We start from the raw sequence: 57,209 nt of genomic DNA on the forward strand, positions 1-57,209 counted from the left end.
ACTGGCCACCCGGCCGCAGACCGCCGGGACCCCCGTCTTCCAGGGGCTGCGCGGCGGCCTCGGCACCCTGCCGACGGCGGTCGCCGCCGCCTGCGTCGGAGCCGGCGTCGACCTGCGCACCCGCACCGCCGTGACCGGGCTGCGCCGCACCCCGGACGGCTGGCGGGTCGCGACCGGCGACGGCGGGGAACTGCACGCCACCGCCGTGGTGCTGGCCGTGCCCGCGCCCGCCGCCGCCCGGCTGCTGCGCGCCGACGCACCGGCCGCGGCCGTCGAGCTGGACGCCGTCGAGTACGCGGGGATGGCCCTGGTCACCCTGGCGTTCCGGCGTTCCGACCTGCCGGAGCCGCCGGCCGGCAGCGGCTTCCTGGTGCCGCCGGTGGACGGCCGCCGGATCAAGGCGTCCACCTTCTCCTCCAACAAGTGGGGCTGGCTGGAGCGCTCCGCCCCGGACGCGTTCGTGCTGCGCACCTCGCTGGGCCGGCTGCGTGAGGAGGAGCCGCTGGAACTGCCGGACGAGGAACTGGTCGCCGGATCGCTGGCCGACCTGGGCGAGGCGATCGGACTGACCGCCCGCCCGTACGACACCGCCGTCACCCGTTGGCGGGCCGGCCTGCCGCAGTACCCGGTCGGCCACCTGGACCGGGTGGCCAGGATCCGGGCTGCCGCGGACCGGGTCGGCGCGCTGGCGCTGTGCGGGGCCGCGTACGACGGGGTGGGCATCCCGGCGTGCATCGCGAGCGCCCGGACGGCCGTCGCCGGGCTCGACGGAGTGCTGACCCCGCTGACCGGGGAGAACGTCACCGAGAGGACAATGGGCGCATGACTGAGACCGTTGAGCAGCAGCCGGAGAAGAAGAAGGCACGGGACCTGAACCAGGTCATCCGCTACACCATGTGGTCGGTGTTCAAGCTCAAGGGCGCACTGCCCGAGGACCGCACCGGCCTGGCCGCCGAGGTGGACGAGCTGTTCGCCCAGCTCGACGCCAAGGACGTCACGGTGCGCGGTACCTACGACGTGTCCGGTCTGCGCGCCGACGCCGACATCCTGGTCTGGTGGCACGCCGCCGACTCCGACGACCTCCAGGAGGCGTACAACCGCTTCCGCCGCACCGGCCTGGGCCGGGAGCTGGAGCCGGTCTGGTCGAACATGGCGCTGCACCGCCCGGCCGAGTTCAACAAGTCGCACATCCCGGCGTTCCTCGCCGACGAGCGCCCGCGCGACTACGTGTGCGTCTACCCGTTCGTCCGCTCCTACGAGTGGTACCTGCTGCCGGACGCCGAGCGGCGCGCGATGCTCGCCGAGCACGGCCAGATGGCGCGCGGCTACCCGGACGTGCGGGCCAACACGGTCGCCTCGTTCGCGCTGGGCGACTACGAGTGGCTGCTCGCCTTCGAGGCGGACGAGCTGCACCGCATCGTGGACCTGATGCGCGACCTGCGCCCCTCCCGGGCCCGGCTGCACGTCCGCGAGGAGGTGCCGTTCTTCACCGGGCGCCGCAAGCCGGTCAGCGAGCTGCTCAACGGCCTCGTCTGAGGCCACCGGCCGTCGAACGCGGCCGAGGACGCCGGTCTGCGGGGCTCGTCCCGGCAGGCCGGCATCGCTGCGTCCGGGCGTCGTGGCGTGGGTCGGGGCCGCCGGTCCGGCCGGACCCTCAGTGCCGGCGGAGGGCCGCGCGGAGGCGGGCGTCGGGGTGGGCGTCGGTGCCGTTCATGGCGACGGCGGTGAACAGTTCGCGCTCGTCGTCGTCGGTGAGGCCGTGCTGGCGCGGTGGGCGGACTTCGCGGAGCACCTCCTGGCCGACCGGCGAGGCCCAACCGGTGTACGGGTAGACGTCGACCCGGGCCATCAGCAGGGTCCCGGCGGTGAGCACCAGCGGCAGCGAGAACCAGGCCAGCGGTGCCAGCGCGTCACCGTCCACCAGGACGCCGGTGGCCAGCGCGGCGGCCAGCAGGACCAGCGAGAGCAACAGCGCCTGCCGGACCTGCCGGATCACCAGGACGGTGCGCCGCTGGACGGCCGCCGGGGTCGCCAGCCCGGCGAGCGAGAGCCGGCTGCCGATCTCCAGCACGGTGGGGTGGGCGCCCATCGCCTCGCGCAGGTCGTCCGTGCGGCACTGGCCCTCGGGGCCGACGGTGGCGAGCACCGCGCGTTCGAGCCGGCTGCGGCCGCGCGGGTCGACGACCGTCGTCCACCCGGTGTGGGCCAGGTGCAGCCGGCCCCGGGACGCCATCAGGACGAGTGCCAGCTCCACCACCCGGTCCGGGCCGCCGGCCAGGTAGGCCGTCTCGTAGAGCCCGATCCCGACCGCCTCGGCCGGCCGTGGGCCCTCCTGCCCGGCCAGGGCGTCGGCGGTCGCGGCCGTCCGGACCAGCCGGATGCAGGAGAGGACCGCGGCGACGCAGGCCGGGAGCAGGAAGAGCAACCACATGGGGTTGTTGTAGACCCGCCGCCGTCGTGGGTGGAACGCATTCCCGGACCGCGATACCGAACTGTGACGTCCGGGGCGGGCGGTGGTCAGGAACCGCAGCCGCCTCCGCCTCCGCCGCAGCTGGAGGAGGAGCTGCAGGAGGACCCGGAGCTCGACCCGCAGCTCGACGAGGAGGACCCGCCGCTCGACGACCCGCAGCCGCTGCTTCCGCCGCAGCCCGAACCGGAGGAACCGGAGTCGGAGGAGGAGCCGCACCAGGTGCCCGCGGTGCCGCAGGACGAGGAGGACGAGCCGGACGAGCCGGACGAGGAGGAGCCGGCGCCGGTGTGGGCGGCGGACCGGGCGGCCTGGTCGGCCGCCGCCGAGGCGAGCATCGCCTCCCGCAGCTGCTCGTCGGCCAGCTCGGCGGTGGTGAGGCCGCCGAGCGCCACGGCACCGAGCAACGTGGCGTCGCGGGCGTGCAGGGGGGCCGGCCGGTCGGAGGGCTTCCACGGCTTGCCGGTGTTCATCAGGGTGAGCTGACGCCGCCCGGCGGGCGTGATCCGGCCCTTGAGCGGCCAGCTGGCCGGCAGCGAGAACAGGCCGAACCCGAGCATGACCAGCGGGGCCCAGAGCGCCGGGCGGTCGTAGCCGGGCTCGTCGGAGTCCAGCAGGTAGGCGGCGACGGCGAAGACCACCACGTCGAGCAGGGCTATCCAGAGCAGCCGGCGGGCGGACCTGGCCCGCCGCAGCCGCACGGGGTCGCGCAGCAGACCGCGGTCGGCGAGCCGGTCGCCGATCTCCTGGACGGCGGCGGAGCGCATCACCGCGCGGCGCAGGGCGCCGAGCTCGCCGCTCCGGGACGGGCCGGCCGCCTCGATGACGGCCTGGTCGACGGCGTCGAACGCCAGGGTGCCGGTGAGGGTGACGAGGCCGGCGCGGTTCAGGACGGCGCGGCCGTCCCGGTGCATCCGGACGAAGGCGGTGTCGAAGACCCGGCCGGGGCCGCCGGCGAGGAAGGCGGTGTCCAGCAGCGGCAGGCCGCGGCCGGGCAGGCCCTTGGGGGACGGCACGCGCTTGGCGGCCCGCTTGGCCTGCGCGGCGTACAGCGCGGCGGCGAACAGCAGGAGGGCGGGGACGAGGAAGTAGCTGTTGTGCCACATGGGCGGATTCCCCCCGGGACGTGAGCGTTCTGGTGCCGCTCGTTCTGGTGCGCGGGGCCTGGCGGCCCGGTGCGGGTTTCGGGTGCGCGGGGTCCGGCGCCCGGTGTGTGGTGGGCCGTTCGTGGGGTCCGGCGAACGGTGCGCGGACCCGGTGACGTGGTGCGAGCTCCGGTGCTCGCCTGCTGCGGCCGGGCCGCCGGGTGTCAGGCCCGGCTGCCGGGCCGCAGGGCGCGGCGCAGGCGGGCGAGCGGGCCGGGCGGTCGTTCGGGGGCCGGGCGGAGCCAGCGTTCCAGGGCCCGGCGCCGTTCGGCGTCGAGCGGGGCGGCTGCGGTGCCTTCCGTCGCCGGGTCGCGCGTCGCCGGGTCGTCGTTTGCCGGTTCGTCCGTTGTCGGGTCGTCCGTTGCCCGGCGGGGCGGTTCGGCGAGCGCCCAGGCGGCGAAGGCGCGGGCGTCGGCGCGGTAGCCGCCGGTCTGCGGGTGCCGTCGGGCGTAGGCGAGGAAGAGCGGCCCGTACTGCGGCCCGAGCAGGCGCGGCAGTGCCGGTGCCACCTTGGCGGCGGTGTCACGGCGCTTGGCTGCCAGGGCGGCGGACTGGGCGCGGACCTGGGCCGGATCGAAGCCGGGCGGCACCGGCCCGCCGGCCACCAGGGCGGTGAGCAGGTCGGTCTGCCGGGCGGCCAGCCGCTCCCGGGCCTCGTCGGTGGCGGTCACCGTGGGCCACCGCCGTCCAGCACCCGGCGCACGGCGTCGAGTTCGGCGGCCAGTTCGGCGGGCGGCGGGAAGGCGGCGTCGCGCTCCAGCAGCACGCCGGGCGGGGCGACCCGGGCGCAGAGCTCGGCCAGCACCTCCAGCACCGGCTCGGTGACCGGGTGGGCGTGGGTGTCGTGCCAGACCCCGTCGATCATGGTGCCGCCCGCGACGTGCACGTAGGCGAGGGCCTCCAGCGGCAGGCGGTCCAGCTCGGCGGCCGGGTCGATCCCGAGGTTGACCCGGTTGGTGTGCAGGTTGGCGACGTCGATCAGCAGCCGGACGCCGGTCCGTTCGACCAGCTCGGCGAGGAACTGCCCCTCGGTCAGCTCGTCGTCCGGCCAGGCCAGCTGGGCGGCGATGTTCTCCAGCGCCAGCGGGACCGGGAGCTGGTCCTGGGCGATCCGGACGTTCTCGGCGATGACGTCCAGGGCGTCGCGCGTGCGCGGCACCGGCAGCAGGTGGCCGGCCTCCAGGCCACCGGCCCGGACGAAGGCCAGGTGCTCGGTGACCAGCGGGGACCCGAGGGCCCCGGCGGTCTCGGCGAGCCTGGCCAGGCGGGCCGGGTCGGGCCGGTCGGCGCCGCCGAGACCGAGCGAGACGCCGTGCGGGATCACGGTCAGGCCGCGGGCGAGGAGGACGGTCAGGGACTCGGGCAGGTGGTCGGCGCAGACGTTCTCGGCGACGACCTCGACCCAGTCCAGGCCGGGCTGCCGCTCCACCACGGTGTCGATCTCGCTGCGCCAGCCGAGGCCGATGCCGAGCCGGCCGGCGGCACGGGCCGTGCCGGCCGTGGCGGTGCTGCCGGCCGTGCCGGCGGTGGTCCCCGTCGTCGTCGCGGGCGCTCGCAGTGCAGGAGAGGTCATGGGTGCGCCCCCTTCTGAGGGCTGGTGGGGAGCCGTCGGTCGGCGCGGGCCTCGTCGCCAGGGCCACCGGGCTGTGCTGCTGAGGATGTCCCCGGACGGTACCGCTGCCAAGCCTCACCCGGACATCTCAGAGCATTATTTGAGCTTGGCGGCACGCGGGTGAGGGACTTTGGTCCCCTTCCCGTGACTTCTTCGCAGGTGGGGCCGGTGGGGCGGGCCTCGGGCCCGGAGAATAATCGGCTGCGTACGAGCCCGCCGCGGGTTAGCGTGACGCACCTATGACAACACTGATAATTCGTGACTTCCGCCCCGGCGACGCCGAGGCCGCCGCGGCGGCCCACCGTGCGGGCCGCGACCACCTGGTGATGACGGCCGAGGCCTTCGCCTGGCACGCCGCCCACCAGGCCGAGGGTGCGCACTTCCGCACCTTCGTGGCGGAGCTGGACGGCCGGGTGGTCGGGTCGGTCCGTTGCGCGCTGGTCACCGGCACGACGACCAAGGGCATCGGCTACGCCAACGGCAGCGTGCTGCCCGAGTACCGGCGGCGCGGTGTCCTCACCGGCCTGCTGGCCGCCGCCGAGCGGCACCTGGCCGAGCACGGCGTGGTCGAGGTGCACAGCTGGGTGGACGAGGACGAGGACGCGTTGGCCTTCGCCCGGGCCCGCGGCTTCACCGAGGGCCGGGTGGCCCACTTCGGCGGCCGTGACCTGACGCTGCCGCTGCCGCAGGCCCCGCCGCTGCCGGCCGGCGTCGAGCTGCGCCCGGCGAGCGAGTGGGCGGCCGACCCGTACCCGATCTTCGTGATCGAGGCGGACGCCATCCGGGACGAGCCGGGCGAGATCGAGATGGACGCCGCCGACTTCGAGGAGTTCCTGAACGGCGACTGGATCCACCCGGACCACGACCGCGACCTGACCGTCGTGGCCGTGGTCGACGGTGAGCCGGCCGCGTTCAGCGCGGTGCACACGGACGGCGTGGACCGGTACTGGTCGGCGTTCACCGCCTGCCGCCGGGAGTACCGGGGCCGGGGCCTGAGCAAGCTGGCCAAGCTGGAGTCGCTGCGCCGGGCCCGCGAGGCCGGGTTGCTCCGGGCGTACACCTCCAACGACGCGACCAACGCGCCGATGCTGGCGATCAACGCCTGGCTCGGGTACGAGCAGTGCGCCAGCGAGCGGAAGTTCACCAAGAAGCTGGGCTGAGACGCCGGTCGGCGGCCGGCCCGACGGACGCCGCCGGCGAAGTCGGGCGGCGGTGAGGCCGGGCCGGTCGGCCGGAACCGCGGCAGGCGTGACTGGGTGTCACCCGAACGGGTGAAGTGGGCGCATTTCGCGTGGTCGGCGCCGGGTGGGCTGCAGTGTCGGGAGTTTCTGGTGTTCTACGGGGCATCACCTCAGCGCAGACAGTTCGTGCCCGAGTCGTTCGCGCGAGGGGTGCCATGGAGATCCTCCTGCAGATCCTGGTCGGGTTCTTCCCGGCCGTGATCGGCTTCGTCGCCGCCCGGTCCCTCGCCCGCACCCGCCTCTTCCTGCGCTACGGCTTCCTGCGCGCGCTGCTCGCGCCGTACGGGCGGGTGCAGATCGTCACCCCCAGCATCGAGGTGGCGGAGTTCGCCTACGCCAAGGACGGCTGCCGGCTCACCAGCCGGGGGCCGAAGAACGTGCTCTTCATGCCGATGGCCGAGGCCCGGGCGATCGCCGAACTCACCGACCTGCTGCGGAAGATCAACCGGAAGGCGACCATCGAGCTGGTCACCGCCGGCGCCCAGGACCCGCGGATGCCGACCTTCTCGATAGGTGGACCGAGCGTCAACGCCTACTCGGCCAGCGTGCTCGCCGGCGACTTCCCGGACTTCCGGCTGGAACACCCCCGGGCGGCCCGGGCCCGTTGGGGCGGCATGGCGTTCGAGGCCCAGTACAACGCCGCCGACGAGCTGGTCCGCGACCACGGCTTCGTCTTCGTCACCCGCACCTCCCGGCACGCCCCCTGCATCGTGCTCTGCGGCGTCTTCGCCTTCGGGTCCGCGATGGCCGTCGAGGCCCTGGGGGCCGCCGGCCGGCAGTCCCCGCTGGCCGCGCTCTTCCGTTCCGGGGAGAAAGGATTCGTCGCCGTCGAGGGCCGGGTCATCGGCCTCGACACCGTCGACGTCACCGTCGAGGTGTGCCGGCCCCTGCCTCTGGTCTGAGACGCCGACGGACCGTCCCCCGAGTGCCCTGCCCGACGGGACGGAACGGCCTGGACCGGGCGTGGTGCAAGGGGGGAGGAATCGGGACAGGACAGGATGGTCCGTGACAGGAATTGTCTTGAATTGCAGAGGCCTTGCTCCACTCCTGTCACATCATCGGCATAATCGCGCCCATGACGATCAACCGTGCGAACGTGAGCACGATTGCCGATGACCTGTACGTCTGGCTTCCCCCGAAGCGCGGATGGGGTCTCGCCAACTGCGGGCTGCTGGCTTCGCCGAGGACGGCGCTCTGGATCGACACGCCCTACGACCCCTCGCTCGCCGCAGAGTTCCTCACCGAGAGCCGCAAGCGGCTCGCCGACGGCGTCACCGTCGACCGGGTGATCGTCACACACGCCAACGGCGACCACCTCTGGGGCGCCGGCGTGCTCCCCGGGGCGGAGATCATCGCCACCCGCGAGGCGCTGGAGCACATCCACTACGAGCCGACGCCCAAGCAGCAGCACGCCCTGGTCGCGAGCAGCGACCCGGACTCGCTGCTCGGTGGCTACCTCCGGCGCCACTTCGGCCAGTTCGACTGGTCGCAGACCGAGCCCGTCCGGCCCGACACCGTCTTCCACGGCGAGCTGGAGCTGCGGGTGGGGGAGTACCCCGTGCAGATCACCGGGCTCCCGTCCGCGCACACCGGTGGCGACCTGATCGTCCACCTCCCGCACCAGCGGGCGGTGTTCACCGGTGACGTGATCTTCGGATCGAGCGCCGAACAGCCCGGCGACCACCCCTCGCACTGGGCGGGGCCGTTGGAGAACATCATCGCCGCCTGCGAGCGCATCCTGGCGACCGGTGCCGAGATCTTCGTCCCGGGACACGGACCGGTGCTCGGCCGTGCCGGCGTCCGGGAACACATCGCCTACCTCGGCCACCTGCGCGAGCGCGCGCACGCCCTGCACGCCGCCGGGATCCCCGCGCTGGACGCGGCCCGCCGGATCATCGCCGAGCAGCGCTACCCCGAACTCGGCCTGCCCGAGCGGCTGGTGCTCACCATCGGCGCCGAGTACCGGCACCTGGACGGCACGGAGGTGCCGAACGTCCTGGAGGCGATGAGCCAGGTGGCCCTGGTGGCGCGGGAGTTGGACGAGGACACTGATCGGCGCACGCCCCGGCCGCGGAACGGGACGGGCGGCACGACCACCCGGGCCTGAGCCGCCGGACACCCCCCGGGGCGACCCCGCCCCTCCGACCGAGGACCTCCGAGGACGTCGATGACGCAGCTCGTGTTGCCGGCCCTGGCACTGATCGCGGTCGCCGCGCTCGCGGCGACGGCCGTCCTGGCGCGCGCCCGCTCCCGGGCGCTGGCCCGGGCCGCCACCGCGGCGGCCGGGGCGGCCCGGACCGAGGAAGCCGCCCGCGCCGCCGAGAACCGGGCCCTCCTCGGCGAGGAGCGGGCCCGCGAGGCCCGGGCCGAGGCCCGGCGCTCGGCCGACGAGGCCCGGCAGGCGGCGGACCGCGCACTGGCCGCCGAGGACCGGGCGCACGAGGCGGAGCGCGGCACCGCGGAGGCCGTCCGCCGGGCCGTCGAGGCCGAACGCGCGACGGCCGGGGCCGAGCAGGCCGCGACCGTCGCCGGCCGCACGGCGTCGGAGGCCCGGCTCGCCGCCGAGACCGCCGAGGAGCGCGCCGCCGCCGCCGTGCGGCAGGCCGCGGCCCTGCTGGCCGAGATCGGCCACCTCGCCACCGAACGCGTGGCCGCCGCCGCCCTCCGGCTCAGCCACCCCAACGCGCCGGTCGCCGGACCGCTCGACCCGGCCGCCGTCGGCCCGGAGGCCGTCCAGACGCTCCAGGCCGTCCTCGACGCCGCGGCCGCCGCCGTGACCGACGAGCGCGAACGGGTCGACGCCGCCGCCCGCTCCGCGATGCGCGGAGCCACCTCCAAGATCCAGACCCTGCTCTACCAGATCCAGAGCCTGGTCCAGCAGCTCCAGCACGACAACGACGACCCCCGGCTGCTGGAGGTCGACTTCCGCAACGAGGTCGCGCTGCGCCGCATCCAGACCGTCGCCGTGCTCTGCGAGGCCTGGCCCGGCCTGGCCCGCACCGACTCGCCGCTCGCCGAGGTGGTGGTCGGCGCGCTCTCCCGGGTGCCCGGTTACGCCCGGATCAAGGTCGCCAACCACCTGCGGGAGAGCCGGCTGGCGGTGGTCGCCCGGGCCGCCGAGCCGCTGGCCATCGCCGTCGCCGAGCTCCTCGCCAACGCCACCGCGTACTCGCACCCGGAGACGGACGTCCCGGTGACCGTCCAGCAGGGCGGCCGGGGCGCGCTGGTGATCGTCGACGACAGCGGCATCGGGATGGAGGAGGACCAGCTGAGCCGGGCCCGCCGACTGCTGTCAGGTCCCCCCGAGGTCCTGCTCACCGAGCTGGGCAACCCGCCGAAGACCGGCTTCGCCGTGGTCGGCAAGCTGGCCCGCCAGTACGGCTTCTCCTGCCACATCGAGCCCTCCCCGTACGGCGGCATGCGGACCATCGTGCGGGTCCCGGCCGGACTGCTGACCGTCATGGACGAGGGGCAGCAGCTCTCGGTGCTCACCCCGCTGCCGCTGCGGGCCGGGGCCGGGCCCGCCCCGGCGCCCACCGTGCAGGCGGTCCCGACGCCGTACACCCTCCGGTCCGGGGACCGCTCCGGTGCGGCAGGCGGGTCCGGTGCGTCCGGCGCCGATGCGCCGGACGCTTCGGAGCGGCACGCGCCGCCGGCCATCCACGTCGTGCCCGCGGTGCACCTCGTCGCGGACGACGGCAGCGGGCTGCCCAGCCGTCGCCGGCGCCAGCCGCTGGCCGCGAGGCCGCAGCCGGCGGCACCGGGCGAGCCCGGGGAGCCGACGGCTGCGGGGGAGCGGCAGCCGGCCGGTCCGCCGGCCCGCACGCCCGAACAGGCCGCCGAGCGCTGGCAGGCCCTCCAGCACGGCACCGGCTCCGGCCGGGCCGCCGTGGCCCTCGCCGCCGTGACGGCCGCCGACGCCCGGGCCGAGCGTGACGGCGGTGACCCGGGCGGCGGTGACGGCGGTACTGCCGCGGCCACCGTCGCCGACGAGCCCGCCGTCACCGGCGCCGCCACCACCGACCACCGTCCGTCCCCCGCGGCGACCGGCCCCGCCGGCGCCGACCGGGCGGCCCCGCCCCGCCCCGACGCCGACCACACCGGCGCCGGACCCGCGGGCGCGTCCGGCCGCTAGATCCCCAGCCCCCGAAGGAGTCGAGCCGTGAGCAGCACGCCCAGCCCCACCGCCGCAGGGACCACCACCGCAGGCACCGCCGCCGGTGCGGCCGCGGCCGGCACCGACGAGATCTCGTGGGTGCTGACCCCGCTGCTGGAGCTGCCGGGCGTCCTGCACGCGGTCGTCGCCACCGGTGACGGCCTCGTCGAGGCCGCGTCGGCGGGCCTCGGCCGCGCATCCGCCGAGCGGGTCGCCGCGATGACCGCCACCGTGCACGCCGCCGCCCGCGCGTTCACCACCGCCTTCACCGACGTCGAGCAGCCCCGGCTGGCCCAGACCGTGGTCGAGTCCGAACTGGGCTTCGCCGTCGTCGTCCCGGCCGGGGAGAACACCTCGCTCGCCGTCTTCACCACGCCCGAGGCCCAGCTCGGCAACGTGGCCTACCAGATGCAGGTGCAGGTCGCCGCCCTGGGCCGCGCGCTGGCGAGCCCGGCCAGGCGGCAGGACGCGCCCGCCCGGTCATGACCGCCGTCCCCCGCAGGCGGATGGTCCCCGCCTACCTGGCCACCGGCGGCCGGTCCCGGCCCGGCACGGCCGGTTTCGACCGGCTCACCGTCCTGAGTGCCTCCGGCACCGAACCCCCGCCGGAGCTGGCGGAGTTGGGGGCCGAGCACGGTCGGCTCTGGGACCTGCTCCGCCCCGGCGCGCTCACCGTCGTGGAGGCCGCGGCCCATCTGCGGCTCCCGGTCAGCGCCACCGTCTTCCTCGCGGCCGACCTGGTCGAGGCGGGCTGCCTGCGCGCCCGCGCGCCGATCCCCCGCGCCCAGCAGACCGACCGCTCCATCGTCGAGAGGCTCCTCGTTGGACTCCGCACTCTCCGGTAACCCGGCTGCGCCGGGCGGGCCGGACCGGGTGGGCTACCTGCCCGACCGGGACCAGACGCTGATGAAGCTGGTGGTGGCCGGCCCGTTCGGGGTCGGCAAGACGACGCTGATCCGCACGCTCTCGGAGATCCCGACCCTGCACACCGAGGAGGCGATGACCGAGACCGGAGCCCCGGTGGACGACGTGGCCGGCCTGACCGGCAAGTCCACCACCACCGTCGCGGTCGACTTCGGCCGGCTCACCCTGCCCGGCCAGGTGGTGCTGTACATGTTCGGCACCCCGGGCCAGCGCCGGTTCTTCCCGCTCTGGCAGGACATCGCCCGCGGCGCGGTGGGCGCCCTGGTGCTGGCCGACACCCGCCGGCTGGCCGACTCCTTCGAGATCATGGACATGGTCGAGGAGCAGGGCCTGCCGTACGCGGTCGCCGTCAACTGCTTCCCCGACGCGCCCGTCCACCCGCCCGACGTGCTCCGGGCCCACCTGGACCTGCACGCGAGCACCCCGTTGGTGCTCTGTGACGCCCGCGAGCGCGACTCCGGTCTGGACGCCCTGATCGCGCTCACCGAACACGTCCTGCACGGCCTGCCCGCCGGTCCCGACCCCGCCGGTTCCGATCCGGCCGGTTCCGATCCTGACGCGTCCGACCCCGCCGGTCCCGACCCAGCCGTGCCCGATCCCGCCCCGGAGCAGCCGTGACCAGCCCCGACGACGCACCCGCCGGCCCGACCGACGCCGTACCCGGCGACCCGGCCCCCCGGGCGGTCCCCCTCCACGGTCCGGCCTTCGCCGCCGACCCGCAGGCCGTCTACGAGCAGCTGCGCCGCCACGGCCCGGTCGCCCCGGTGGAGATCGCGCCCGGCGTCGAGGCCCTGCTGGTCACCGACTACCAGGCAGCCCTCGACCTGCTGCGCGACTCCGACACCTTCTCCAAGGACTCCCGGGCCTGGCAGCGGACCGTCCCGCCGGACTCCCCGCTGCTGCCGGTGCTCGGCTACCGCCCGACCGCCCTCTTCAGCGACGGCGCGACCCACGCCCGCTACCGCCAGGTGATCACCGACGGCCTGGCCCTGCTGGAACCGCACCTGCTCCAGCGCCGGGTGGCCGAGGTCGCCCACCGGCTGATCGGCACCTTCGAGGCCACCGGTTCCGCCGATCTGATCGCCGACTACGCGCGCCGCCTGCCGGTCCACGCCGTCACCACCTGGTTCGGGGTGCCGGAGGAGCACGCCGACCGTCTGGTAGCCGGGATCGTCGGCATGATCGAGTCGACCGAGAAGGCGGTGGCCGCGTACGGCGACGTCGTCGCGGTGGTCACCGCGATGGTCGCCGAGCGGCGCGAACGGCCCCGGCACGACCTGACCTCGTGGTTCCTCACCCACCCGGCGGGGCTGGACAACGAGGAGGTGGTCCGGCAGATCACGCTGACCATGATCGCCGGCAACGAGCCGACCACCAATCTGATCGGCAACGCCCTGCTCCGCCTCCTCACCGACGCCCGCTACGCCGGTTCGCTGTTCGGCGGCGCGATGACGGCGTTCCAGGCGATCGACGAGGTGCTCTGGCACGAGCCGCCGCTGGCCAACCTCTCCGCGCACTACCCGCGCTACGACGTGACCTTCCACGGCCGGGAGATCGCGGCCGGCTCCCTCGTCCTGGTCTCCTACGCGGCAGCCAACTCCCAGGCCGCCCCGCCCACCGGCGGCGGCGAGCTGGGCAGCGGCGAGTCCGCGCACCTGGCGTGGGCGGCCGGTCCGCACGCCTGCCCGGCCCGGGACCCGGCGCTGCTGATCGCCATCACCGCGATCGAGCAGCTCACCAGCCGTCTCAGCGAGCTGGAGCTCGCCACCCCGGCCGCCGGTCTCCGCTGGCGCCCGGGCCCGTTCCACCGGGCCCTGGTGGAGCTCCCGGTCCGCTTCGCCCCGGTCGCCGGATAGCGAACGGGCCCGGGAACCGAACCGGTTCCCGGGCCCGCCGTACGCTGTCCGACGGCCGCCGAAACGGCCGCCGGTCCGGCTACTCCGCCGGCTTCAGCGTGAGCGAGACGCTGTTGATGCAGTACCGCTGGTCGGTCGGCGTGCCGTAGCCCTCGCCCTCGAAGACGTGTCCGAGGTGTCCGCCGCAGCGGGCGCAGCGGACCTCGACCCGGCGCATGCCGAGCGTGCTGTCCTCGATGTACTGGACGCGGTCACCGGCGAGCGGCGCGTAGTAGGACGGCCAGCCGCAGTGGCTGTCGAACTTGGTCTCCGAGCTGAACAGCTCGGCGCCGCAGGCCCGGCAGCCGTAGACGCCGACCGTCTTGGTGTCGGTGTACTCGCCGGTGAACGGGCGCTCGGTGCCGGCCTCCCGGAGGACGTGGTACTCCTCCGGCGAGAGCTCGGCGCGCCACTCGGCGTCGGTCTTCTCGATCTCGTAGCTCATGACGGCTCCAGGTCGGGGGACTCAGACGTTGGTGGCAACGTTCGCGAGGTGCTTCAGGATTTCCGGGCCGAGGTTGGTGACGTCGCCCGCACCCATGGTGAGCAGCAGGTCGCCCGGGCGGGCCAGGCCGGCCAGCAGGGCGGGGGCGGCGGCGAAGTCGTGCTCGGCGGTGACCTCGGCGCCCGCGGTCCGGGCCGCGTCGATGATCAGCTCGCTGGTGACGCCCGGGATCGGGTCCTCGCGGGCCGGGTAGATGTCGAGCACGACGGAGGAGTCGGCCAGGGCCAGGGCGGCGCCCATCTCCTCGGCGAGCTGCTGGGTGCGGCTGAACAGGTGCGGCTGGAAGACCACCAGGACGCGGCCGTCGGCGGCCTCCCGGATCGCCTCCAGGTCGGCGGTCATCTCGGTCGGGTGGTGCGCGTAGGAGTCGATCACCTGGACGCCGCCCGCCTCGCCCTTGAGCTGGAGGCGGCGGCGCACGCCGGTGTAGGCGGCGATGGCCTTGGCCAGGTCGGCGGCCGGGACGCCGAGCGCGACGCCGGCGGCCAGCGCGGCGACCGCGTTGTGGGCGTAGTGCCGACCGGGCACCGAGACGGTGAAGGTGAGCTCGGCGCCGTCGAGCAGGACGGTGACCTCGCTGGTCATGCCGTGCGCGACCACCGACAGGACACGGAGGTCGGCGTCCTCGGCGGCGCCGACGGTGACCACCCGCAGGCCCTCGCGGCCGGCCACCCGGGCGGTCAGCTCGCGGGCGCCGTCGTGGTCGGCGGAGACGACCAGGGTGCCGCCGGGGGAGATCCGGCCGACGAAGGTCTCGAAGGACTCGTAGATCTCGTCGATCGAGGCGTAGTTGGCGTGGTGGTCCAGCTCCACGTTGAGCACGATCGCCACCTCGGGCGCGTACTTGTGGAAGCTGCGGTCGCTCTCGTCGGCCTCGGCGACGAAGATCTCGCCGTCGCCGTGCCGGGCGTTGGAGCCGGGCACGTCGAGGTCCCCGCCGATCGCGTAGGACGGGTCGAGGCCCAGCTCACCGAGCGCGACGGCGAGCATGCTGGTGGTGGTCGTCTTGCCGTGGGTGCCGGCGACGGCCAGCGCCCGGCGGCCGCCCATCAGCGCGGCCAGCGCGTCCGAGCGGTGCACCACCGGGATCCCGCGCTCGCGGGCGGCGGCCAGCTCCGGGTTGTCGGCGCGGATCGCGCTGGAGACCACGATGCTGCTGGCACCGTCCGGGACGTGCTCGGCGGCGTGGCCGATGTGCACGCCGGCACCCAGGGCGCGCAGGGCGAGGACGGTCTCGGACTCCTTGGAGTCGCTGCCGGAGACGCTGGCACCGCGCACCGCGAGGATCTTCGCCAGGCCGGACATCCCGGCGCCGCCGATACCGATGAAGTGCGGGGCGTGCAGGTCGTGCGCGGCGTCGTTCAAAACGGGACTCCGTACGGGCTGTGGGCCCCTCCTGCCCGACGGCGGGCGCGGAGGGAGGGACGGGTGTGGTGGAGGGCGGGCGGCAAGGGCGAATCGTCCTCGCGGACCGGACCGCAAGGACGATTCTGCACCACCGGAGGCCCCGGCCCCTGTGCCCGAGAGCGGGCGAGGAGGGCGTCAGGAGTCGCTGGCGAACAGCCGCAGCACCGGAACGCCCACCTTGTGCCGGGCCTGGGAGGCCCAGTCGCGGTGGAAGAACTCCTCCACGAAGTGCGGCGAGGTGAGCACCACCACCTCGTCGGCCCGGTGCTCCTCGACCACGGTGCGGAGCCGGTCGAGGGGCTTCTCCTCGACCAGCTCGCCGACCGCCTCGGCGCCGGCCTGCCGCAGGTGGCGCAGGCTGTGCTCCAGCGACTCGGTGGCCACCGTCGGCTCGCTCTCGGACTCGTCGTGCTCGTGGACCACCTTGTCGAGGTGGCCGAGGGCGACGTCGTCCAGCGCCCGCAGCAGCTCGTCCTGCTTGCCGCGCGGTTGCATCAGGACGACGAAGGACACCGTCTCGTCGCTGTGGAGCGTGGTGACCAGCTCCACGTCGGCGTCGGAGAGTGCCTTTTCGATCATCAGTACCGTCTTGAACACGTGAGTCCCTTCCAGTCGCCGGCCCCCGGGCTCCGGCATCGGATCCCATACTGCCCCGGCGGAAGCTTTCCGCACCTTGCTCACCCGACAGACGGGCCACGCGGAGGGAACGTCCCAAGTGGGAGCGGGATCACTTTCCGGGGGTCACGGGGTCGGCGGACGCAGGTAACGGGTGAAGAGGAATCCTTTCTGCTCGATCAATGAGACCAGTCGCATCCGCTGCACGTCCGGCATTTCCGCATCGTGGATGATCCGCGGCGCGTCGCCGGCCGTGATCAGCGGTGCCAGCGACAGGCACAGCTCGTCGAGCAGGCCGGCGGCGGCCAGCTGTCCCAGCAGCCGCGGTCCGCCCTCGGTCAGCATCCTCGTCCAGCCCCGGTCGGCCAGGGCCGCGACCGCCGCCCGCAGGTCCACCGAGCCCCGGCCCGCGACGATCACGTCCGCCACCTCGGCCACCGCCGCGCGGCTCTCCCCGGGTGCGTCCTCGGTGGTGATCACCACCGTCCGCACCAGCGGCTCGGTGAACAGCGGCGCCGCCAGGTCCAGGCCCAGCGAGCGGGTGACGACCGCGATCGCCGGCGCCGGGGCCTGCCCGGCCGCCTGCCGCGCCCCGGCGAACTCGGCCCGGGCGAGGGCCGGCCGGTACCCCTCGGCACGGACCGTCTCGGCGCCCACCAGCACCACGTCCGACAGCGCCCGCAGCACACCGAAGATCCGCTTGTCCGCCGAACCCGAGAGCCCCTCGGAGAGCCCGTCCAGCCGGGCCCCGCCGTCCAGGCCGGCCACCATGTTGGCGCGCAGCCACGGGCGGCCGTGATTCACCTGGTCGGGGTACGCGTAGACGGCGGCGAGCGACTCCAGCGAGGCCGGATCGGCGAACTGCCCGCCCGGCGGGCTGATCAACTGATGCATGCCGCCAGTCTTCCACCGGCGCGCGCCGGCGGCCGGGGCCCGCCGCGTGTGCGGTCGGGCGTACCCTGTACTACCGTGCCAGCAGCCTCACACCCCGACTCCGTGATCGACGCCGTGATCGACCCCGAGCTGATAGCCACCACCGGCCCCGCCGGACCGGTCGCGCTCACCGACCGGCGCCCCGTCGTCCCCGCCGAGCGGCTGGTCGCCGAGATGGTGCCACCGCCGCGTTTCTCCGACGTGAGCTTCGGGACGTACCTCCCGGACCCGACGCAGCCCAGCCAGTACGAGGCCGTCCAGGTCCTGGAGCAGTTCGCCGGCACGCTCGCCGCCGGGAAGGGCTCCGCCCCGAAGCGCAGCTGGTTCCGCCGCAGTGCCCCCGTGCCCACCGGTCCGGCCGGCGTCTACCTGGACGGCGGCTACGGCGTCGGCAAGACCCACCTGCTCGCCTCGCTCTGGCACGCCGCGCCGGGCCCCAAGGCCTTCGGCACCTTCGTCGAGCTGACCAACCTGGTCGGCGCGCTCGGCTTCCAGCAGGCCGTGACCACCCTCTCCGGCCACACGCTGCTCTGCATCGACGAGTTCGAACTGGACGACCCCGGCGACACCGTGCTGGTCTCCACCCTGCTCGGCCGGCTGGTCGACAACGGCGTCAAGCTCTGCGCCACCTCCAACACCCTGCCCGAGAAGCTCGGCGAGGGCCGGTTCGCCGCCGCCGACTTCCTCCGCGAGATCCAGGGCCTGTCCGCGCACTTCCGCCCGATGCGGATCGACGGCCAGGACTACCGCCACCGCGGCCTGCCGGACGCCCCGCCGCCGTACTCCGACGCCCAGGTGGACGCCGCCGCGGCCCGCACCCCGGGCGCCTCGCTGGACGACTTCGACGCCCTGCTCGGCCACCTCTCGGCCGTCCACCCCAGCCGCTACGGCGCCCTGCTGGACGACGTGACGGCGGTCTGCCTGCGCGGCGTGCGACAGGTCGACGACCAGTCCACCGCGCTGCGCCTGGTCGTCCTCGCCGACCGGATGTACGACCGCGAGCTGCCGGTCACGGCCTCCGGGATCCCCTTCGACCGGGTCTTCCCGGAGGAGATGCTGCGCGGCGGCTACCGCAAGAAGTACCTGCGGGCCGTCTCCCGCCTGGTCGCGCTCGCCCGCGACAGCGCCCGCTAGGGCTCGTCCGACGGACGGGCTCCGGGCCCTGCCCGGGCCTTCCCGGCCTCCCCGGGCTCCCCGCGGGTTTCCCGGCCGGGGCCGCAATGTCGGTGGCGGGTCGTACGGTGGACACGTGCGACCCATCACGAGTATTGAGCGGTCAGAGACGCCCTTCGAGGTCGTCAGTCCCTACCAGCCCAACGGCGACCAGCCCGCGGCCATCGCCGAGCTGGAGCGCCGGGTCCGGGCCGGGGAGAAGGACGTCGTCCTGCTCGGCGCCACCGGTACCGGCAAGTCGGCCACCACGGCCTGGATGATCGAGAAGCTCCAGCGTCCCACCCTGGTGATGGCGCCGAACAAGACCCTGGCCGCCCAGCTCGCGAACGAGTTCCGCGAGCTGCTGCCGAACAACGCGGTCGAGTACTTCGTCTCGTACTACGACTACTACCAGCCCGAGGCGTACGTCCCGCAGACGGACACCTACATCGAGAAGGACTCCTCGATCAACGAGGAGGTCGAGCGGCTGCGCCACTCCGCCACCAACTCGCTGCTCACCCGCCGGGACGTCCTCGTGGTCGCCTCGGTCTCCTGCATCTACGGCCTCGGCACCCCGCAGGAGTACGTGGACCGGATGGTGAGGCTCAAGGTCGGCGAGGAGATCGACCGCGACGTCCTGCTCCGCCGCTTCGTCGACATCCAGTACACCCGCAACGACCTCGCCTTCACCCGCGGCACCTTCCGGGTCCGCGGCGACACCATCGAGATCTTCCCGGTCTACGAGGAGCTCGCCCTCCGGATCGAGATGTTCGGCGACGAGATCGAGGCGCTGTACACCCTGCACCCGCTCACCGGCGAGATCATCAGCCAGGACGACTCCGTCCACGTCTTCCCGGCCTCGCACTACGTCGCCGGCCCGGAGCGGATGGAGCGCGCGGTCGGCGACATCGAGAAGGAGCTGGAGGGGGCCCTCGCGCGGATGGAGAAGCAGGGCAAGCTGCTGGAGGCCCAGCGGCTGCGGATGCGCACCACGTACGACCTGGAGATGCTCCGCCAGATCGGCACCTGCTCCGGCGTCGAGAACTACTCGATGCACTTCGACGGCCGTGAGCCCGGCTCCCCGCCGAACACCCTGCTCGACTACTTCCCGGACGACTTCCTCCTGGTCATCGACGAGTCGCACGTCACCGTCCCGCAGATCGGCGCGATGTACGAGGGCGACGCCTCGCGCAAGCGCACGCTGGTCGAGCACGGGTTCCGGCTCCCGTCGGCGATGGACAACCGCCCGCTGAAGTGGGAGGAGTTCCAGAAGAGGATCGGCCAGACCGTCTACCTCTCGGCGACCCCCGGCCAGTACGAGTTGTCCCGCGGTGACGGCCAGGTCGAGCAGATCATCCGCCCGACCGGCCTGATCGACCCCGAGGTGATCGTCAAGCCCACCGAGGGCCAGATCGACGACCTGGTGCACGAGGTCCGCAAGCGGGTGGAGAAGGACGAGCGCGTCCTGGTCACCACCCTCACCAAGAAGATGTCCGAGGACCTCACCGACTACATGCTCGGCCTGGACATCCGGGTCCGGTACCTGCACAGCGACATCGACACGCTGCGCCGGGTCGAGCTGCTGCGCGAGCTGCGGGCCGGCGAGTACGACGTGCTGGTCGGCATCAACCTGCTCCGTGAGGGCCTGGACCTCCCCGAGGTCTCCCTGGTGGCGATCCTGGACGCCGACAAGGAGGGCTTCCTGCGGTCCGGCACCTCGCTGATCCAGACCATCGGCCGCGCCGCCCGCAACGTCTCCGGCCAGGTCCACATGTACGCGGACCGGATCACCCCGGCGATGGAGAAGGCCATCGACGAGACCAACCGCCGCCGCGAGGTCCAGCAGGCGTACAACAAGAAGCACGGGATCGACCCGCAGCCGCTGCGGAAGAAGATCGGCGACATCCTGGACACCCTCACCCGTGAGGAGGTCGACACCGACCAGCTGCTCTCGACCGGCTACCGCGGTGCCGGCGCCAAGGGCGCCAAGGCCCCGGTGCCGGCGCTGGGCGCCACCCGCAAGCCGGCCAAGTCCTTGCCGGCGGCCGAGCTGGCCGACCTGATCCAGTCGATGACCGAGCGGATGCACGCCGCCGCGACGGACCTCCAGTTCGAGGTCGCGGCCCGGCTGCGCGACGAGGTGAAGGAACTGAAGAAGGAGCTGCGGCAGATGCGGGAGGCCGGCATCGCGTAGCGGCCCCGCGCAGGCTCCTCGACGCCCCGCCGGGCGTGGCCGGTTCCGTTCCCGGTCGTGCCCGGCGGTGTCTAGCCCCGCCACGAAGGGGTACACGGCGATCGAAGCGTTCTGCCGCAGGGCCTAGGCTGGCCTGCGGTGCCGCCACGCGAGGGGGCGGCCGAAACAGGGGGCCTCAGCCGGGGGACGGCAACGGGGTGTTCCACCGTGGAGCCTGCGCGGGGATCGACCGCGGGGCTGGGCAGAGAGGACACATCGCCGTGTCGGTGACACTTGCCAAGGGGCAGCGGGTCAGCCTCCAGAAGGGTTCGGGCGAGACGCTGACCGTCGTCCGGATGGGCCTCGGTTGGAAGGCTGCGCCCCGGCGCGGTCTCTTCGGCAGCCGGACCAGGCAGATCGACCTGGACGCCTCGGCCCTGCTGTACGCCGAGCGGACCCCGTCGGACGTGGTGTTCTTCCAGCACCTGGAGAGCGCCGACGGCTCGGTCAGGCACACCGGGGACAACCTGGTCGGCGGAGCCGGCGCGGGGGAGGACGACGAGGCGATCCTGGTCGACCTGGCGCACGTGCCGCCGCACATCACCCAGGTGGTGTTCACGGTGAGCTCGTACACCGGGCAGACCTTCGCCGAGGTCCAGAACGCGCACTGCCGGCTGGTGGACGAGTCGACCGGGCTGGAGCTGGCCCGGTACGAGCTGACCGGCGGCGGTCCGCACACCGGGCAGGTCATGGCGAAGGTGTTCCGCGAGGAGGACGGCGGCTGGGGGATGCAGGCGATCGGCGCTCCGGCCCGCGGCCGGACCTTCCAGGACCTGCTTCCGGCCATCGAGCCGTACCTGTAGCGGCGGGCCCCGAGCGGCCCCGGCGTGGGCCCGGGAGCGGCCCGGTCCCGGGGGTCCTTTACCTTCTTTACCTTTCCTTGGGACTGCTGTTACCCTGGTTGGCAGCGGAGGGGAGTATTCCCCCGCAGTTGCCCCGTCATCACGGGCGTCCCCAGCGGCGTCCCGGGGCGCTGGTCCGCGGGCGCGCAGCAGCGCGTCCGACGGGCGGAAGAGACCTCCGGCAGTGACGATGACTGTCTCGCCTACCTGCCGGAGGAGCAGTAGTGGACGTTTCCGTAAGTTTGTGGGTCGGCACGATCGTGGTGCTTCTGGCACTGATCGTGGCCGACTTCTTCATCGGCGGTCGCAAGCCGCACGAGGTGTCGATCAAGGAAGCCGGCATCTGGACCACGGTCTGGGTCGTGCTCGCGGCACTCTTCGGTGGATTCCTCTGGTGGCACTCCGGCGCCCAGCCGGCCGGTGAGTTCTTCGCCGGGTACATCACCGAGAAGTCGCTCAGTGTCGACAACCTGTTCGTGTTCATCCTGATCATGGGCAAGTTCGCGGTGCCCCGGATCTACCAGCAGCGCGTGCTGATGTTCGGTGTGATCATCGCGCTGGTGCTCCGGGCGGTCTTCATCGCCGGTGGCGCGGCCCTGGTCGCGCAGTTCTCCTGGGTGTTCTTCATCTTCGGCGCCTTCCTGATCTGGACGGCGTGGAAGCTGATCAAGGAGGCCCGGTCCGACGAGGAGGACGAGGAGTTCGAGGAGAACCGCCTGCTCAAGTCGATCGAGCAGCGCTTCCCGTCGACCGACAAGTACCACGGCACCAAGCTCTTCATCCGGGAGAACGGCCGCCGGCTGATGACCCCGATGCTGATCGTCATGCTGGCGATCGGCACCACCGACGTCCTGTTCGCGCTGGACTCGATCCCGGCGATCTTCGGTCTGACCCAGGACCCGTACATCGTCTTCACCGCCAACGCCTTCGCCCTGATGGGTCTGCGGCAGCTGTACTTCCTGATCGGCGGGCTGCTGAAGAAGCTGGTCCACCTCTCGTACGGCCTGTCGGTGATCCTCGGCTTCATCGGCGTGAAGCTGGTGCTGCACGCGGCGCACGAGCAGGGCGCGAACGTGCCGGAGATCGGCATCCCGCTCTCGCTGGGCTTCATCGTGGTGGTGCTCGCCGTCACCACCGTGACCAGCCTGATGGCCTCGAAGAAGGCCGAGCGGGCCGAGGCGGAGAAGATCGACGCCTGAGCCCCGCCCCCCCGGCCCGGCGGGCCCGCGACCGAGCAGTGGTCGCGGGCCCGCCGTCGTCGTGCAGCCCCGCACGGGCCCCCGCACGGGCCCCCGCACGGGCCCCCGTGGGGTCCTCACGGGCCCGCGGGGGCCCGCGGGGCCCGTCGCGCGCCTACCAGCCGCGCTCGCGCCAGGCGGCCAGGTTGGGGCGCTCGGCGCCCAGGGTGGTGTCGTTGCCGTGACCGGGGTAGACCCAGGCCTCGTCCGGCAGGACGTCGAAGAGCTTCTCGTTGACGTCCCGGAACAGGCTCCGGAAGGCCTCCGGGTCGCCCCAGGTGTTGCCCACCCCGCCCGGGAAGAGGCAGTCCCCGGTGAACACGTGCGGGTGGCCCTGCGGGTCGTCGTAGACCAGCACGATCGCCCCGGGGGTGTGGCCGACCAGGTGCCGCACGGTCAGCTCGCAGTGGCCCACCCGCAGGGTGTCGCCGTCGTCCAGCGGCAGGTCGGTCGGCACCTCGACGGCCTCGGCGTCGATCCGTCCGGCGGCGGTGCGGGCGCCGGTGGCGGCGACCACCTCGGCCAGCGCGCCCCAGTGGTCGTGGTGCCGGTGCGTGGTCACCACGGTGGCCAGGTTCTCGCCGACGGTCTCCAGCAGCGTCGGCGCGTCCGCCGCCGCGTCGATCAGCAGCTGCTCGTCGGTGTCGCGGCAGCGCAGCAGGTAGGCGTTGTTGTCGTAGGGGCCGACCGCCACCTTGGTGATGATCAGGTGGGCCAGGTCGCGCACGTCCGGCGGTCCGCCGACCTTGACCGCTCCGTGGTACGTCATCCGTCCGCTCCTCGTCATGGGGGTTCTGGGATCATCCTCGCGCCGAGCGGGCCGTCAGCCCAGTGGGGGGAGCGGGGGCAGGGCGGCCCGGCCGTCGGCGAGCGGGACGCCGTCCTCGCGGACCAGCAGGCCGTCGCCGTCCGAGCGGCCGGAGAGCCAGGCGGTGAGGGTCCGGACGGGGCCCTCGACGCTGAGCCGGGCCTCCCCGTCGGCGGAGCCGATCCGGGCCCGGTCCCCGGTGTCCCCGGCCACCAGCAGGGCCGCCGGGAGGGCTGTCGGGAGGTCCCCGGAGGCCCCGGCGCCCGCGGCGGCGTCCGCGCCGGCGAGCCTGGCCGCCAGCCGCCGGAACTCGGCCGTGGCGAAGGACTCCGGCCAGTCCGCGGGGGAGTAGCCGGCGGCGAGGTCGACGTGGTGGTACTCGAGCTCCATCAGCCGCTTCCACGGGATGTCGTGGGCCGGGAAGAGGTAGCCGGAGCGGTGGCGCACCGAGGCGGCCCAGGCCTCGGCGGGCAGCAGCGCGGCGGCGGCGGCGAAGCCGGCGTGGGAGTCCCGGACGTCGTCGGCCTGGACGTCGAGCGGGCGGGGCGCGCCCTGCTCGATGCCCAGGTCGCGGGCCTCGTCGCTCGCGTACTGCGGGACGTCGGTGCCGGTCCGGGCGCCGTCGAGCAGGTTGACCAGCGAGTCGGCGTTGCGGGCGACGTGGGCCAGCACGTGGCCCCTGGTCCAGCCCGGCAGGGCCGAGGGGCCTGAGACGGCCGCGGGCTCCAGCGCGGCGAGGGTCCGCAGCAGGCGGCCGGTGGCCTCGGCGACGTCGGTGAGCCGGGCCGCGGCGAGGTCGGCGGGGTTCTGGGGGGCGGTCATGGGTCGGTGGCCTCCGGTTCGGCTGCTCCACGGCGTTGCCCACCGGCCCCGCCGCTCGTTGACGTGGTGACGCTATCGCCGTTCTCCGGCGTTGAGCAGGGGCTTTTTCCGGACCTGCGTCAAGGCTGGCAGGGTGGCGGTCACTCATTCGGGTGGACCCGGCCGGACAGGCTCGTTAATCGAACGCGTGAGCTAGTAGGCTGACTGGCGCATCCTGGAGGAAGTACACACGACTTCCACCAGCCCTCCCGCCCCGGAGAAAGGCGCCAGAAGCAGTGGCCGACCGCCTCATCGTCCGCGGTGCTCGCGAGCACAATCTCAAGAACGTCTCGCTCGACCTGCCCCGCGACTCCCTCATCGTCTTCACGGGCCTCTCCGGGTCCGGCAAGTCCTCGCTCGCCTTCGACACGATCTTCGCCGAGGGGCAGCGCCGCTACGTCGAATCGCTGTCCTCCTACGCCCGCCAGTTCCTCGGGCAGATGGACAAGCCCGACGTCGACTTCATCGAGGGCCTCTCCCCGGCCGTCTCGATCGACCAGAAGTCCACCAACCGCAACCCGCGCTCGACCGTCGGCACCATCACCGAGGTCTACGACTACCTCCGCCTGCTGTTCGCCCGGATCGGCAAGCCGCACTGCCCGCACTGCTCCCGGCCGATCGCCAAGCAGTCGCCGCAGGCCGTCGTGGACAAGGTGCTGGCGCTCGCCGAGGGCACCCGCTTCCAGGTGCTCAGCCCGGTCGTGCGGGAGCGCAAGGGCGAGTTCGTCGACCTCTTCGCCGACCTCCAGTCCAAGGGCTACGCCCGCGCCCGGGTGGACGGCGAGACGATCCAGCTCGCCGAGCCCCCGAAGCTCAAGAAGCAGGAGAAGCACACCGTCGAGGTGGTCATCGACCGCCTCACCGTCAAGGGGAGCGCCAAGCGGCGCCTGACCGACTCGGTGGAGACGGCCCTGCGGCTCTCCGGCGGCATGGTCGTGCTCGACTTCGTCGACCTCCCGGAGGACGACCCCGAGCGCGAGCGGATGTACTCCGAGCACCTCTACTGCCCGTACGACGACGTGTCGTTCGAGGAGCTGGAGCCGCGCTCGTTCTCCTTCAACTCGCCCTTCGGCGCCTGCCCGGACTGCTCCGGCCTCGGCAACCGGATGGAGGTGGACCCGGAGCTGGTCGTCCCCGACGACGAGAAGTCGCTGGACGAGGGCGCCATCCACCCGTGGTCCGGCGGCCACACCAAGGAGTACTTCCAGCGCCTGATCGACGCGCTCGCCGGCGAGCTGGGCTTCCGCACCGACCTCCCCTGGGCCGGCCTCCCGGCCCGCGCCAAGAAGGCCCTGCTGTACGGGCACAAGCACCAGGTCGAGGTCCGCTACCGCAACCGGTACGGACGCGACCGCTCGTACACCACCGGCTTCGAGGGCGCGGTGCCGTTCATCCAGCGCCGGCACACCGAGGCGGAGAGCGACTCCAGCCGCGAGCGCTTCGAGGGCTACATGCGCGAGGTGCCCTGCCCGACCTGCAAGGGGACCAGGCTCAAGCCGGTGGTGCTGGCCGTCACCGTCGAGGACCGCTCGATCGCCGACGTCTCGTCGATGTCGATCAGCGACTGCTCCGACTTCCTCGGCGCGATGAAGCTCAACGCCCGGGACAAGCAGATCGCCGAGCGCGTGCTCAAGGAGGTCAACGAGCGGCTCCGCTTCCTCGTCGACGTCGGCCTGGACTACCTCTCGCTCAACCGCGCGGCGGGCACCCTCTCCGGCGGCGAGGCCCAGCGGATCCGGCTCGCCACCCAGATCGGCTCCGGCCTGGTCGGCGTCCTCTACGTGCTGGACGAACCGTCCATCGGCCTGCACCAGCGCGACAACCACCGGCTGATCGAGACCCTCGTGCGGCTCCGCGACATCGGCAACACGCTGATCGTCGTCGAGCACGACGAGGACACCATCAAGATGGCCGACTGGGTGGTCGACATCGGCCCCGGCGCCGGCGAGCACGGCGGCAAGGTGGTCCACTCCGGCTCGCTGAAGCAGCTGCTCACCAACAAGGAGTCGCTGACCGGGCAGTACCTCTCCGGCAAGCGCTTCATCCCGATCCCGGAGGCCCGCCGCGACCGGGACAAGAAGCGCCAGCTGACCGTCCACGGCGCCCGTGAGCACAACCTCAAGGACGTCACGGTCGGCTTCCCGCTCGGCACCTTCACGGCGATCACCGGCGTCTCCGGCTCCGGCAAGTCCACCCTGGTCAACGACATCCTCTACACCCACCTCGCCCGGGAGCTGAACGGCGCCCGCACGGTCCCCGGCCGGCACACCCGGATCACCGGCACCGACCTGGTCGACAAGGTGGTCCACGTCGACCAGTCGCCGATCGGTCGCACCCCGCGCTCCAACCCGGCCACCTACACCGGCGTCTTCGACCACGTCCGGCGGCTCTTCGCGGAGACCCAGGAGGCCAAGGTCCGCGGCTACCTGCCCGGCCGGTTCTCGTTCAACGTCAAGGGCGGCCGCTGCGAGAACTGCTCCGGCGACGGCACCATCAAGATCGAGATGAACTTCCTGCCGGACGTCTACGTGCCGTGCGAGGTCTGCCACGGTGCCCGGTACAACCGGGAGACGCTGGAGGTGCACTACAAGGGCCGGTCCATCGCCGAGGTGCTGGACATGCCGATCGAGGAGGCGCTCGGCTTCTTCGAGGCCGTCCCGGCGATCGCCCGGCACCTGAGGACGCTCAATGACGTCGGCCTCGGCTACGTCCGGCTCGGCCAGTCCGCGCCGACCCTCTCCGGCGGCGAGGCGCAGCGCGTCAAGCTCGCCTCCGAGCTCCAGAAGCGCTCCACCGGCCGGACGGTCTACGTGCTCGACGAGCCGACCACCGGTCTGCACTTCGAGGACATCAGCAAGCTGATCAAGGTGCTCTCCGGGCTGGTGGACAAGGGCAACACGGTGATCGTCATCGAGCACAACCTCGATGTGATCAAGACCGCCGACTGGGTCGTCGACATGGGCCCCGAGGGCGGCTCCGGCGGCGGCACGGTGGTCGCCGAGGGCACCCCGGAGCAGATCGCGGCCGTCGCGGAGAGCCACACCGGCAAGTTCCTCCGGGACATCCTGCCGGGCGAGTTCGCCGACGCCCCGGTCGTCAAGGCCAAGGCACCGCGCAAGCGCGCCGCGGCCGCCCGGAAGTAGCCGGGCAGGAGACCCGAACCCGCCCCGGCCGCCCCCCGACGCAGGGGGAGCGGCCGGGTAAGGGTTGCATAGACTGCGCCCGGCCCGACCAGCAGCCGGGCCGCCGCGGCCACCTCGTGGCCGCGGCGACACCAGCCAGACCAGGAGCACCCTCATGCCCGAGGCCCCCGACCGCCTGCCCTCCGGCAGCCCCGCCACGTCCCGCCGCACCCTGCTCTGCGGGGCCGCGGCCGTCCTCGCCGCCGGCGGCACCCTGGCCGTCTCCGGATGCTCCTCGTCCTCCTCCGACTCCGCCGCCCCCAAGACCCCGGTGGACGTCGGCCCGGCCTCCGCCGTGCCCGTCGGCGGCGGCACCGTCTACCGCGAGAAGAAGATCGTCGTCACCCAGCCGACCGAGGGCCAGTACCGGGCGTTCAGCGCCAAGTGCACCCACGCCGGCTGCATCGTCGACCAGGTCAAGAACCAGAAGATCCAGTGCCCCTGTCACGGCAGCTTCTTCGGCATCACCGACGGCGCCGTGCTGGACGGCCCGGCCCCCACCCCGCTGCCCGCGTACACCGTGGCCGTCGAGGGCGGCAACCTCAAGGTCACCCCGAGCTGAAGCAGTTGATCTCCCCTCCGCAGGCCCGGCCCGACTCGGTACGGTGGACCCATGGCTGACCCGTCCACCTACCGCCCGTCGCCGGGCGCGATCCCCGTCTCGCCAGGCGTCTACAAGTTCCGCGACGCCCACGGGCGGGTCATCTACGTCGGCAAGGCGAAGAGCCTGCGCCCGCGGCTCTCCTCCTACTTCCAGGACCTCGCCGGGCTGCACCCGCGCACCGCGACCATGGTCACCACCGCCGCCTCGGTGGAGTGGACCGTGGTCGCCACCGAGGTCGAGGCGCTCCAGCTGGAGTACTCCTGGATCAAGGAGTTCGACCCCCGCTTCAACGTCAAGTACCGCGACGACAAGAGCTATCCGGAGCTGGCGGTCACCCTCAACGAGGAGTACCCCCGGGTCCAGGTCATGCGCGGTTCGCACAAGAAGGGCGTCCGCTACTTCGGCCCGTACGGCCACGCCTGGGCGATCCGCGAGACCGTCGACCTGCTGCTGCGCGTCTTCCCCGTCCGCACCTGCTCCAACGGCGTCTTCAAGCGCGCCCGCCAGGTTGGCCGCCCCTGCCTGCTCGGCTACATCGGCAAGTGCGCCGCCCCCTGCGTCGGCAAGGTCTCGCCCGAGGAACACCGCGCCCTGGCCGAGGACTTCTGCGACTTCATGGCCGGGCGCACCGGCAACTACCTGCGCCGCCTGGAGGGCGAGATGCAGGAGGCCGCGGTCGAGATGGAGTACGAGAAGGCGGCCCGGCTGCGCGACGACATCGGCGCGCTCAAGCGGGCGATGGAGAAGAACGCCGTCGTCCTCGCCGACGCCACCGACGCGGACCTGCTGGCCGTCGCCGAGGACGAACTGGAGGCCGCCGTCCAGATCTTCCACGTCCGCGGCGGCCGGGTCCGCGGCCAGCGCGGCTGGGTCACCGACAAGGTCGAGGACGTCGACACCGCCGGCCTGGTCGAGCACGCCCTCCAGCAGCTCTACGGCGGGACGGACGAGGACGAGCGCAGCGAGTCCGTCCCCCGCGAGGTCCTCGTCCCGGCGCTGCCCGAGCCGGTCGACCCGGTCCGCGACTGGCTGAGCGGCCTGCGCGGCAGCCAGGTCGACCTCCGGGTGCCGCAGCGCGGCGACAAGAAGGACCTGATGGCCACCGTGCAGCGCAACGCCCAACAGGCGCTCGCCCTGCACAAGACCAAGCGCGCCTCCGACCTCACCACCCGCAGCCGCGCCCTCCAGGAGATCGCCGACGCCCTGGAGCTGGACTCCGTCCCGCTGCGCATCGAGTGCTTCGACATCTCCCACCTCCAGGGCGAGGACGTGGTCGCCTCGATGGTCGTCTTCGAGGACGGCCTGGCCCGCAAGAGCGAGTACCGCCGCTTCCAGATCAAGGGCTTCGAGGGGCAGGACGACGTCCGCTCGATGCACGAGGTGATCAGCCGGCGGTTCCGCCGCTACCTCCAGGAGCGCGAGCGGACCGGCGAATGGGCCGTCCCCGAGGAGGGCCCGGACGACGAGCCCGGCGCCGCCGAGGTGCCGGGCGGTCCGGTCGACCCCGAGACGGGCCGCCCGCGCCGCTTCGCCTACCCCCCGCAGCTGATCGTCGTCGACGGCGGTCAGCCCCAGGTCGCCGCCGCCCGGCGGGCCCTGGACGAGCTCGGCATCGACGACGTCGCGCTCTGCGGCCTGGCCAAGCGCCTGGAGGAGGTCTGGCTGCCCGGCGACGACGACCCGGTCGTGCTCCCGCGCAGCAGCGAGGGCCTCTACCTGCTCCAGCGGGTCCGCGACGAGGCCCACCGCTTCGCCATCGCCTACCAGCGCGGCAAGCGTTCCAAGCGACTCACCGCCGGAGAACTGGACTCCGTCCCCGGCCTCGGCGAGACTCGCCGTCAGGCGCTGCTCAAGCACTTCGGCTCGCTGAAGAAGCTCCGGGCGGCCACCGTCGACGAACTCTGCGCAGTCCCCGGCATCGGCCGGCGGACGGCGGAGACAGTTGCGGCGGCGTTGTCGTCCCGTACACCTGCCGCACCAGCCGTGAACACGGCCACGGGCGAGATCATCGAGGACGGCGCCGACGATCCGGTGCCCGCGGCGCCCGAGACCGCACCCATCCAGGAGACGCCATGACGGCCGACGCCGCCCGTCAGCCTGCGCGCCCCGGATCACTCGCCCGAGTGGACCGGGGAAGCTTGCCCGCGCGTCGCGCGTTCTCCACATGCAGAACCACCGAGAGCGGGGAACCGAAGTGACCGTGTCCGATTACGGGGGCACCGCGCGGCCGGAGGCCGGCGGAGAGAACGCCCCGGAGCTGGTGATCATCTCCGGCATGTCCGGAGCCGGCCGCTCCACCGCGGCCAAGTGCCTGGAGGACCTGGGCTGGTTCGTGGTGGACAACCTGCCGCCGGCCCTCATCCCGACCATGGTCGACCTCGGAGCCCGCTCCCAGGGCAACGTCGCCCGGATCGGCGCCGTCGTGGACGTCCGCGGCCGGCAGTTCTTCGACGACCTGCTGACCTCCCTGGACGAACTGGAGAAGCGCGGCATCCGGCTGCGCGTGGTCTTCCTGGACTCCTCCGACGACGCACTGGTCCGTCGCTTCGAGGGCGTGCGCCGCCCGCACCCGCTCCAGGCCGACGGCCGGATCGTCGACGGCATCGCCCAGGAGCGCGACCTGCTGCGCGAGCTGCGCGGCGAGGCCGACCTGGTGATCGACACCTCCAACCTCAACGTCCACCAGCTGCGCGCCAAGCTCGACGCCCAGTTCGCCGACCACGACGAGCCCGAGCTGCGGGCCACCGTGATGTCGTTCGGCTTCAAGTACGGCCTGCCGGTCGACGCCGACCTCGTGGTGGACTGCCGCTTCCTGCCCAACCCGCACTGGGTGCCCGAGCTGCGGGCCCGTACCGGCACCGACGGGGACGTCGCCGACTACGTCTTCCAGCAGCCCGGTGCCAACGAGTTCCTCAACGGTTACGCGGAGCTGCTGCGCATCGTCACCGAGGGGTACCGGCGCGAGGGGAAGCGCTACATGACGCTTGCCGTAGGCTGCACCGGTGGCAAGCACCGCAGCGTCGCGATGTCCGAGCGCCTGACGAAACGTCTCATCTCGGACGGCGTCGAAACGGTGCTCGTCCACCGGGACATGGGACGGGAGTAGCCGCCGTACCCCCTGCCGGCCGCCGGCGGAGGCCGGCGGCGGGCAAGAGGAACGCGAGGTAGGTGTGACGGGATACGTGCCCGGGCGGCAGTTTCAGAACAAGACCGCCGACCGGAGTGGGCTCCCGGCCCGGTCCTTCGTGACCGGCCGGTCCCGCTCCGGGGCGGCCCGCACCGGCCCGGCCCGTCCCCACCAGGCGCCCCGGACCAACCAGGCGCCCCGGATCACCGCCCTCGGCGGCGGTCAGGGCCTGTCGGCCTCGCTCTCCGCGCTGCGCCGGCTCACCACCGACCTCACCGCGGTGGTCACCGTCGCGGACGACGGCGGCTCCAGCGGCCGGCTCCGTGAGGAGCTGGGCGTGCTGCCGCCGGGCGACCTCCGCAAGGCGCTGGCCGCGCTCTGCGGCGACGACGAGTGGGGCCGCACCTGGTCCGAGGTGATCCAGCAGCGCTTCACCGGCAGCGGCGAGCTGGGCGGCCACGCCGTCGGCAACCTGCTGATCGTCGCGCTGTGGGAGAAGCTCGGCGACCCGGTCGCCGCCCTGGACTGGGTGGGCCGGCTGCTCAACGTCCAGGGCCGGGTGCTGCCCATGTCGGCCGTCCCGCTCGACATCGAGGCGGTCGTCCGGGGCCACGACCCGGCGTACCCGGCCGAGCTCGCCGCCGTCCGCGGCCAGGCCAGCGTCGCGGTGACCCCGGGCACCGTGCAGTCCGTCCGGCTGGTGCCGGACGAGCCGCCGGCCGTGCCGGAGGCGGTCACCGCCGTCCGCGAGGCGGACTGGGTGGTGCTCGGCCCCGGCTCCTGGTTCACCAGCGTGCTGCCGCACCTGCTGGTTCCCGACCTGGTCAAGGCGCTGGTCGAGACCCGCGCCCGCCGCCTGCTCACCCTGAACCTGGCCCCGCAGCCAGGCGAGACCGAGGGCTTCACCCCGCAGCGCCACCTGGAGGTCATCGCCGACCACGCCCCCGCCCTTGCGGTGGATGCGATCCTGGTGGACGAGCGCGCCGTCACCGGCGGTGCCTTCGGCCAGGCCGACCTGGCGGGCCTGGAGAAGGCCGCCGAGCGGATGGGCGCGGCCCTGGTGCTCGGCCGGGTCGCCCGCACCGACGGCACGCCGCGACACGACCCGGAGCTCTTGGCAGCCGCGTACGACCGGATTTTCCGGACACATGGAAGGATCGGGCCATGGCGATGACTCCAGCGGTGAAGGACGAAATCAGCCGGCTCCCGGTCACCCGGGCCTGCTGCCGCAAGGCGGAGGTGTCGGCGATCCTGCGATTCGCGGGCGGGCTGCACATCGTGAGCGGCCGTATCGTGATCGAGGCGGAGCTGGACACCGGCGCTGCCGCGCGTCGTCTGCGCAAGGACCTGCTGGAGATCTTCGGACACTCCTCGGACCTGGTCGTGATGGCCCCCGGCGGCCTGCGGCGCGGCAGCCGGTACGTGGTCCGGGTGGTCAAGGACGGCGAGCTGCTGGCGCGCCAGACCGGCCTCGTGGACGGCCGCGGTCGCCCGATCCGGGGCCTGCCCCCGGCCGTGGTCTCCGGCGCCACCTGCGACGCCGAGGCGGCCTGGCGCGGGGCCTTCCTGGCACACGGCTCGCTCACCGAGCCCGGCCGGTCCTCGTCGCTGGAGATCACCTGCCCCGGCTCCGAGGCGGCCCTCGCCCTGGTCGGCGCCGCCCGCCGGCTCGGCATCCCGGCCAAGGCCCGTGAGGTGCGCGGCGTGGACCGGGTGGTGATCCGTGACGGCGACGCCATCGGCGCGCTGCTCACCCGCCTCGGCGCCCACGAGTCGGTGCTGGCCTGGGAGGAGCGCCGGATGCGGCGCGAGGTCCGGGCGACCGCCAACCGGCTGGCCAACTTCGACGACGCCAACCTGCGCCGCTCGGCCCGCGCCGCGGTCGCGGCCGGCGCCCGGGTGCAGCGCGCGCTGGAGATCCTCGGCGAGGAGGTGCCGGAGCACCTGGCCGCCGCCGGCCAGCTGCGGATGCAGCACAAGCAGGCCTCGCTGGAGGAGTTGGGCGCCCTCGCCGACCCGCCGCTGACCAAGGACGCGGTGGCCGGCCGGATCCGCCGGCTGCTGGCGATGGCCGACAAGCGTGCCTCCGAGCTCGGCCTGCCGAGCACCGAGGCGAACCTGACGGACGAGATGGCACTCAACTGACTCTTGACGACCGCGCTCGACGGTGATCTCCCCGCCGGTGTCCGTTCCTCGGGCACCGGCGGTGCCGTGTCCGGGGACTGGGACGGCGGCCCGTGCCGGAGGGCCCCGCGGGCCCGGGACCAACTGCCCCGGAGGGCAAGGACGGAAGGCCCGAAGGTGCGTGGAACGCGCGCCACGCCAGGGGTTGCGAAGCGGGCTGATGTGCTCTACCCGGCCTCGGAGGGGTAGGGTCATAGGCGGTCGGGGACATCCCAAATTCCACCCCGTCGGCATAGCGTCCGGCGTACCTAACGAGGAGATCGGTTCGTGACGATCCGGGTAGGCATCAACGGATTCGGCCGCATCGGCCGCAACTTCTTCCGTGCGGTTCAGGCCCAGGGCGCGGACATCGAGATCGTCGGTGTCAACGACCTGACCGACACCAAGACCCTGGCGCACCTGCTCAAGTACGACTCGATCCTGGGCACCTTCCAGGGTGAGGTCTCGCACACCGCCGACAGCATCACCGTCGACGGCAAGACCTTCAAGGTCATCGCCGAGCGTGACCCGGCCAACCTCCCCTGGGGCGAGCTGGGCGTCGACATCGTCATCGAGTCGACCGGCATCTTCACCAAGGCCGAGGCGGCCAAGAAGCACGTCACCGCCGGTGCCAAGAAGGTCATCATCTCGGCGCCCGCCACCGACGAGGACATCACCATCGTCATCGGTGTCAACGACGAGAAGTACGACGCCGAGAAGCACACGGTCATCTCCAACGCCTCCTGCACCACCAACTGTGTGGCGCCGCTGGCCAAGGTGCTGAACGAGAACTTCGGCATCGTCAAGGGTCTGATGACCACGGTGCACGCGTACACCAACGACCAGGTCACCCTGGACTTCCCGCACAAGGACCTGCGTCGCGCCCGCGCCGCGGCCCTCAACATCATCCCGACCTCGACGGGTGCCGCCAAGGCGACCGCCCTGGTCCTGCCCGAGCTCAAGGGCAAGCTGGACGGCACCTCGCTGCGCGTTCCGGTCCCGACCGGTTCGATCACCGACCTGGTCGTCACCCTGGAGCGCGACGTCACCGTCGCCGAGGTCAACGAGGCGTTCAAGAAGGCCTCGGAGACCACCCTCAAGGGCATCCTGCAGTACACCGAGGACCCGATCGTCTCCTCCGACATCGTGAACTCGCCGTTCTCCACGATCTTCGACTCGCTGATGACCATGGTCCAGGGCAACCAGGTCAAGATCTTCGGCTGGTACGACAACGAGTGGGGCTACTCGAACCGCCTCGTCAACCTGACCACCCTCGTCGGTGACCGGCTCTGACGCAGCGGGAGCTGATGTGAAGTAGGGGGGAGGGCCCGGAAGGCATGTGCGACGCCGTCCGGGCCCTCCGTCTGCGCACCCTCAACTCCCCTTTGACGGCCCGCCGTTGTGCCGTCGCCTGCTCCACCTTCTCGCCAGGAGACCGAAGACCGTGAAGACCATCGAAGACCTGGACGTCGCCGGCCGACGCGTGTTCGTCCGCGCGGACCTGAACGTGCCGCTGTCCGGCGCCACGATCACCGACGACGGCCGGATCCGCGCCGTCGCCCCGACCATCGCCAAGCTCGTCGAGCGCGGAGCGAAGGTCGTCGTCGCCTCCCACCTCGGCCGCCCCAAGGGCGAGCCGGACCCGCAGTTCTCCCTCGCGCCGGTGGCCGTCCGCCTCGGCGAGATCCTCGGCACGCCGGTCGCGTTCGCGACCGACACCGTGGGTGAGAGCGCGAAGGCCACCGTCGCCGCCCTGGCCGACGGCGAGGTCACGCTGCTCGAGAACCTGCGGTTCAACGCCGGGGAGACCAGCAAGGACGACGCCGAGCGCGGCGCCTTCGCCGACCAGCTGGCGGACCTCGCCGACCTCTACGTCGGCGACGGCTTCGGTGCGGTGCACCGCAAGCACGCCTCGGTGTTCGACCTGCCGGCCCGCCTGCCGCACGCGGTCGGCGACCTGATCGCCACCGAGGTCGGCGTGCTCAAGCGCCTCACCGAGGAGGTCGAGCGCCCGTACGTGGTGGTGCTCGGCGGCTCCAAGGTCTCCGACAAGGTCGGCGTGATCGACAACCTGCTCGGCAAGGCCGACCGCATCCTGATCGGCGGCGGCATGGCGTACACCTTCCTCAAGGCCAAGGGCCACGAGGTCGGCATCTCGCTGCTGCAGGAGGACCAGATCCCGACGGTGCTGGACTACCTGAAGCGCGGCGAGGAGAGCGGCGTCGAGTTCGTGCTGCCGGTGGACGTCGCGATCTCCGGGTCGTTCCCCGACACCAAGACGTTCGCGCCGGTCGAGGACTTCGAGGTCGTGGGCGCCGACGGTATCCCGGCCGACAAGGAGGGCCTGGACATCGGCCCCAGGACCCGCGAGCTGTTCGCGGCGAAGCTGGCCGACGCGAAGACGGTGTTCTGGAACGGTCCCGTGGGCGTCTTCGAGCACCCGGCCTTCGCCGAGGGCACCAAGGCCGTCGCCCAGGCCCTGGTCGACGGCGACGCGTTCTCCGTGGTCGGTGGCGGTGACTCCGCCGCGGCCGTCCGTATCCTGGGCTTCGACGAGACGAAGTTCGGGCACATCTCGACCGGCGGTGGCGCGAGCCTCGAGTACCTGGAGGGCAAGACCCTTCCCGGTCTCGCCGCCCTGGAAGGCTGACAACGCAATGACTGAGCGTCTCCCGCTGATGGCGGGCAACTGGAAGATGAACCTCAACCACCTCGAGGCCATCCAGCACACCCAGAAGCTGGCCTTCGCGCTGGCCGACAAGGACTACGAGTCGGTCGAGGTGGCCGTCCTCGTGCCGTTCACCGACCTCCGCTCGGTGCAGACCCTGGTCGACGGCGACAAGCTGAAGATCAAGTACGGCTCGCAGGACATCTCGCAGCACGACTCCGGTGCCTACACCGGCGAGATCTCCGGCCCGATGCTGGCCAAGCTCAAGTGCACCTACGCGGTGATCGGCCACTCGGAGCGCCGCCAGTACCACGGCGAGAACGAGGAGATCGTCAACGCCAAGGTGAAGGCCGCCTACCGTGCCGGGATCACCCCGATCCTCTGCATCGGCGAGCCGCTGGAGATCCGCAAGGCCGGCACCCACGTCGAGTACACCCTGGCCCAGCTCGACGGCGGCCTGCAGGGCGTCCCGGCCGACCAGGCCGAGTCCGTCGTGGTCGCCTACGAGCCGGTCTGGGCGATCGGCACCGGCGAGGTGGCGACCCCCGAGGACGCCCAGGAGGTCTGCGCCGCCATCCGCGCGCGGATCGCCGAGCTGTACGACGCCGAGCTGGCCGGGAAGGTCCGCGTGCTCTACGGCGGTTCGGTCAAGTCCTCCAGCGCGGCCGGCCTGATGGCCAAGCCGGACGTCGACGGCGGCCTGGTCGGCGGTGCCTCGCTGGACGCCGACGAGTTCGTCAAGATCGTGCGGTACCGTGACCAGGCAGTAGGCTAACGCCGCCGCAGCAACGTAGGCTTTGGGGCCGGGCCGCCGTACGCGGCCCGGCCCCTTCGCCGAAGATACGAGAGAGTTGGTCCCGTCGTGGTTATCGGGTTCTCGATTGCCCTGATCGTCTTCAGCCTGCTGATGATCCTCCTGGTGCTGCTGCACAAGGGGAAGGGCGGCGGCCTGTCGGACATGTTCGGCGGCGGCGCGATGTCGACCGGTGGCGGCTCGGCGGTGGCCGAGCGCAACCTGGACCGCATCACGATCGTGGTCGGGCTCGGCTGGTTCGCGTCCATCATGGTGCTCGGCCTGGTCATGAAGTACAAGAGCTGACGTACCTCTGACGCCCCGTCGCCCCGCGGCCTATGCTGGAACGGTCCGGGGCGGAGCCGGTGATGGCGCAACCTTAACTCCTGCTTACACTAGGACGACTTTCGCCACCGACGCGCATCGCGGCGGGTCGGCGCACCAGCACGCAGGGAGTCAGACCGTGGCAAGTGGCAACGCCATCCGTGGCAGCAGGGTCGGAGCCGGCCCGATGGGTGAGGCGGAGCGTGGCGAGTCCGCCCCCCGCAACCGGATCACCTTCTGGTGTGCCAACAAGCACGAGACCCGTCCGAGCTTCGCTGCCGAAGCGGTCATCCCGGAGACCTGGGACTGCCCGCGGTGCGGGTTCCCGGCCGGCCAGGACGAGCACAACCCGCCCGCCCCGTCCCGCAACGAGCCGTACAAGACCCACCTCGCCTACGTCCGCGAGCGGCGCACCGACGCCGACGGCGAGGCGATCCTCGCCGAGGCGCTGGCCAAGCTCCGGGGCGAGATCTGAGCCACGGGTCGCAACCGCCCGGCTGCGGGCGACGAGCAACGCCGAAGGGCGTCACCGTTCGGGAGAACGGTGACGCCCTTCGCGCATGCTCAGGCCGAGGCCGGGGGGTAGAGCTGGGGCGGCAGTTGGGCCGCCGCGGAACGGTCCAGCAGCCACAGCGTGCGCCCGCGCCCGTACGCGCCGGAGGCGGGCGCCTGGAGCTCGCCGGGGCCGGACAGGGCCAGCGCGACCGCGCCCGCCTTGTCCTCGCCCGCCGCCAGCAGCCAGACCTCGCGGGCCTCCCGGATCGCCGGGAGGGTGAGCGAGATCCGGGTCGGCGGGGGCTTGGGCGCGCCGCGCACGCCGACCACCGTCAGTGCGGTCTCCCGGACGCCGGGGTGCTCGGGGAAGAGCGAGGCGACGTGGGTGTCCGGGCCGACGCCGAGCAGCAGCACGTCGAAGGCGGGGACACCGAGCCGGTCGCCGGGACCGGCCGCCTTCGCCAGCTCCTCCGCGTAGCGCGCGGCGGCGGCCTCGACGTCCGAGCCGTCCACGCCGTCCGACGCGGGCATCTCGTGCACCCGCGCCGGGTCGAGCGGGACGGCGTCCAGCAGCTCGGCCCGGGCCTGGACGGCGTTGCGGTCCGGGTCGGCGGCGGCCACGAACCGCTCGTCGCCCCACCAGAGGTCGAGCCGGGCCCAGTCGACCGCGTCCCGAGCCGGGGAGGCGGCGATGGCGGCCAGCAGGGCGTTGCCGTTGCGTCCGCCGGTGAGCACCACCGAGGCGGTGCCGCGGGCGGACTGGGCGTCCACGATCCGGGTGATCAGCCGGGCCGCGGCCGCCTGGGCCATCAGCTCCTTGTCCCGGTGGACGACCAGCTGCGGGGTGGCGGCCGTCATGCCTCCGCCTTCTTGGCACCGCGCTTGCCGGCCGGCTTCTTCGCCGGAGCGGGGGCCGGAGCAGGGGCGGGTGCGGGGGCCTCGGCGGCCACCGCGGCCCCGGCGGCCTCCGCCACGGCCTCCTCGGCGACCTTGTCGGCCACCTCGGCCCGCGCGGCCGACTCGGCGGCGGTCGGTTCGAGCAGCCGGTCCACCGGCGTGCGCACGGCCGCCGCGTAGATGTCGTCCGGGTCGAGCCGGCGCAGTTCCTCGGCGATCAGCTCCGAGGTCTCGCGGCGCTTCAGCGCCACCTGGCGGTCCGGCGAGCCGGGCATGGAGAGCGTGCCCATCAGGCCGTCCGGGCGGTCCAGGGTGATGTCCCCGTCCGTGGTGCGCAGGTGCACCGCGGTGATGCCCGGGCCGTTGGTGACGACCCGTTCGACGGGCACGTGCAGCCGGGTGTGCAACCAGAGGCCGAGCAGCTCGACGCTGGGGTTGTACGGCTCGCCCTCGACCACCGCGGAGGTGATCGTGGACGGCCGCTGGTCCAGCGCGGCGGCCAGCATCGAGCGCCAGCCGGTGATCCGGGTCCAGGCCAGGTCGGTGTCGCCCGGGGTGTAGCTCTGGGCGCGCTGGGCGAGCTGGCCGACCGGGGACTCGGCGGTGACCGCGTCGGTGATCCGGCGCTGGGCGATCGAGCCCAGCGGGTCCTGCGCCGGGTGCAGCGGCGCATTCTCCGGCCACCAGACCACGACCGGGGCGTCCGGCAGCAGCAGCGGCAGGGCGACCGACTGCGCGTGCGAGACCAGCTCGCCGTGCATGCGCAGGATGACCGTTTCGCCGGAGCCGGCGTCGGAGCCGACCAGGATCTCGGCGTCCAGGCGGGTCTCGGCGCGGGCCCGGGGCGAACGCCCGGCGCGCTTGATGACCGCCAGGGTGCGCGAGGGGTGCTCGCGGGAGGCGTCGTTGGCGGCCTTGAGGGCGTCGTACGCGCTGCCCTCGTCGGTCACGATCACCAGGGTGAGCACCATGCCGGCAGCGGTGGAACCGCTGGCCCGGCGCGCCTCCATCAGGGCGGCGTTGATCTTGCTGGACGTGGTGTTCGTAAGGTCGATCTTCATGGCCGGCGCCAGCTCCTGCCGTCTCGTGCGAGCATCTCGTCAGCCTCGGCCGGTCCCCAGGTGCCGGCCGGGTACTGCGCGGGCTTGCCGTGCGCGTCCCAGAACCTCTCGATCGGGTCGAGGATCTGCCAGGACAGCTCGACCTCCTGGTGGCGCGGGAACAGGTTGGCGTCCCCGAGCAGCACGTCGAGGATGAGCCGCTCGTACGCCTCGGGGGACGACTCGGTGAAGGACTCGCCGTAGGCGAAGTCCATCGTGACGTCGCGGACCTCGAAGGAGGTGCCCGGCACCTTGGAGCCGAACCGCACGGTGACGCCCTCGTCCGGCTGGACCCGGATGACCAGGGCGTTCTGCCCCAGCTCCTCGGTCGCGTAGGAGTCGAACGGCAGGTACGGGGCGCGCTGGAAGACCACCGCGATCTCGGTGACCCGACGGCCCAGCCGCTTGCCGGTCCGCAGGTAGAACGGCACACCCGCCCAGCGGCGGTTGTTGATCTCCAGCTTGATGGCCGCGTAGGTGTCCGTCTTGGAGTCCGGGTTGATGCCGTCCTCGTCGAGGTAGCCGACGACCTCCTCGCCGCCCTGCCAGCCGGACGCGTACTGGCCGCGCACGGTGTGCTTGCCGAGGTCGGCCGGGAGCTTGACGGCGCTGAGCACCTTGAGCTTCTCGGCCACCAGCGCCTTCGGGTGGAAGGACGCCGGCTCCTCGATGGCGGTGAGCGCCATCAGCTGGAGCAGGTGGTTCTGGATGACGTCCCGGGCCGAGCCGATGCCGTCGTAGTAGCCGGCCCGGCCGCCGATGCCGATGTCCTCCGCCATGGTGATCTGCACGTGGTCGACGTACGACCGGTTCCAGATCGGCTCGAACATCTGGTTGGCGAAGCGGAGCGCCAGGATGTTCTGGACGGTCTCCTTGCCCAGGTAGTGGTCGATCCGGAAGACCTCGTCCCGGGGGAAGACCTCGTGGACGATCCGGTTCAGCTCCTGGGCGGACTCCAGGTCGTGGCCGAAGGGCTTCTCGATGACGGCGCGGCGCCAGGAACCCTGGGGCGGGTCGGCCAGGCCGTGCTTCTTCAGCTGCTGGACGACGGTCGGGAAGAACTTCGGCGGGACGGAGAGGTAGAAGGCGAAGTTGCCGCCGGTGCCCTGCGCCTTGTCCAGCTCCTCGATGGTCGCGCGGAGCTTGTCGAAGGCGTCGTCGTCGTCGAAGTCGCCCTGGACGAAGCGCATGCCCTTGGCGAGCTGCTGCCAGACCTCCTCGCGGAAGGGGGTGCGGGCGTGGTCCTTGACCGCGTCGTGCACCTCCTTGGCGAAGTCCTCGTCCTCCCACTCGCGGCGGGCGAAGCCGACGAGCGAGAAGCCCGGCGGCAGCAGGCCGCGGTTGGCCAGGTCGTAGATGGCCGGCATCAGCTTCTTGCGGGACAGGTCGCCGGTGACCCCGAAGATGACCAGGCCGGACGGCCCCGCGATGCGCGGGAGCCGCCGGTCGGTGGGGTCACGAAGCGGGTTGACGGGGGCCGGCGTGGGGTCGCCTGCGTCCGAGTCCGACGTCAACTCAGGGAAGTCAGTGCTCACTTGATGAACTCCGCTTTCGTGCGCTGGCTGTGTGAGCAGGGGTCACTTCTCGCCGGCGAAGGAGGCCAGCGAAGCGGTGACGGTGTCGAGCAGCTCGTTCCAGGACTGCTCGAACTTCTCCACGCCCTCGTCCTCCAGGACCTGCACGACGTCGTCGTAGTCCACGCCGGCGGCGGCGATGGCGTCCATGACGGCCTTGGCGTCGGCGTAGTGGGGGACGATGGTGCCGCCGGTGACCACGCCGTGGTCGCCGGTCGCCTCAAGGGTGGCCTCGGGCATGGTGTTGACGGTGCCCGGGGCGACCAGCTCGGTGACGTACAGGGTGTCCGGCAGGGCCGGGTCCTTGACGCCGGTGGAGGCCCAGAGCGGGCGCTGCGGCTTGGCGCCGGCGGCCTCCAGGGCGCGCCAGCGGTCGCTGCCGGCGGTCTTGGCGTCGACGCTGCCGAAGACCTCCTCGTACGCCTGGTAGGCGAGGCGGGCGTTGGCGAGCGCGGCCTTGGAACGGAGGTCCCGGGCGTCGCCGCCGATCTTGTCCAGGCGCTTGTCGATCTCCGTGTCGACACGGGACACGAAGAAGGACGCGACCGACTCGATCTGCGAGAGGTCCAGGCCCTTGGCCTTGGCGGCCTCCAGACCGGTCAGGTAGGCGTCGATGACGGCCTTGTAGCGCTCCAGCGAGAAGATCAGCGTGACGTTGACGCTGATGCCCCTGCCGATGACCTCGCCGATCGCGGGCAGGCCGGCCCTGGTCGCGGGGATCTTGATGAACACGTTCGGGCGGTCGACCAGCCACCACAGCTGCTTCGCCTCGGCGACGGTGGCGGCGGTCTCGTGGGCGAGCCGCGGGTCGACCTCGATGGAGACCCGGCCGTCACGGCCGTTCGAGGCGTCGTAGACCGGGCGCAGCACGTCGGCGGCGTCCCGCACGTCCGAGGTGGTGATCATGCGGACGGCCTCGTCCGTGGTGACCTTGCGGACGGCGAGGTCGCGCAGCTGGCCGTCGTAGGAGGAGTCCCCGCCGCCGATGGCCTTCTGGAAGATGGTCGGGTTGGTGGTGACGCCCACCACGTGCTTGTGCTGCACCAGCTCGGCGAGGTTGCCGCTGTTGAGGCGCTTGCGGCTGAGGTCGTCCAGCCAGATCGCCACGCCTTCGTCGCTGAGGCGCTTCAGTGCGTCAGTCATGGTGCTTCAGTCCTTCGTCCGTGTATCCGTGGGGTCCTCGGGTGCCGGCCGGGCGCCCGGTGTGCGGTCGGGCGCCCGGCCGGCGGCTGCCGTCAGCGGTTGACGGCTTCCAGCGAACGCAGCGCGATGTGGGCCTCGGCGACGACGCGCTCGGCGGTCAGGCCGAACTCCTCGAAGAGGACCTGGTAGTCGGCGGAGGCACCGAAGTGCTCCAGCGACACGATCCGGCCGTGGTCGCCCACCAGCTCGCGCCAGCCCTGGGCGATGCCGGCCTCGACCGAGACGCGGGCCTTGACCGACGGCGGCAGCACGCTGTCGCGGTAGGCCTGGTCCTGCTCCTGGAACCACTCGAAGGACGGCAGCGAGACGACGCGGGTGGCGACGCCCTCGGCCTCCAGGACCTCGCGGGCCCTGACGGCCAGCTGGACCTCGGAGCCGGTGCCCAGCAGGATCACCTGCGGGTCGCCGGTGGACGCCTCGGCGAGGACGTAGCCGCCCTTCGCGGTGCCCTCGGCGGAGCCGAACACCGTGCGGTCGAAGGTCGGGACGTTCTGGCGGGTGAGTGCCAGGCCGACCGGGCCGGGGTGGCTGCTGTGACGCTCCAGGACCGTGCGCCAGGCGACGGCGGTCTCGTTGGCGTCGGCCGGGCGGACCATGGACAGACCCGGGATGGCGCGCAGCGAGGCCAGGTGCTCGACCGGCTGGTGGGTCGGGCCGTCCTCGCCGAGGCCGATGGAGTCGTGCGTCCACACGTAGGTGACCGGCAGCTTCATCAGCGCGGCGAGGCGGACGGCCGGGCGCATGTAGTCGGCGAACACCAGGAAGGTGCCGCCGAAGACGCGGGTCCCGCCGTGCAACGCGATGCCGTTCATGGTCGAACCCATGGCGTGCTCGCGGATGCCGAAGTGGATGGTCCGGCCGTACGGGCTCGCCGACTTCAGCGGGTTGCCCTCGGGGAGGAAGGAGCTGTCCTCGTCGATGGTGGTGAGGTTGGACTCGGCGAGGTCGGCCGAGCCGCCCCACAGCTCCGGGATCACCGCGCCGAAGGCCTTCAGGGCCTCGCCGCTGGCCTTGCGGGTGGCGACGGCCTTGCCGGCCTCGAAGACGGGCTGCGCCTTCTTCCAGCCCTCGGGCAGTTCGCCGGCCTCGATGCGGTCGAACTCGGCGGCGCGCTGCGGGTGGGCGGCACGCCAGGCGTCGAACGACTGCTCCCACTCGGTGCGGGCGGCCTTGCCGCGCTTGATCACCAGGCGGGCGTGCTCGATGACCTTGTCGCTCACCTCGAAGGTCTTCTCCGGGTCGAAGCCCAGGACCTTCTTGGTGGCGGCGATCTCGGCGCCGCCGAGCGCGGAGCCGTGCGCCTTGGCGGTGTTTTGGGCGTCCGGGGCCGGCCAGGCGATGATCGTGCGCATGGCGATCATCGACGGGCGGGAGGTCTCGGCCTTGGCGGCGGCCAGCGCTTCGGCGAGCGCCGCCACGTCGATGTCGCCGTTGGCCTTCGGGGAGACCCGCTGGACGTGCCAGCCGTACGCCTCGTAGCGCTTGAGGACGTCCTCGGAGAAGGCCGTCTCGGTGTCGCCCTCGATCGAGATGTGGTTGTCGTCGTAGAGCGCGACCAGGTTGCCCAGCTTCTGGTGGCCGGCCAGCGAGGAGGCCTCCGCGGAGATGCCCTCCTCCAGGTCACCGTCGGAGACGATGGCCCAGACGGTGTGGTCGAACGGCGACTCGCCGGCCGGGGCGTCCGGGTCGAAGAGGCCGCGCTCGAAGCGGGCCGCCATCGCCATGCCCACGGCGTTGCCGATGCCCTGGCCGAGCGGGCCGGTGGTGGTCTCGACGCCCGCGGTGTGACCGTGCTCCGGGTGACCCGGGGTGCGGCTGCCGGCGACCCGGAAGGCCTTGAGGTCGTCCAGCTCCAGGCCGTAGCCGGAGAAGTAGAGCTGGGTGTAGAGGGTCAGGCTGGTGTGTCCCGGAGAGAGGACGAACCGGTCGCGGCCGACCCAGGCGGGGTCGGTCGGGTCGTGGCGCAGGAAGCGCTGGAAGATCAGGTACGCCGCGGGGGCCAGCGACATGGCCGTCCCGGGATGCCCGTTACCGACCTTCTGGACCGCGTCCATGGCCAGAACGCGGGCCGTGTCGACCGTCCGCTCGTCGAGGTCGGACCACTCGAATGAATTCGGCGTCGTGCTCACCCTGTCTCAGGGCTCCTTCCATTGTGAAGAGTGACCCCGTGAGGGACCGGGTCGGCCACGTCGCTGGGGCCGGACGCTGGGTGGTGCCGGTCACGGAGGGTAGATCCCGCTTCTTTGGGCGAGCCTACCGTCCGGGCGAGGCTCACCCTCCGTGGTGGGACAACTCAGGCATGTTGGTCCCCATTCCCCGTCCCCTCCCCGTCCGCGATTCCCCGCGGACGGCCGGATCCTTTGTCCACCCTCGCCCGGATTGGGGAGGTTCGCCTCTCCGGGGCCCGGGTGGCGGGCGGTCACCCTGCGGATGGGTCCGCGGACCGGGCCGGAGGCATCGGTCCAGGCCCGGGCGGCCGGGTTCACCCGGCGGTGTGCGTTCCGCCCCGCCGGGGCACCCCGGGGCCGGTGGGGAGATATGGAGCGTCTAAGGTGGCGTGGTACGCGCAGAGCGGACGATTCGGGAACAACGTTCCGGTGGCCGCCTGTGAGGATTCATCTTCAGTTGGGGTGTTAGTGACCGCCGTCGAATCCCGTCCCGCCGGGGTCACCGGGGCGACGCCTGCGCAACGGCCGTTCGGGGCCCGTGTCGGCGCCTTCGTCGCACTGACCAAACCGCGGATCATCGAGCTGCTGCTGATCACCACCGTGCCGGTGATGTTCCTGGCGCAGCGCGGTGTTCCGGACCTGCTGCTGGTGCTGAAGGTGGTCATCGGCGGTTACCTCTCGGCGGGTGGCGCCAACGCCCTCAACATGTACATCGACCGTGACATCGACGCGGTGATGTCCCGGACGGAGCGCCGCCCGCTCGTGACCGGCATGGTGTCGCCGCGCGAGGCGCTGGTCTTCGGCATCGCCCTCGCGGTCGGGTCGACGCTCTGGCTGGGCGCCCTGGTCAACTGGCTCGCGTCGGCGCTCGCGCTGGGTGCACTGCTGTTCTACGTGTTCGTCTACACGCTCGGACTGAAGCGCCGCACCGCGCAGAACATCGTCTGGGGCGGCATCGCGGGCTGCATGCCGGTCTTCGTCGGCTGGGCGGCCGTCACCAACACGGTCTCCTGGTCGGCGCTGGTGCTCTTCCTGGTGATCTTCTTCTGGACGCCGCCGCACTACTGGCCGCTGTCGATGAAGGTCCGCGAGGACTACGCGCGGGCCGGCGTGCCGATGCTGCCGGTGGTCAAGGGCAACCTGGCCGTCGCCAGGCAGATCGTCGCCTACTCCTGGGTGATGGTGGCCGTCTCGCTGGCGCTCTGGCCGCTCGCCGACACCAGCTGGCTCTACCCCGTCTCGGCGGTGGTGCTGGGCGCCGCGTGGCTGAAGGAGGCGCACGCGCTGCACGCCCGGGCCAAGGCCGGGATGGTCGGCGCCAAGCTGAAGGAGATGCGGCTGTTCCACTGGTCGATCACCTACCTGACGCTGCTGTTCGTCGTGATCGCGGTGGACCCCTTCGTGAAGTGAGTCCCGCGCCGTGCCGAAGGGCCCCGGTCCGCATCTGCGGACCGGGGCCCTTCGGCGTGCACGGGGTGTCCGCGGCGGCTGCCGCCTCCCGCCCGTCCTCCGGCCCGTCCTCTCGCCGGTCTTCTCGGCCGTCGGCCGTCGCCGGTCGTCCGCGGCCGGTCGGCCGCTCAGCGGGCGGGGAGCTCGGACGGGCCGACGTGGCCGTCCAGCCAGTCCCTGAGGGGCTGGGAGACGCGCAGGAAGGCGGTGATCCTGCCGTAGGCGTCCGGGGTGCCCAGCCAGGGCTCCGGAGCCCACTCCTGCCACGCGACCAGTCCCTTGTGGCGGAGCAGTCCGATCCGCGGGTGGTCCTTGGGGTAGCCGCGCGGGGCGGACTTCAGCGAGTCCCGGCCGACCACCTGCGGCCCGGCCTTCCGGACCCGGGCGACCACCCGCTCCAGCTCGGCACCGGCGACGTCCTCGGCGACGGCCGTCCGGTACCGCTCCAGCTGGTCGGGGGCGAGCTGGTACATCCCGTTGCCGCAGGCCAGGCCGTCGGCGGAGAGCTGGACGTAGCCGCCGGCCGCCAGGTGGGCCCCGATGTGCGTCTTGTACGGGGACTTGTCGGCGCTGAACCGGACGTCGCGGTTGGGGCGGAAGATCTTCCCCGGCCCGAACTCGGGTTCCAGCTCGGCCAGCAGTCGCTCCATCGGCTCCCGTACGGCGTGCTCGTACCGGGCCTTGTGGGACTGCCAGAAGGTCTTGGAGTTGTCCGCCTCCAGGTGCTCGTAGAAGTCGAGCGCCTCGGCGGGCCAGCCATCGAAGGTCACCGCACCAGTATGTCGCCCGGTGTGTGGCCCGGGGCACAGCCCGCTCCCGTCGCCAGCCCCGCTACCGCTCGGTAGCATGCGGGCATGAGCAGCGCAGAGACCGCCACCACCGCCGCGCCGGACGCCCGCGCCGAGCGCCGCGCCAAGCGCATCGCCAAGAGCCTCACCGCCTTCGCCCGGCAGCACGGCGGCAGCGCCGACGGCGTCGTCGAGTACGTCGGCGCGGTCGCCACCCGCATCGTGGTGGTCGGCGCGGACGGCGCCTGGGGCGACCAGGTCGCGCCGAGCTACGCGGTCGGCCGCCGGGCCGCCGAGCTGGCCGGGGTCACCCTGCACGACTCCTTCGAGGGCGAGCTCGCCCTCAAGGTGAAGACCGGCCCGTACGAGTGGAAGCGCATGGCGGGCATCCAGATCGGCGGCTGACCCCGCCCCGGCCCGCGCGAAGGGCCCCGGTCCGTGGACGGAACCGGGGCCCTTCGCGCGTTCCCGGGGCGGGTCAGACCGAGGTGGTCTGCGGGGCCCGGGAGGTGCCGGTGTCGGTGGCCGACGCGGGGACCGCGCCCGCGGGGGTGTCCTCGTCCTCGCGGAGGCGGAGGGCCAGGGGGATGCGCAGGGCGGCGATCCAGGTCAGGGTGGCGCCCAGCATGTGGAGGCCGACCAGCACCTCCGGGACGTCGGTGAAGTACTGGACGAAGCCCAGTACGCCCTGGAGCAGCAGGATGACGAGCAGTTCGCGGGCCCGGGCCCGGGCGGCCGGCGGGGCCTTCACCGCGGCGAACACGAACAGCACCGCGACCGCGAGGCCGAGCGAGACGAACGCCAGGTCGGCGTGCACCTGGGCGAGGCGGTCGTAGTCGATCGGGATGCGCGGGACGAACTTGTTGTCCTTGGGCGTCCCCGGGTGGTGGCCGGCGCCGGTGACCAGCGTTCCGGCGGCCACCAGCAGTCCGATCACGCCGACCAGGACGTAGGAGAGCCGCTTGATGGGCTCGGCCACCAGCGGGCGGGCCGGGCCGTCGCCCTCCTTGGACCGCTCCCACATCTGCAGGGCGACCCAGACCAGGGCCATCGCGGCGATCAGGTGCAGCGCCACGGTGTACGGGTTGAGGCCGGTCAGCACGGTGATGCCGCCGAGCACGGCGTTGCTCATCACCAGCCAGAACTGGGCCCAGCCGAGCTTGCTGAGGCCGTGCCGCCAGGGCCGGTGGCAGCGGGCGGCCAGGATGGCCCAGCCGACCGCGGCGCTCAGGACGTAGGTGAGCATCCGGTTGGCGAACTCGATGACGCCGTGCAGGCCCATCTCGGGTGTGGGCGTCAGGCTCTCGTCGGTGCAGCGCGGCCAGGTGGTACAGCCGAGGCCGGAGGCGGTGAGGCGGACGGCGCCGCCGGTCACGACGATCACCACGCTCATCACCAGCGCGACGAGCGCGGCACGCCGGACCATGGCGGCGGAGGGCTTCCAGCGCTCGGCGAGCAGGGAGAAGGGGGTGGTCTTCAGCACGGCGTCCATGCTATGCGCCCTTACAGGCGATCTTCGGGCGGGGCAGGGGCCGACGGGGGAGTGGCGTCGCGCGGTGACGTGGTGAGCGGCAGGTTGATCTTCCCGCCTTGCCGCTACGGCAAACCCGCAGTCCGAACGGGAGGAGCAAAACGGACTGTTCGGGCAACCCGGTCATTGGTCTTGACCAATCACTCGTTTGGCCGAAAGAGTGCGGTTTGGTCCATACCTTTTTCGGGACCCCTCCCACACCCCCGCACGTAAGCGGAGATCCTGCACATGCGCATACCCGTACCCGCCGCTGCGCTCGCGCTCGGTGGATCCCTTGTCCTGGCCGGCCTCATCGCCCCGGCTGCCGCCCACGCCGCCGAGCCCGGCCAGCAGTGCCGGAACCTCGGAGTCGCCAACCTCTACGGGGAGTTCGTCGAGGGCGACGACACCCACACGCCGGACGCCGAGGGTGCGGTGGCGGTCGGCGGAAACGCCGACTTCACCGGCGGCTTCTCGGTCGGCCAGGAACTGACCGCGGACCAGGTGAAGGCGCTCCCCGGCGGCAACGCCCTGGTCGTCGCCGGTCGAGTGACCGGGCACAACACCCAGGTGATGAAGGGCAACGGCATCTACGGCTCCAAGGCCGAGGGCGCCGTCATCGACGCACACCAGGGCAAGATCAGCCAGGGTGCCTCGCCGATCGACTTCAAGGCCGAGTTCACCAAGCTGCGCGCCGCCTCCGTCCAGCTGGCCGCCGTGCCGCAGACCGCCGCCGCCAAGGTCGAGGCCCAGGGCCCGAAGCTCTACCTGACCAGCGGCGACGCCGCGTACAACAGCTTCACCGTCAGCGCGGCCACCCTCCAGGGCGCCACCGACATCTACCTGAAGGTGCCGGCGGGTTCGGTCACCGTGGTCAACGTGACCGGCGACTCGTACGACATGTCCGCCGCGAAGACCACCGGCTTCAACCTCTGGGACGAGGGCAAGAAGACCTACCTCCTGGACGACAAGCTGCAGAGCGCGCACGGCGGCGCGGTCCGCGCCAAGCTGCTCTGGAACTTCCCGACCGCGACCAAGGTGATCAAGAACGGCGCGGCCGCCTGGGCCGGCACCGTGCTGGCGCCGAACGCCGCGTTCTCCCTGAACACCCCGGGCGTCGGGGGCGCCAAGCCCACCGGTGGCGGCCCCGTCAACGGCTCGGTGATCGTCGCCTCGCTGACCGGCACCGCCGGCGCCGAGACGCACCACTTCCCGTTCACCGGCTGCCTGCCGGTGGTGACGCCGCCCACCACGCCGCCGACCACCCCGCCGCCGGTGGTGCCGACCGGTACGCCGTCCGCCACCACCACGCCGAGCACGCCGGGCTCCACCGGCACGCCGAGCGCTTCGGGCACGCCGTCGGCCACCCCGGGCACGCCGGGCGCCTCGGTGACCCCGGGCACCTCCGCGAGCCCGTCGGCGTCCGTCCCGGGCAGTGCCAGGCCGAGCGCGAGCGGTTCGGCCGGCCCGTCGGCCTCCGCCTCGGGTCCGGCAGCGGTGCCGGCCGCCTCGGCCTCCGCGAGCCCGTCGGCCGAGGCCAGCACCGGGGGCGGTCTCGCCCACACCGGTTCCGGCCCGGTCGTGCCGCTGGCGATCGGCGGCGCGGTCGTCATCGCCGCGGGTGGCGCGCTGGTGCTGGTCGCCCGTCGACGCAAGGCTGCCAACCAGGGCTGACCCTTTCGGTTCCGACCGATGCGGCACCCCCGGCGATCGATTCGGATCGCCGGGGGTCGCTGTTTTTCAGCCACTCTGACGGAGTTCATTCGAGTTTCGCCGAACCGCCGTCCTGCGAGGTCGCGGGTGTGATGGGCTGGTTCTTGCACATCCGAGGCCGGACGGACAGGCGAAATCCGGTCGTGCGGTGGGGTGTAGAGGGACACGGGGGTGCCGGTAGAGTCCCCCGGACAGCCGTAGCGGGCCACCGCTGATCCACTCGATTCGCCTGCTGCAGAAGACCGTCCGGAGGGGACAACGAAATGGCGCGACAGCGGCGGCAGATAGGCATCAGTAGCGCGGCACTCGCGGGGGCGGCGGTCACCGCAGTCCTGCTGCCCGTGGCCCTGGCCACCGGCGCCTCGGCACACACGCCGGCCTGGAAGGTCACCTGCGACAAGATCGTGATCGACCTGGTCAACTACAGCGACAAGGCCGGCGTGAAGAACGCCGTCAGCCTCACCGTCGACGGTGAGAAGGTGCTGGACCAGAAGGAGTTCGGCAAGGAGTTCCACCAGACGTTCCCGGTGAAGGCGCACAACGCGCCGATCAGCGCCACCTTCGTGGTGACCACCACCGAGGACCCGAAGAACAACGACTGGAACAAGACGGAGACGAAGACGATCGAGGTCTGCGCGACGCCTACGCCTACGCCGACGCCGACGCCGACGCCGACTCCCACGCCCACCCCGACTCCCACCCCGACGCCGACTCCTACGCCGACGCCGACCCCCACCCCGACTCCCACGCCTACGCCGACTCCCACGCCGACTCCCAGCCGGACGGCGACCCCCACCCCCACGCGGACACCCACCCCGACTCCCACCCCGACGCCGACCCGCACGCCCACCCCGGTCCCGACGGCCACCTCGACGCCGGTCGCCCCGGTGCTGGCCTCCACCGGTAGCAGCGACGCGACCCCGGTGATCGCGGCCGCAGGCGGCGGTGTCGTGGTCCTCGGCGGCGCCCTCGTCCTCCTCGCCCGTCGCCGCCGCAGCAGCGACGAGAGCTGACGCCCACCGCTCGGTTCCGGCCGGCGCCGGCCCCTCGACTCGTCCGAGTCGAGGGGCCGGCGCCGTCGTGGGCCCGGGCCGGTGGAGGTGCCGTCCGCACAGGAAGTCGGACGGGCCGACCTCCTGTGCGGGCAGCGCGGCCGTGCGGCGTCGCGAAGTGCGGCGCGGAGGAGGAACGGCCGGACACCGAGGGGCAATTGAGTACGAGTACTCATTCACGCCACCGGGCCGGGTCCGGCAGACTTCCGGCATCACGACGCTGAGACGACGCACAGGGGGGAACCGTGCCGAATCCCGATCTCGCTTCCGAGTTCAAGGTCAATCCGGCGGCGTTGGCCGGCTGCGGGCAGAGCGCCCAGCACATAGCGGGTCAGGTGCCGGGAGAGACGTCGAGGATCGTCGCACCGAGCGACAGGGCCGCCGCGACGCTCCAGGGCTGGCTCACGGCAACCGCGATACGCACCTGCGGCACGAACTGGAGGACGCTGCTGGACAAGCTCTCCGGTGACATGTCGGACGTCGGCTCCAAGCTCGTCAAGACGGCGGCCCACTACCAGCAGGGGGAGCAGAGCGTCTACGCGCACCTCCGCGGTGCGGCGGGCCCCGCGCAGGGCGGCGCCACACCGACGCCGGGGGCCGATCCGTTCGGGACGGTCCTGGCGGGCGAGAGCCCCGCCACCGCCACGGCGCGTGCCGCCGCAGAGCGGAAGTCCCGGTAGCCGATGGACATCGCCGGCCTCTACAACGCCAACCTCAACAACATCACCACCGCGAAGAGCGCCTTCGACGCCCTGGCCACGGCCTTCGGACAGCACGTGGAAGCCTGGCAGCACGAGGTCGCCGACCGGCTGGGCGCCTCGCACTGGACCGGACCCACCTCCGCCGTGGCCCAGGGCCGCGTCAAGGACCTGGGCGGTCAACTCCGGGCCGCCCGCCAGGAACTCACGTTCGTCAGCAAGGCCCTGGCCAACGCCGTCGAACAGTTCGCGCTGGCCCAGTCCCATCTGATCAGCGCCCTCGACGACGCCAGGAACGCGAAGCTCGACGTGGCGCCCGACGGGCGCATCACGTGGGACAACGAGCCCGCCTCGCCGGGCTTCGCGGGCTCGGGCGCGGAGACGACCGCGGTCGCCATCAGCAACCGGATCACCGCCGCACTCAACGAGGCGGCCCACGCCGACCAGGAGATCAGTGCGAGGCTCAACCACCTGGCGACCAACGCGAGCAACGGCACGGGACTGAACGCCGCCACCGTGGCGCAGGACCTGGCTGCCGAGACCGCCCGCGAGCAGATACCCGCCGCGGGCACCGACCCGAACAGCGTCAAGCAGTGGTGGAGCGGCCTCACCCCGGCTCAGCAGCAGAGGTTCGTCCACGACCACCCCGACCGGATCGGCAACCTCGACGGCATCCCGGCCGTCGCGCGTGACGGGGCCAACCGCCTCACCCTCCAGCAGGCGAAGCTGGACCTCCAGGCCCATCTCGACCACCTGGGCCCCGAACCGCCCGCGAAGGTCGCGGGCATGAACGGCGCCGTCTCGAACCCGGCGCGCGACGAGTGGGAGCGGAGGAAGGCCCTCCTCCAGGAGCAGGTCATCGGTGTGAACGCCATCGAGAAGCGGCTGATGACCAAGGTCGACGACAAGCATCCGCCCACCTATCTGCTCGGCTTCGACACCAAGGGCAACGGCCACGCCATCGTCGCGGTCAACAACCCCGACACCGCCGACAACGTCTCGACGTACGTCCCCGGCACCGGGGCCCGGCTCGGCAGCATCGACAGCGACATCGAGCGGTCGGACCGGATGGTCGCCTCGGCCAACACCGCCAATGTCAAGGCAGGTCTCCCCAGGACGACCTCGTCGATCACCTGGGTCGGCTACGACGCGCCGCAGTCCATCACGCCGGAGGCGATGAACGACAGCTACGCCAGGAACGCCGGGAACAGCCTGCACAGCTTCGAAGCGGGACTCCGCGCCACGCATGACGGAGAACCGTCGAACAACACGATCCTCGCCCACAGCTACGGAACCACGACCGTCGGATACACCTTGCGTGACAAGGGCCTGCCGGTCGACAACGTCGTGCTGATCGCCAGCCCCGGAGCCGGCGTGGAGCACGCCCGTGATCTTGGTGTCGATCCGTCCCGCGTCTTCGCGGCACAAGGTGACGCCGACGGTATTTCGATGGCCCCGCCCATGAACGCGAACGGTCTGGCGAGTAACTTCGGCAACAACCTCGGGGACTACTACGGGGTGCTCCAGAACCCCGATCATCACCTGATCCACGGGCGGGACCCCATCCTTCCCGGATTCGGCGCGCAGGTAATCCCGACTGACCCGGGAACCGGCCACTCCGACTACTGGAATCCCGGCTCGGTCTCGCTCCAGGCCATGGGCGAGATCATCGCCGGGAGGAAATGACGAGAATCACCGAGCGAACCTTCGCAGTGCCGTCAAGGCGCTGTGGTGAGCGGCGATCGAGTCCGCGATCGCGCTCACGGCGCCGAAATGCCGGTGTCTGGAACGACATCACTCGCTTTCCCCCGCCACGGGGATGTCTTTGTTGGGAAGTGGAAGCCATGGGAGCTGTCGTACGTGCATCCACGGACTCGGCGCGGCCCGGCCGGACGGCCGCCGTAGCCGCCTTGGCCGTGGTGGTGCTCGCCTTGAGTTCCTGCGGAGCGGAGACCATCCCCGAACGAAGGAGGTCCACGGTCACCCTGGAGCAGGCCAAGGCTCAGGTCGACACCTATCTCGCGGAAATTCTGGCGAGACTGACGGTCAAACCCACGGCAAGTCCAGCCGATTTCCTCGACTCGCACTGCGATGCCAATGACGTGGGTCCGCACGGCAGGATGCAGACCTCTCGCGGGTATGATTTCGGCGACGTTCCGTTGGCGAGCAAAACGGAAGCCGCCGCTGCCTTTCGCACGTTCTTGATGGGGAAGGGATTCGAGCCGGATCCGAGTGCTACTGCCGACTGGGTGAAGCTGAAGAACCCCAAGGACAAGTTCCTGGCGATCCTCGACGGAGTTTCAGGCGAAAGCCACAACCTGTCGCTGGAGGTCAGCACGCCCTGCGTCTGGCCGAAGGGGACGCCGCCGCCGTCCTGACGCTCGGGGGTGGTGTGTGCCCGGGAGTCGTAGGGGTCACTCCCAGCGGAAGAAGCGGGCGGCGGCGGTCAGGGCGAGCACCGACCAGCCGGCGAGGATGCCGAGGTCCGACCAGGGCACGCCCGCGCCGGTCTGGAGGACGGACCGCAGGCCGTCGGAGAGGGCGGCGATCGGGAGCAGCTCCAGGACGGACTGCACGGCCGCCGGGAACTTCGACAGCGGCACGATCACTCCGCCCGCGAGCAGCAGCAGGATGAACACCAGGTTGGCCGCCGCCAGCGTCGCCTCCGCCTTCAGCGTCCCGGCCATCAGCAGGCCGAGTCCGGAGAAGGCCGCGGTGCCGAGGACCAGGAGGGCGGCCACGGTGAGGGGGTTGCCCTGCGGGGACCAGCCGAGTGCGAGCGCGATCACCGTCAGCAGCGCCACCTGGAGCGCCTCGGTGACCAGGACGCAGCCGGTCTTGGCGGTGAGCAGCGCCCAGCGCGGCAGCGGGCTGGCGCCGAGCCGCTTCAGCACGCCGTACCGGCGCTCGAACCCGGTGGCGATGGCCTGCCCGGTGAACGCGGTGGACATCACGGCCAGCGCGAGCAGGCCGGGTGCCAGGAAGTCGACGCGCTTGCCGGGGCCCTCGACGGCGACGATGTCGACCGCCGAGAAGAGGACCAGCAGCACCGTGGGGATGATCACGGTGAGCAGCAGCTGCTCGCCGTTGCGTAGCAGCATCTTCGTCTCGAACGCCGTCTGGGCGAGCAGCATCCGGCCGACGGGGGCGGCACCGGGCCGGGGGGAGTACGTGGTCACGAGCGGAGGTCCCGTCCGGTCAGGTCGAGGAAGACGTCTTCGAGGCTGCGGCGCTGTACGGCGAGCCGCTCGGGCAGGATGCCGCAGGCCGCGCACCAGCCGGTGACGGTGGCCAGGAGCTGCGGGTCGACGGGCGCCTCGATGCGGTAGCTGCCGGGCGTCGTCTCGGCGGCGGTGGAGCCGTCGGGCAGTTCCTTGAGCAGGGTGGCGAGGTCGAGTCCGGGCGGGCCGTCGAAGCTCAGGCCGCCTTCGGCGCCGTCGCGGCGCAGTTCCTCCGGGGTGCCTTCGGCGATCACCCTGCCGCGGTCGACGATCGCGACCCGGTCGGCGAGTTGTTCGGCCTCGTCCATGTGGTGGGTGGTGACCACGACGGTGACGCCGTCCCGGCGCAGGTCGCGGACGAGGTCCCAGGTGGCGCGGCGGGCCTGCGGGTCGAGGCCGGCGGTGGGCTCGTCCAGGAAGACCAGCTCGGGGCGGCCGACCACGGCCATGGCGAGGGCGAGCCGCTGCTGCTGTCCGCCGGAGAGCCGGCGGTAGGTGGTGCGGCCGCAGGAGCCGAGGCCGAGCCGTTCGACCAGCGCGTCGACGTCCAGGGGGTGTGCGTGCAGCTTGGCGGTGTGCCGGAGCATTTCGACGGCGCGTGCGCCCGCGTACACGCCGCCGGACTGCAGCATCACTCCGATCCGGGGGCGCAGCGCCGCGCCCTGGGTGACCGGGTCGAGGCCGAGGACGCGGACGGTGCCGGCGTCGGGGCGGCGGTAGCCCTCGCAGGTCTCGATGGTGGTGGTCTTGCCGGCGCCGTTGGGGCCGAGGACGGCGGTGACGGCGCCGCGCGCGAGGGTGAGGTCGAGACCGTCCACCGCGGTCTTCTCGCCGTAGCGCTTGACCAGCCCGGTGATCTGGACCGCGGGATCGGAATGCATACCGGCGAGTCTAAGAGGACCGAACGCGGCGGCCGTACGGGAGCCCGCACGCGAGCCCCGGCGGAGCGCGCGCGGGAGCGCGGCTCGAAGCGGGCCGGGGTCGGTGGACGGGGCGAGAAGGGCATGGCGGAGGATTGGATTCCGCTTGGGCGGACCCCTCGGCCCGGGCCCGGAGCCGTCCCGGTGACCGGCGAAGCGGAACCCCCGGTGATCGTTTCCGCAGGTCAGGTAAGGCTTACCTGCGTGACAGATGCCACGGATGAGGTCTGGGTCACGGCTTGTCCTGCCGGAAGGAATTACGCAACACTGGTGTTGTGAAAAACATGCGCGAGCACCCCGTACAGCCGGAGGCCGAGTCGGCCCCCGGCTGCGCCGTGCCCGCGACGGCGGCCGAGGTGCTCCTGGACGGCCACCGGGCCACCCGGGACCGGGTCGCCCGGTCGATCCTCGACCACGGTCCCTCCTCCGCCACCGATCTGGCGAACCGGCTCGGTCTGACCACCGCCGCCGTCCGCCGTCACCTGGACGGGCTCACCGCCGCCGGCCTCGTCGACGCCCGCGAACAGCGGGTGTACGGCAGCCGTGGCCGGGGCCGTCCCGCCAAGGTCTTCGCCCTCACCGACGGCGGCCGGGACGCCTTCTACCAGGCGTACGACCAGCTCGCCGCCGACGCCCTGCACTGGATCTCCGACGCCGTCGGCGGCGGAGCGGTGGGCGAGGAGGCGGTCGCCGCCTTCGCCCGCGCCCGGTTCGGGCGGCAGGCCGAGAAGTACCTGGAGACCGTCCGGTCCGCCAAGGTCGAGGAGCGCACCGAGGCCCTCGCCCAGGCGCTGAGCGCCGACGGGTACGCTGCCACGGTGCGGCGGGTTCCGTCCGCTGCGGCGCAGGCCCCGGCGGGCGCCCAGCTCTGCCAGCACCACTGCCCGGTCGCGCACATCGCCGAGCAGTTCCCGCAGCTCTGCGAGGCGGAGACCGAGGTCTTCTCCCAACTGCTGGGCACCCATGTGCAACGACTGGCCACCATCGCCCACGGCGACGGGGTCTGCACCACCTATGTGCCGGCACCCGGTGCCGCATCGTCGCCCGCCCTGCGCACTGCCGCCGGTCGGGGTACCGATGCCGCGCCGACTGCCGGTACGTCCACCGATGATTCAGCGTCCGCGCGTTAGGAAGCTCGCATGACTGACACCGTTTCGCACCCGGAGCTCGAAGGCCTGGGCACCTACGAGTACGGCTGGGCCGACCCGGACACCGCGGGTGCCGAGGCCAAGCGCGGGCTCAGCGAGGAGGTCGTCCGCGACATCTCCGCGAAGAAGAACGAGTCCGAGTGGATGCTGAACCTGCGGCTCAAGGGCCTCAAGCTGTTCGGCAAGAAGCCCATGCCGACCTGGGGCTCCGACCTGACCGGCATCGACTTCGACAACATCAAGTACTTCGTCCGCTCCACCGAGAAGCAGGCCGCGTCCTGGGAGGACCTGCCCGCCGACATCAAGGCGACGTACGACCGGCTCGGCATCCCGGAGGCGGAGAAGCAGCGCCTGGTCGCCGGTGTCGCCGCGCAGTAC

General features: G+C 72.4%; 51 protein-coding genes and 1 pseudogene (2 of these 52 cut by a window edge). 34 read left to right on the plus strand and 18 right to left on the minus strand.

The features are described 5' to 3' along the window. A protein-coding gene (hemG, locus tag PUR56_RS10060) for a protoporphyrinogen oxidase (RefSeq protein ID WP_329948618.1) crosses the window boundary here: on the plus strand, nt 1–826 show its 3' portion. It extends 611 nt beyond the left edge of the window; the window shows 826 of its 1,437 coding nt (coding positions 612–1,437); the start codon falls outside the window, past its left edge; its stop codon occupies nt 824–826. Then, nucleotides 823–1,536: a hydrogen peroxide-dependent heme synthase gene (gene hemQ / locus PUR56_RS10065; RefSeq protein ID WP_329876421.1), complete on the plus strand. Its 714-nt coding sequence runs from the start codon at nt 823–825 to the stop codon at nt 1,534–1,536. The genes hemG and hemQ overlap by 4 nt, the downstream gene beginning before the upstream one ends. Nucleotides 1,537–1,654: 118 nt before the next feature. Here hemQ and PUR56_RS10070 read toward each other — a convergent pair whose 3' ends face one another. The 3 genes and pseudogenes from PUR56_RS10070 to PUR56_RS10080 form a co-directional block, all read right to left on the minus strand. Next, nucleotides 1,655–2,431 carry a TIGR04222 domain-containing membrane protein gene (locus tag PUR56_RS10070; RefSeq protein WP_329876419.1) on the minus strand — a complete coding sequence of 259 codons (777 nt, stop codon included), beginning with the start codon at nt 2,429–2,431 and terminating at the stop codon, nt 1,655–1,657. Nucleotides 2,432–2,517: 86 nt separating this feature from the next. Further along, nucleotides 2,518–3,573, minus strand: a complete 1,056-nt coding sequence (locus PUR56_RS10075; protein WP_329948619.1) for a TIGR04222 domain-containing membrane protein — start codon at nt 3,571–3,573, stop codon at nt 2,518–2,520. Between the two features lie 203 nt (nt 3,574–3,776). Then, nucleotides 3,777–5,077, minus strand: a pseudogene (locus PUR56_RS10080) (multinuclear nonheme iron-dependent oxidase). 386 nt (nt 5,078–5,463) lie between these two features. Here PUR56_RS10080 and PUR56_RS10085 point away from each other — a divergent pair. The 8 genes from PUR56_RS10085 (at nt 5,464) to PUR56_RS10120 (ending at nt 13,401) form a co-directional block, all read left to right on the plus strand. After that, nucleotides 5,464–6,384, plus strand: a complete 921-nt coding sequence (locus PUR56_RS10085; RefSeq protein ID WP_329948620.1) for a GNAT family N-acetyltransferase — start codon at nt 5,464–5,466, stop codon at nt 6,382–6,384. Nucleotides 6,385–6,620: 236 nt separating this feature from the next. Further along, complete coding sequence (locus tag PUR56_RS10090; protein ID WP_329876414.1) at nt 6,621–7,367, plus strand: hypothetical protein; 747 nt, start codon at nt 6,621–6,623, stop codon at nt 7,365–7,367. Between the two features lie 173 nt (nt 7,368–7,540). Beyond that, nucleotides 7,541–8,572: an MBL fold metallo-hydrolase gene (locus PUR56_RS10095; RefSeq protein ID WP_329948621.1), complete on the plus strand. Its 1,032-nt coding sequence runs from the start codon at nt 7,541–7,543 to the stop codon at nt 8,570–8,572. Between the two features lie 60 nt (nt 8,573–8,632). Beyond that, entirely contained in the window at nt 8,633–10,600 is a 1,968-nt protein-coding gene (locus PUR56_RS10100) for an ATP-binding protein (RefSeq protein WP_329948622.1), read from the plus strand. Nucleotides 10,601–10,711: 111 nt separating this feature from the next. Further along, complete coding sequence (locus PUR56_RS10105) at nt 10,712–11,107, plus strand: roadblock/LC7 domain-containing protein (RefSeq protein ID WP_329876458.1); 396 nt, start codon at nt 10,712–10,714, stop codon at nt 11,105–11,107. Continuing rightward, the gene (locus PUR56_RS10110; protein ID WP_329876408.1) at nt 11,104–11,466 is read left to right on the plus strand and encodes a DUF742 domain-containing protein; all 363 of its coding nucleotides are present in this window, start codon (nt 11,104–11,106) and stop codon (nt 11,464–11,466) included. The genes PUR56_RS10105 and PUR56_RS10110 overlap by 4 nt, the downstream gene beginning before the upstream one ends. Before the next feature lie 61 nt (nt 11,467–11,527). Further along, nucleotides 11,528–12,163: a GTP-binding protein gene (locus PUR56_RS10115; RefSeq protein WP_329876456.1), complete on the plus strand. Its 636-nt coding sequence runs from the start codon at nt 11,528–11,530 to the stop codon at nt 12,161–12,163. Beyond that, entirely contained in the window at nt 12,160–13,401 is a 1,242-nt protein-coding gene (locus PUR56_RS10120) for a cytochrome P450 (RefSeq protein WP_329876406.1), read from the plus strand. Before PUR56_RS10115 ends, PUR56_RS10120 begins: the two co-directional genes overlap by 4 nt. Nucleotides 13,402–13,480: 79 nt before the next feature. On the opposite strand, the gene msrB is transcribed toward PUR56_RS10120, so the two are convergent. The 4 genes from msrB to PUR56_RS10140 form a co-directional block, all read right to left on the minus strand. Beyond that, a complete protein-coding gene (msrB, locus tag PUR56_RS10125; protein ID WP_329876404.1) occupies nt 13,481–13,885 on the minus strand; it encodes a peptide-methionine (R)-S-oxide reductase MsrB in 405 nt (134 codons plus the stop codon). 21 nt (nt 13,886–13,906) lie between these two features. Next, nucleotides 13,907–15,289, minus strand: a complete 1,383-nt coding sequence (gene murC / locus PUR56_RS10130; protein ID WP_329948689.1) for a UDP-N-acetylmuramate--L-alanine ligase — start codon at nt 15,287–15,289, stop codon at nt 13,907–13,909. 198 nt (nt 15,290–15,487) lie between these two features. Beyond that, the gene (locus tag PUR56_RS10135; protein ID WP_329876402.1) at nt 15,488–15,949 is read right to left on the minus strand and encodes an indole-3-glycerol phosphate synthase; all 462 of its coding nucleotides are present in this window, start codon (nt 15,947–15,949) and stop codon (nt 15,488–15,490) included. A 144-nt stretch (nt 15,950–16,093) separates the two neighbouring features. After that, entirely contained in the window at nt 16,094–16,861 is a 768-nt protein-coding gene (locus PUR56_RS10140; RefSeq protein ID WP_329948623.1) for a pyrimidine reductase family protein, read from the minus strand. Nucleotides 16,862–16,975: 114 nt separating this feature from the next. Between PUR56_RS10140 and zapE the strand changes: the two genes are divergently transcribed. From zapE to PUR56_RS10160, 4 genes are all read left to right on the plus strand, one after another. Next, the gene (gene zapE, locus PUR56_RS10145) at nt 16,976–18,034 is read left to right on the plus strand and encodes a cell division protein ZapE (protein WP_380360198.1); all 1,059 of its coding nucleotides are present in this window, start codon (nt 16,976–16,978) and stop codon (nt 18,032–18,034) included. A 115-nt stretch (nt 18,035–18,149) separates the two neighbouring features. Beyond that, nucleotides 18,150–20,246, plus strand: a complete 2,097-nt coding sequence (uvrB, locus tag PUR56_RS10150; protein WP_329948624.1) for an excinuclease ABC subunit UvrB — start codon at nt 18,150–18,152, stop codon at nt 20,244–20,246. A gap of 260 nt (nt 20,247–20,506) precedes the next feature. After that, nucleotides 20,507–21,088, plus strand: a complete 582-nt coding sequence (locus PUR56_RS10155; RefSeq protein ID WP_329876396.1) for a TerD family protein — start codon at nt 20,507–20,509, stop codon at nt 21,086–21,088. 263 nt (nt 21,089–21,351) lie between these two features. After that, nucleotides 21,352–22,326 (plus strand): TerC family protein, encoded by a 975-nt coding sequence (locus PUR56_RS10160; protein ID WP_329948625.1) that lies wholly within the window; start codon nt 21,352–21,354, stop codon nt 22,324–22,326. Between the two features lie 154 nt (nt 22,327–22,480). Here the strand turns inward: PUR56_RS10160 and PUR56_RS10165 are convergent, their stop codons facing one another. Continuing rightward, nucleotides 22,481–23,134 (minus strand): MBL fold metallo-hydrolase, encoded by a 654-nt coding sequence (locus PUR56_RS10165; RefSeq protein ID WP_329948626.1) that lies wholly within the window; start codon nt 23,132–23,134, stop codon nt 22,481–22,483. Nucleotides 23,135–23,188: 54 nt separating this feature from the next. Then, nucleotides 23,189–23,995: a maleylpyruvate isomerase family mycothiol-dependent enzyme gene (locus PUR56_RS10170; protein ID WP_329948627.1), complete on the minus strand. Its 807-nt coding sequence runs from the start codon at nt 23,993–23,995 to the stop codon at nt 23,189–23,191. A 275-nt stretch (nt 23,996–24,270) separates the two neighbouring features. Between PUR56_RS10170 and uvrA the strand changes: the two genes are divergently transcribed. From uvrA to PUR56_RS10225, 11 genes are all read left to right on the plus strand, one after another. Then, on the plus strand, nt 24,271–27,177 hold the full coding sequence (gene uvrA, locus PUR56_RS10175; RefSeq protein WP_329948628.1) for an excinuclease ABC subunit UvrA: 2,907 nt from the start codon (nt 24,271–24,273) through the stop codon (nt 27,175–27,177). A 154-nt stretch (nt 27,178–27,331) separates the two neighbouring features. Further along, a complete protein-coding gene (locus PUR56_RS10180) occupies nt 27,332–27,778 on the plus strand; it encodes a Rieske (2Fe-2S) protein (protein ID WP_329876385.1) in 447 nt (148 codons plus the stop codon). A 51-nt stretch (nt 27,779–27,829) separates the two neighbouring features. Then, entirely contained in the window at nt 27,830–29,896 is a 2,067-nt protein-coding gene (gene uvrC, locus PUR56_RS10185; RefSeq protein ID WP_329948629.1) for an excinuclease ABC subunit UvrC, read from the plus strand. An 88-nt stretch (nt 29,897–29,984) separates the two neighbouring features. Then, complete coding sequence (rapZ, locus tag PUR56_RS10190) at nt 29,985–30,926, plus strand: RNase adapter RapZ (RefSeq protein WP_380360184.1); 942 nt, start codon at nt 29,985–29,987, stop codon at nt 30,924–30,926. Nucleotides 30,927–30,990: 64 nt separating this feature from the next. Beyond that, on the plus strand, nt 30,991–32,121 hold the full coding sequence (locus PUR56_RS10195) for a gluconeogenesis factor YvcK family protein (protein WP_443034469.1): 1,131 nt from the start codon (nt 30,991–30,993) through the stop codon (nt 32,119–32,121). Then, complete coding sequence (gene whiA, locus PUR56_RS10200; RefSeq protein WP_148642545.1) at nt 32,112–33,092, plus strand: DNA-binding protein WhiA; 981 nt, start codon at nt 32,112–32,114, stop codon at nt 33,090–33,092. Before PUR56_RS10195 ends, whiA begins: the two co-directional genes overlap by 10 nt. A 306-nt stretch (nt 33,093–33,398) precedes the next feature. Next, entirely contained in the window at nt 33,399–34,403 is a 1,005-nt protein-coding gene (gene gap / locus PUR56_RS10205) for a type I glyceraldehyde-3-phosphate dehydrogenase (RefSeq protein ID WP_329876374.1), read from the plus strand. Between the two features lie 151 nt (nt 34,404–34,554). Then, nucleotides 34,555–35,760: a phosphoglycerate kinase gene (locus PUR56_RS10210; protein ID WP_329948630.1), complete on the plus strand. Its 1,206-nt coding sequence runs from the start codon at nt 34,555–34,557 to the stop codon at nt 35,758–35,760. A gap of 7 nt (nt 35,761–35,767) precedes the next feature. Next, nucleotides 35,768–36,553 carry a triose-phosphate isomerase gene (gene tpiA / locus PUR56_RS10215; protein ID WP_329876370.1) on the plus strand — a complete coding sequence of 262 codons (786 nt, stop codon included), beginning with the start codon at nt 35,768–35,770 and terminating at the stop codon, nt 36,551–36,553. Between the two features lie 87 nt (nt 36,554–36,640). Beyond that, nucleotides 36,641–36,877, plus strand: coding sequence for a preprotein translocase subunit SecG (secG, locus tag PUR56_RS10220; protein ID WP_329876368.1), 237 nt, complete (start codon nt 36,641–36,643; stop codon nt 36,875–36,877). Nucleotides 36,878–37,082: 205 nt separating this feature from the next. Beyond that, nucleotides 37,083–37,370: an RNA polymerase-binding protein RbpA gene (locus PUR56_RS10225; RefSeq protein ID WP_329876448.1), complete on the plus strand. Its 288-nt coding sequence runs from the start codon at nt 37,083–37,085 to the stop codon at nt 37,368–37,370. An 89-nt stretch (nt 37,371–37,459) separates the two neighbouring features. Here the strand turns inward: PUR56_RS10225 and pgl are convergent, their stop codons facing one another. From pgl to tkt, 5 genes are all read right to left on the minus strand, one after another. Then, a complete protein-coding gene (gene pgl / locus PUR56_RS10230) occupies nt 37,460–38,248 on the minus strand; it encodes a 6-phosphogluconolactonase (protein ID WP_329876366.1) in 789 nt (262 codons plus the stop codon). After that, nucleotides 38,245–39,348, minus strand: coding sequence for a glucose-6-phosphate dehydrogenase assembly protein OpcA (gene opcA, locus PUR56_RS10235; RefSeq protein WP_329948632.1), 1,104 nt, complete (start codon nt 39,346–39,348; stop codon nt 38,245–38,247). The genes pgl and opcA overlap by 4 nt, the downstream gene beginning before the upstream one ends. Continuing rightward, the gene (zwf, locus tag PUR56_RS10240; protein WP_329948691.1) at nt 39,345–40,901 is read right to left on the minus strand and encodes a glucose-6-phosphate dehydrogenase; all 1,557 of its coding nucleotides are present in this window, start codon (nt 40,899–40,901) and stop codon (nt 39,345–39,347) included. Before zwf ends, opcA begins: the two co-directional genes overlap by 4 nt. A gap of 63 nt (nt 40,902–40,964) precedes the next feature. Further along, nucleotides 40,965–42,104: a transaldolase gene (tal, locus tag PUR56_RS10245; RefSeq protein WP_329876363.1), complete on the minus strand. Its 1,140-nt coding sequence runs from the start codon at nt 42,102–42,104 to the stop codon at nt 40,965–40,967. A 92-nt stretch (nt 42,105–42,196) separates the two neighbouring features. Beyond that, nucleotides 42,197–44,293: a transketolase gene (gene tkt, locus PUR56_RS10250; RefSeq protein ID WP_329948633.1), complete on the minus strand. Its 2,097-nt coding sequence runs from the start codon at nt 44,291–44,293 to the stop codon at nt 42,197–42,199. Between the two features lie 507 nt (nt 44,294–44,800). Between tkt and PUR56_RS10255 the strand changes: the two genes are divergently transcribed. Further along, nucleotides 44,801–45,742 (plus strand): heme o synthase, encoded by a 942-nt coding sequence (locus tag PUR56_RS10255; RefSeq protein WP_329876359.1) that lies wholly within the window; start codon nt 44,801–44,803, stop codon nt 45,740–45,742. A 167-nt stretch (nt 45,743–45,909) separates the two neighbouring features. On the opposite strand, the gene PUR56_RS10260 is transcribed toward PUR56_RS10255, so the two are convergent. Next, complete coding sequence (locus tag PUR56_RS10260) at nt 45,910–46,551, minus strand: DUF2461 domain-containing protein (protein WP_329948634.1); 642 nt, start codon at nt 46,549–46,551, stop codon at nt 45,910–45,912. Nucleotides 46,552–46,635: 84 nt separating this feature from the next. On the opposite strand from PUR56_RS10260, the gene PUR56_RS10265 reads away from it, so the two are divergent. Then, nucleotides 46,636–46,974 carry a hypothetical protein gene (locus PUR56_RS10265; RefSeq protein ID WP_329876355.1) on the plus strand — a complete coding sequence of 113 codons (339 nt, stop codon included), beginning with the start codon at nt 46,636–46,638 and terminating at the stop codon, nt 46,972–46,974. A gap of 73 nt (nt 46,975–47,047) precedes the next feature. Here the strand turns inward: PUR56_RS10265 and PUR56_RS10270 are convergent, their stop codons facing one another. Further along, entirely contained in the window at nt 47,048–48,061 is a 1,014-nt protein-coding gene (locus PUR56_RS10270) for a COX15/CtaA family protein (RefSeq protein ID WP_329948635.1), read from the minus strand. A 267-nt stretch (nt 48,062–48,328) separates the two neighbouring features. On the opposite strand from PUR56_RS10270, the gene PUR56_RS10275 reads away from it, so the two are divergent. The 5 genes from PUR56_RS10275 to PUR56_RS10295 all read left to right on the plus strand — a co-directional run bounded on the left by PUR56_RS10275 (nt 48,329) and on the right by PUR56_RS10295 (nt 53,920). Continuing rightward, entirely contained in the window at nt 48,329–49,753 is a 1,425-nt protein-coding gene (locus PUR56_RS10275) for a choice-of-anchor A family protein (RefSeq protein ID WP_329948636.1), read from the plus strand. Nucleotides 49,754–50,055: 302 nt separating this feature from the next. Then, a complete protein-coding gene (locus PUR56_RS10280) occupies nt 50,056–50,805 on the plus strand; it encodes an LAETG motif-containing sortase-dependent surface protein (RefSeq protein WP_329948637.1) in 750 nt (249 codons plus the stop codon). A gap of 284 nt (nt 50,806–51,089) precedes the next feature. Continuing rightward, nucleotides 51,090–51,524 (plus strand): WXG100 family type VII secretion target, encoded by a 435-nt coding sequence (locus tag PUR56_RS10285; RefSeq protein ID WP_329948638.1) that lies wholly within the window; start codon nt 51,090–51,092, stop codon nt 51,522–51,524. Nucleotides 51,525–51,527: 3 nt separating this feature from the next. Further along, nucleotides 51,528–53,228 (plus strand): alpha/beta hydrolase, encoded by a 1,701-nt coding sequence (locus PUR56_RS10290; RefSeq protein WP_329948639.1) that lies wholly within the window; start codon nt 51,528–51,530, stop codon nt 53,226–53,228. Between the two features lie 158 nt (nt 53,229–53,386). Next, nucleotides 53,387–53,920, plus strand: coding sequence for a hypothetical protein (locus PUR56_RS10295; protein WP_329948640.1), 534 nt, complete (start codon nt 53,387–53,389; stop codon nt 53,918–53,920). Nucleotides 53,921–53,956: 36 nt separating this feature from the next. On the opposite strand, the gene PUR56_RS10300 is transcribed toward PUR56_RS10295, so the two are convergent. Both PUR56_RS10300 and PUR56_RS10305 read right to left on the minus strand, forming a co-directional pair. Continuing rightward, nucleotides 53,957–54,676: an ABC transporter permease gene (locus tag PUR56_RS10300; RefSeq protein WP_329876444.1), complete on the minus strand. Its 720-nt coding sequence runs from the start codon at nt 54,674–54,676 to the stop codon at nt 53,957–53,959. Nucleotides 54,677–54,717: 41 nt separating this feature from the next. Further along, nucleotides 54,718–55,644: an ABC transporter ATP-binding protein gene (locus tag PUR56_RS10305; RefSeq protein ID WP_329948641.1), complete on the minus strand. Its 927-nt coding sequence runs from the start codon at nt 55,642–55,644 to the stop codon at nt 54,718–54,720. A gap of 323 nt (nt 55,645–55,967) precedes the next feature. Between PUR56_RS10305 and PUR56_RS10310 the strand changes: the two genes are divergently transcribed. Further along, a complete protein-coding gene (locus tag PUR56_RS10310) occupies nt 55,968–56,813 on the plus strand; it encodes a helix-turn-helix transcriptional regulator (RefSeq protein ID WP_329948642.1) in 846 nt (281 codons plus the stop codon). A 9-nt stretch (nt 56,814–56,822) separates the two neighbouring features. Next, nucleotides 56,823–57,209 carry the 5' end (the start) of a Fe-S cluster assembly protein SufB gene (gene sufB, locus PUR56_RS10315; RefSeq protein ID WP_329876337.1) on the plus strand. 1,029 nt of this gene lie beyond the right edge of the window, so the window shows 387 of its 1,416 coding nt (coding positions 1–387); the start codon lies at nt 56,823–56,825; its stop codon lies beyond the right edge, outside the window.

This window comes from Streptomyces sp. BE303 (genome assembly GCF_036290945.1).
Taxonomy (GTDB): Bacteria; Actinomycetota; Actinomycetes; order Streptomycetales; family Streptomycetaceae; genus Kitasatospora.

Excerpts from the sequence above, each read along its gene's own strand:
- rapZ (WP_380360184.1), top strand. The coding sequence starts at position 29,985 with ATGCAGAACCACCGAGAGCGGGGAACCGAAGTGACCGTGTCCGATTAC.
- PUR56_RS10300 (WP_329876444.1), bottom strand. The coding sequence starts at position 54,676 with ATGCTGCTCGCCCAGACGGCGTTCGAGACGAAGATGCTGCTACGCAAC.
- tpiA (WP_329876370.1), top strand. The coding sequence starts at position 35,768 with ATGACTGAGCGTCTCCCGCTGATGGCGGGCAACTGGAAGATGAACCTC.
- PUR56_RS10180 (WP_329876385.1), top strand. The coding sequence starts at position 27,332 with ATGCCCGAGGCCCCCGACCGCCTGCCCTCCGGCAGCCCCGCCACGTCC.
- uvrC (WP_329948629.1), top strand. The coding sequence starts at position 27,830 with ATGGCTGACCCGTCCACCTACCGCCCGTCGCCGGGCGCGATCCCCGTC.
- PUR56_RS10290 (WP_329948639.1), top strand. The coding sequence starts at position 51,528 with ATGGACATCGCCGGCCTCTACAACGCCAACCTCAACAACATCACCACC.
- PUR56_RS10095 (WP_329948621.1), top strand. The coding sequence starts at position 7,541 with ATGACGATCAACCGTGCGAACGTGAGCACGATTGCCGATGACCTGTAC.
- PUR56_RS10275 (WP_329948636.1), top strand. The coding sequence starts at position 48,329 with ATGCGCATACCCGTACCCGCCGCTGCGCTCGCGCTCGGTGGATCCCTT.
- tal (WP_329876363.1), bottom strand. The coding sequence starts at position 42,104 with ATGACTGACGCACTGAAGCGCCTCAGCGACGAAGGCGTGGCGATCTGG.
- hemQ (WP_329876421.1), top strand. The coding sequence starts at position 823 with ATGACTGAGACCGTTGAGCAGCAGCCGGAGAAGAAGAAGGCACGGGAC.
- PUR56_RS10295 (WP_329948640.1), top strand. The coding sequence starts at position 53,387 with ATGGGAGCTGTCGTACGTGCATCCACGGACTCGGCGCGGCCCGGCCGG.
- PUR56_RS10110 (WP_329876408.1), top strand. The coding sequence starts at position 11,104 with ATGACCGCCGTCCCCCGCAGGCGGATGGTCCCCGCCTACCTGGCCACC.
- PUR56_RS10280 (WP_329948637.1), top strand. The coding sequence starts at position 50,056 with ATGGCGCGACAGCGGCGGCAGATAGGCATCAGTAGCGCGGCACTCGCG.
- PUR56_RS10165 (WP_329948626.1), bottom strand. The coding sequence starts at position 23,134 with ATGACGTACCACGGAGCGGTCAAGGTCGGCGGACCGCCGGACGTGCGC.
- PUR56_RS10090 (WP_329876414.1), top strand. The coding sequence starts at position 6,621 with ATGGAGATCCTCCTGCAGATCCTGGTCGGGTTCTTCCCGGCCGTGATC.
- whiA (WP_148642545.1), top strand. The coding sequence starts at position 32,112 with ATGGCGATGACTCCAGCGGTGAAGGACGAAATCAGCCGGCTCCCGGTC.
- PUR56_RS10265 (WP_329876355.1), top strand. The coding sequence starts at position 46,636 with ATGAGCAGCGCAGAGACCGCCACCACCGCCGCGCCGGACGCCCGCGCC.
- PUR56_RS10075 (WP_329948619.1), bottom strand. The coding sequence starts at position 3,573 with ATGTGGCACAACAGCTACTTCCTCGTCCCCGCCCTCCTGCTGTTCGCC.
- pgl (WP_329876366.1), bottom strand. The coding sequence starts at position 38,248 with ATGACGGCCGCCACCCCGCAGCTGGTCGTCCACCGGGACAAGGAGCTG.
- PUR56_RS10310 (WP_329948642.1), top strand. The coding sequence starts at position 55,968 with ATGCGCGAGCACCCCGTACAGCCGGAGGCCGAGTCGGCCCCCGGCTGC.
- PUR56_RS10170 (WP_329948627.1), bottom strand. The coding sequence starts at position 23,995 with ATGACCGCCCCCCAGAACCCCGCCGACCTCGCCGCGGCCCGGCTCACC.
- PUR56_RS10225 (WP_329876448.1), top strand. The coding sequence starts at position 37,083 with ATGGGTGAGGCGGAGCGTGGCGAGTCCGCCCCCCGCAACCGGATCACC.
- msrB (WP_329876404.1), bottom strand. The coding sequence starts at position 13,885 with ATGAGCTACGAGATCGAGAAGACCGACGCCGAGTGGCGCGCCGAGCTC.
- PUR56_RS10070 (WP_329876419.1), bottom strand. The coding sequence starts at position 2,431 with ATGTGGTTGCTCTTCCTGCTCCCGGCCTGCGTCGCCGCGGTCCTCTCC.
- PUR56_RS10270 (WP_329948635.1), bottom strand. The coding sequence starts at position 48,061 with ATGGACGCCGTGCTGAAGACCACCCCCTTCTCCCTGCTCGCCGAGCGC.
- PUR56_RS10115 (WP_329876456.1), top strand. The coding sequence starts at position 11,528 with ATGAAGCTGGTGGTGGCCGGCCCGTTCGGGGTCGGCAAGACGACGCTG.
- opcA (WP_329948632.1), bottom strand. The coding sequence starts at position 39,348 with ATGAAGATCGACCTTACGAACACCACGTCCAGCAAGATCAACGCCGCC.
- PUR56_RS10305 (WP_329948641.1), bottom strand. The coding sequence starts at position 55,644 with ATGCATTCCGATCCCGCGGTCCAGATCACCGGGCTGGTCAAGCGCTAC.
- PUR56_RS10100 (WP_329948622.1), top strand. The coding sequence starts at position 8,633 with ATGACGCAGCTCGTGTTGCCGGCCCTGGCACTGATCGCGGTCGCCGCG.
- PUR56_RS10085 (WP_329948620.1), top strand. The coding sequence starts at position 5,464 with ATGACAACACTGATAATTCGTGACTTCCGCCCCGGCGACGCCGAGGCC.
- PUR56_RS10140 (WP_329948623.1), bottom strand. The coding sequence starts at position 16,861 with ATGCATCAGTTGATCAGCCCGCCGGGCGGGCAGTTCGCCGATCCGGCC.